The sequence below is a fragment of the Elusimicrobiota bacterium genome (assembly GCA_016788905.1).
Lineage (GTDB): Bacteria > Elusimicrobiota > Elusimicrobia > FEN-1173 > FEN-1173 > JADKHR01.
This window is the reverse complement of record JAEURZ010000011.1, coordinates 1-57,671: the sequence shown is the minus strand read 5'-3', so window position 1 is coordinate 57,671 and position 57,671 is coordinate 1. Positions and strand designations below refer to the sequence as shown.

Annotated in this window: 34 protein-coding genes, 2 tRNA genes and 1 pseudogene (1 of these 37 running past the window's edge); 11 read left to right on the top strand and 26 right to left on the bottom strand. The window is 53.1% G+C overall.

What is annotated here, in order from left to right; translation table 11 throughout:
- The 4 genes from JNK54_06205 to JNK54_06190 form a co-directional block, all read right to left on the bottom strand.
- Positions 1–100 carry the 5' end (the start) of a response regulator transcription factor gene (locus JNK54_06205; protein MBL8023857.1) on the bottom strand. The gene continues 584 nt to the left of window position 1, outside the view, so the window shows 100 of its 684 coding nt (coding positions 1–100); the start codon lies at positions 98–100; the stop codon falls past the left edge of the window.
- Positions 101–103: 3 nt separating this feature from the next.
- Positions 104–1,195, bottom strand: a complete 1,092-nt coding sequence (locus JNK54_06200; protein ID MBL8023856.1) for a response regulator — start codon at positions 1,193–1,195, stop codon at positions 104–106.
- Entirely contained in the window at positions 1,195–2,643 is a 1,449-nt protein-coding gene (locus tag JNK54_06195) for a HAMP domain-containing histidine kinase (GenBank protein MBL8023855.1), read from the bottom strand. The genes JNK54_06200 and JNK54_06195 overlap by 1 nt, the downstream gene beginning before the upstream one ends.
- Before the next feature lie 379 nt (positions 2,644–3,022).
- Positions 3,023–4,114: an efflux RND transporter periplasmic adaptor subunit gene (locus JNK54_06190; GenBank protein MBL8023854.1), complete on the bottom strand. Its 1,092-nt coding sequence runs from the start codon at positions 4,112–4,114 to the stop codon at positions 3,023–3,025.
- A gap of 326 nt (positions 4,115–4,440) precedes the next feature.
- Between JNK54_06190 and JNK54_06185 the strand changes: the two genes are divergently transcribed.
- The gene (locus tag JNK54_06185; protein MBL8023853.1) at positions 4,441–5,748 is read left to right on the top strand and encodes a hypothetical protein; all 1,308 of its coding nucleotides are present in this window, start codon (positions 4,441–4,443) and stop codon (positions 5,746–5,748) included.
- Between the two features lie 53 nt (positions 5,749–5,801).
- On the opposite strand, the gene JNK54_06180 is transcribed toward JNK54_06185, so the two are convergent.
- The 3 genes from JNK54_06180 to secA form a co-directional block, all read right to left on the bottom strand.
- Positions 5,802–5,875: transfer RNA gene (locus tag JNK54_06180), tRNA-Met, on the bottom strand.
- A 31-nt stretch (positions 5,876–5,906) separates the two neighbouring features.
- Positions 5,907–7,430 carry an apolipoprotein N-acyltransferase gene (gene lnt, locus JNK54_06175; protein ID MBL8023852.1) on the bottom strand — a complete coding sequence of 508 codons (1,524 nt, stop codon included), beginning with the start codon at positions 7,428–7,430 and terminating at the stop codon, positions 5,907–5,909.
- Complete coding sequence (secA, locus tag JNK54_06170) at positions 7,420–10,464, bottom strand: preprotein translocase subunit SecA (protein ID MBL8023851.1); 3,045 nt, start codon at positions 10,462–10,464, stop codon at positions 7,420–7,422. The genes lnt and secA overlap by 11 nt, the downstream gene beginning before the upstream one ends.
- A 124-nt stretch (positions 10,465–10,588) precedes the next feature.
- Here secA and JNK54_06165 point away from each other — a divergent pair, with 124 nt between their 5' ends.
- Positions 10,589–13,054 (top strand): beta-galactosidase, encoded by a 2,466-nt coding sequence (locus JNK54_06165; GenBank protein ID MBL8023850.1) that lies wholly within the window; start codon positions 10,589–10,591, stop codon positions 13,052–13,054.
- Here JNK54_06165 and JNK54_06160 read toward each other — a convergent pair.
- On the bottom strand, positions 13,043–14,068 hold the full coding sequence (locus tag JNK54_06160) for a LacI family DNA-binding transcriptional regulator (GenBank protein ID MBL8023849.1): 1,026 nt from the start codon (positions 14,066–14,068) through the stop codon (positions 13,043–13,045). The genes JNK54_06165 and JNK54_06160 overlap by 12 nt on opposite strands.
- Positions 14,069–14,244: 176 nt before the next feature.
- Between JNK54_06160 and glgX the strand changes: the two genes are divergently transcribed.
- Genes glgX through treY form a run of 6 tightly spaced genes read left to right on the top strand, consistent with a single transcriptional unit; the run spans position 14,245 to position 28,369 of the window.
- Positions 14,245–16,386, top strand: a complete 2,142-nt coding sequence (glgX, locus tag JNK54_06155) for a glycogen debranching protein GlgX (GenBank protein MBL8023848.1) — start codon at positions 14,245–14,247, stop codon at positions 16,384–16,386.
- Positions 16,383–18,407 carry an alpha-1,4-glucan--maltose-1-phosphate maltosyltransferase gene (locus tag JNK54_06150; protein ID MBL8023847.1) on the top strand — a complete coding sequence of 675 codons (2,025 nt, stop codon included), beginning with the start codon at positions 16,383–16,385 and terminating at the stop codon, positions 18,405–18,407. The genes glgX and JNK54_06150 overlap by 4 nt, the downstream gene beginning before the upstream one ends.
- Positions 18,404–21,766, top strand: a complete 3,363-nt coding sequence (gene treS / locus JNK54_06145; protein MBL8023846.1) for a maltose alpha-D-glucosyltransferase — start codon at positions 18,404–18,406, stop codon at positions 21,764–21,766. The genes JNK54_06150 and treS overlap by 4 nt, the downstream gene beginning before the upstream one ends.
- Positions 21,763–23,664, top strand: a complete 1,902-nt coding sequence (glgB, locus tag JNK54_06140) for a 1,4-alpha-glucan branching protein GlgB (protein MBL8023845.1) — start codon at positions 21,763–21,765, stop codon at positions 23,662–23,664. The genes treS and glgB overlap by 4 nt, the downstream gene beginning before the upstream one ends.
- A complete protein-coding gene (treZ, locus tag JNK54_06135; GenBank protein MBL8023844.1) occupies positions 23,661–25,493 on the top strand; it encodes a malto-oligosyltrehalose trehalohydrolase in 1,833 nt (610 codons plus the stop codon). The genes glgB and treZ overlap by 4 nt, the downstream gene beginning before the upstream one ends.
- Entirely contained in the window at positions 25,493–28,369 is a 2,877-nt protein-coding gene (gene treY / locus JNK54_06130) for a malto-oligosyltrehalose synthase (protein ID MBL8023843.1), read from the top strand. Before treZ ends, treY begins: the two co-directional genes overlap by 1 nt.
- Before the next feature lie 109 nt (positions 28,370–28,478).
- On the opposite strand, the gene JNK54_06125 is transcribed toward treY, so the two are convergent.
- The 13 genes from JNK54_06125 to JNK54_06065 form a co-directional block, all read right to left on the bottom strand.
- Positions 28,479–28,552, bottom strand: a tRNA-Gly gene (locus JNK54_06125).
- Positions 28,553–28,581: 29 nt separating this feature from the next.
- Positions 28,582–30,114: an HDIG domain-containing protein gene (locus tag JNK54_06120; GenBank protein MBL8023842.1), complete on the bottom strand. Its 1,533-nt coding sequence runs from the start codon at positions 30,112–30,114 to the stop codon at positions 28,582–28,584.
- Positions 30,111–31,658, bottom strand: a complete 1,548-nt coding sequence (locus JNK54_06115; GenBank protein MBL8023841.1) for a long-chain fatty acid--CoA ligase — start codon at positions 31,656–31,658, stop codon at positions 30,111–30,113. Before JNK54_06115 ends, JNK54_06120 begins: the two co-directional genes overlap by 4 nt.
- Positions 31,655–32,431: an ABC transporter ATP-binding protein gene (locus JNK54_06110; GenBank protein MBL8023840.1), complete on the bottom strand. Its 777-nt coding sequence runs from the start codon at positions 32,429–32,431 to the stop codon at positions 31,655–31,657. The genes JNK54_06115 and JNK54_06110 overlap by 4 nt, the downstream gene beginning before the upstream one ends.
- On the bottom strand, positions 32,428–33,393 hold the full coding sequence (locus tag JNK54_06105; protein MBL8023839.1) for an ABC transporter ATP-binding protein: 966 nt from the start codon (positions 33,391–33,393) through the stop codon (positions 32,428–32,430). Before JNK54_06105 ends, JNK54_06110 begins: the two co-directional genes overlap by 4 nt.
- Positions 33,390–34,223, bottom strand: coding sequence for an ABC transporter permease (locus JNK54_06100; GenBank protein MBL8023838.1), 834 nt, complete (start codon positions 34,221–34,223; stop codon positions 33,390–33,392). The genes JNK54_06105 and JNK54_06100 overlap by 4 nt, the downstream gene beginning before the upstream one ends.
- Positions 34,223–35,206, bottom strand: coding sequence for an ABC transporter permease (locus tag JNK54_06095; protein MBL8023837.1), 984 nt, complete (start codon positions 35,204–35,206; stop codon positions 34,223–34,225). Before JNK54_06095 ends, JNK54_06100 begins: the two co-directional genes overlap by 1 nt.
- 3 nt (positions 35,207–35,209) lie before the next feature.
- Entirely contained in the window at positions 35,210–36,784 is a 1,575-nt protein-coding gene (locus JNK54_06090; protein ID MBL8023836.1) for a peptide-binding protein, read from the bottom strand.
- Positions 36,785–36,884: 100 nt separating this feature from the next.
- On the bottom strand, positions 36,885–38,168 hold the full coding sequence (locus JNK54_06085) for an insulinase family protein (GenBank protein ID MBL8023835.1): 1,284 nt from the start codon (positions 38,166–38,168) through the stop codon (positions 36,885–36,887).
- Positions 38,169–38,213: 45 nt separating this feature from the next.
- Entirely contained in the window at positions 38,214–39,524 is a 1,311-nt protein-coding gene (locus JNK54_06080) for an insulinase family protein (protein MBL8023834.1), read from the bottom strand.
- 4 nt (positions 39,525–39,528) lie between these two features.
- Positions 39,529–39,762 carry an Lrp/AsnC ligand binding domain-containing protein gene (locus JNK54_06075; protein MBL8023833.1) on the bottom strand — a complete coding sequence of 78 codons (234 nt, stop codon included), beginning with the start codon at positions 39,760–39,762 and terminating at the stop codon, positions 39,529–39,531.
- A 30-nt stretch (positions 39,763–39,792) separates the two neighbouring features.
- A complete protein-coding gene (locus tag JNK54_06070; GenBank protein ID MBL8023832.1) occupies positions 39,793–40,449 on the bottom strand; it encodes an NAD(P)H-hydrate epimerase in 657 nt (218 codons plus the stop codon).
- Complete coding sequence (locus tag JNK54_06065) at positions 40,446–40,820, bottom strand: hypothetical protein (GenBank protein MBL8023831.1); 375 nt, start codon at positions 40,818–40,820, stop codon at positions 40,446–40,448. The genes JNK54_06070 and JNK54_06065 overlap by 4 nt, the downstream gene beginning before the upstream one ends.
- An 86-nt stretch (positions 40,821–40,906) precedes the next feature.
- Here JNK54_06065 and JNK54_06060 point away from each other — a divergent pair, with 86 nt between their 5' ends.
- Complete coding sequence (locus JNK54_06060; GenBank protein ID MBL8023830.1) at positions 40,907–42,466, top strand: hypothetical protein; 1,560 nt, start codon at positions 40,907–40,909, stop codon at positions 42,464–42,466.
- Here JNK54_06060 and JNK54_06055 read toward each other — a convergent pair.
- The 4 genes and pseudogenes from JNK54_06055 to JNK54_06040 form a co-directional block, all read right to left on the bottom strand.
- Entirely contained in the window at positions 42,439–43,251 is an 813-nt protein-coding gene (locus tag JNK54_06055; GenBank protein ID MBL8023829.1) for a metal ABC transporter permease, read from the bottom strand. The two genes, JNK54_06060 and JNK54_06055, sit on opposite strands and share 28 nt — an antisense overlap.
- Entirely contained in the window at positions 43,251–44,009 is a 759-nt protein-coding gene (locus JNK54_06050) for a metal ABC transporter ATP-binding protein (GenBank protein MBL8023828.1), read from the bottom strand. Before JNK54_06050 ends, JNK54_06055 begins: the two co-directional genes overlap by 1 nt.
- Positions 44,006–44,911: a zinc ABC transporter substrate-binding protein gene (locus JNK54_06045; GenBank protein ID MBL8023827.1), complete on the bottom strand. Its 906-nt coding sequence runs from the start codon at positions 44,909–44,911 to the stop codon at positions 44,006–44,008. The genes JNK54_06050 and JNK54_06045 overlap by 4 nt, the downstream gene beginning before the upstream one ends.
- 173 nt (positions 44,912–45,084) lie before the next feature.
- Positions 45,085–46,176: pseudogene (locus JNK54_06040) on the bottom strand (transposase).
- 153 nt (positions 46,177–46,329) lie between these two features.
- Between JNK54_06040 and JNK54_06035 the strand changes: the two are divergent.
- Complete coding sequence (locus tag JNK54_06035; GenBank protein MBL8023826.1) at positions 46,330–54,282, top strand: phosphotransferase; 7,953 nt, start codon at positions 46,330–46,332, stop codon at positions 54,280–54,282.
- A gap of 32 nt (positions 54,283–54,314) precedes the next feature.
- Here the strand turns inward: JNK54_06035 and JNK54_06030 are convergent, their stop codons facing one another.
- Positions 54,315–55,571: a hypothetical protein gene (locus JNK54_06030; GenBank protein MBL8023825.1), complete on the bottom strand. Its 1,257-nt coding sequence runs from the start codon at positions 55,569–55,571 to the stop codon at positions 54,315–54,317.
- A 216-nt stretch (positions 55,572–55,787) separates the two neighbouring features.
- Here JNK54_06030 and JNK54_06025 point away from each other — a divergent pair, with 216 nt between their 5' ends.
- On the top strand, positions 55,788–57,629 hold the full coding sequence (locus JNK54_06025; protein ID MBL8023824.1) for a hypothetical protein: 1,842 nt from the start codon (positions 55,788–55,790) through the stop codon (positions 57,627–57,629).
- The last annotated feature ends 42 nt before the right edge of the window (positions 57,630–57,671 follow it).

The window sequence follows — 57,671 nt, the reverse complement described above, 5'->3', positions numbered from 1 at the left end:
TGGCGACCATGGACTGAAACCCGTGCTCTTCAAGAATGTCAGAGGTCAGTTGACACAATTGGACATCGTCATCAATAACGAGAATCTTTTTTCCGGCCATACGTTAGCCTCCGCCCCGGGGAGGAGGGGGATGAGGTGAAAACCCCAACTCACTAAAGATATCGGGTAGAATGGGGGGGACTTCCTTCTTTTCCCCAGAGGTCTCCTTAGAAAGGGAGCGATCGCGCCGATCCATCACGTAGGCGCTTTTGCCAAAGGTCTTGGCGTAGGCTTTTAACTCACTCGCCATGGAACTAATTTCCCCGGGATGGGAAAACCGCCTTTCGCCATTGGAAACGATGGCGAGGGCAATTCCGATAAAGGGGAAATGAGCGGGTTCCCCCTGACGTGTTTTTCCTTCAATGTAGCCTCGTGCCCGATCGTCGGGATCGTAAAGGCTCGGGACAGCGGTGTCAAAACGTTTGATGATTTCAACGGAAACTTCTTCGGCCATTTCGGCGGGGAGAATGGCAATAAAATCGTCCCCCCCCACATGCCCAATAAACCAAAGGCCGCTCAAAGCAACGGAAGAAGCCGCCCGTCCTTCCACAGACAAAACGATGCACTGAGCCGCCAATTTAATGGCCTGGTCTCCCCGAAGGAAACCGTAACGATCGTTAAAGGCTTTGAAATTATTTAAATCGGCGTAGATGACCGCGAACCCTTCCTGCTTCCTGAGCCGACGTTCCATTTCCTGCAAAATACTCGTGTTTCCAGGAAGGTGCGTTAAGGGGTTGGCGTCCAACTCACGAATGTTCCGACTGAGAGCGTTCTCCAAACGAGCCTGGAGCCTCTCGGTATCGATAGGCTTCGTGAGGTAATCATCGGCCCCCGCGCGAAGGCCGGCGATCTCGTTCCGTTTATCCGACAGGGCCGTCAACATGACGATCGGGACCGTCCGAAGGGTGCTGGTGCGCCGCATGGCCCGACACAGGGTGTAGCCGTCCGTGTCGGGCAAATCCACGTCTAAAATAATAGCGTCCGGAGGGTTTTCAAGCGCCACCCGCATAGCGGATTTCCCAGTGACCGCCATAGACACATCGAACCCACATTCCTCCAAAAAATCTTTGAGGAATATAGGGAGATTCGCCTCATCGTCGACGATAAGGACCCGAGGGCGGGCAAGAGGCGGGAGTGTTTCTTCGGGAGTATCCATTAGTTGAAAATCCTCGCGTCAGCAACGGCATGGGCGGGAGCGACTTTTGGCAATGTGAAAAAGAAGGTGGTGCCTTGCCCGGGCTCACTTTCCGCCCAAATACGTCCCCCGTGCGCCTCCACAATTCCTTTCGCAATCGCCAGCCCCAATCCCGTTCCTTTCGGACCCCCCATTTTTTGACGGGTCCCAGGGACTTGTTTAAACCGCTCAAAAAGGTGCTCGATAAATTCTTTCGGAATGCCAATTCCGGTATCGGAGACACTGACGGTGATCTCAACACCTGTGTCCTTCGCGTCAAGCGTCAACACCCCGCCCTCGGGTGTAAACTTATACGCATTGGAAACCAAATTGGTGATGACCTGACGCATCTTTTCATCGTCCGCGGGCAGAGCGGGAAGATTCTCCGCAGCCAATACACGGGACGTGATGTTCTTTTTCTCTAAGAGAGGGGCAAAAAGGCTCATGGTTTCGTCCAGAGCCTTCGCCACACTGAAAGGAGTTTTCCGAATATCCACCCGGCCGGCTTTAAGCTTTGCTAAATCCAAAATATCGTTTATGAATTGGGTCAAACGTGTGGTACTGTCCAATATGATATTGAAGGCCTTGGTCCGTTTTTCAATGGGGATTTGTTCCAACGGTTTCCGCGTCATCAGTTCCACATACCCCGAGATGGCCGCTAATGGCGACCGGAGCTCATGGGAAACAGAGGAAACAAATTCGTCTTTCAATTGGTCAAGTTCCTTTAGCCTCACGGCCATAATATTGAATTCATGGGCCAGAAACCCCAGTTCATCTCGGCGACTCACGTAAATTTGTGTGTCCAAATTGCCTTCTCCAATGGCCTTCGCCCCCGCCGCCAACTGGTGCAACGGCCGGGTTATTTGCGCGGACATGAGAAGGGTGGCCATGACCGCAAGGATCAGGGAGACCCCTGCCACAACCAGAACGATTTGCTGAACGCGCCCCACTTTATCGGCAATGGTGGCCTGGACGTAGCTCTGATAGAAACCCATTCGGACCATCCCTGCCGACTGCCCCTCTCGTCTGATTTCCGTTGAGACTTCCACGATGACCTCCCCCCGCGGGATCTGAATTAATCGACGGGGAAGACCCGGTTCGACCGCGTGAGAAAAATACGGGTAAATTTGGCGAAACTGTGCGGTATCCCCAATCGTTCGCCCCAGCTCCTGATTAACAAAAACCGCGTAGGCGAGCCCCGGGAGTGATTTCCTCAGGCTGTCCACGTAATTGGCCACCAGGACAGGATCCCGCAACACCAGGGATTCCTCACAGGTTTGGGAAAAACTATTCAGGGTCGTCTCCTGATTCGAGCGAACCTCCGCAAGAAAAACCTTCCGAAGGAGAACGAGCGTAGAAACGCTGATCCCCGCCACGAGGGCGACGATGATAACCCCTGTAAAAAGACTTAAGCGCGCGCGTAGTTTCATGGGTGTGCCAGTCCTATTCTCTGGCAAGTAACTCTATGCGACAAAAGGGCCAAAATCAAGCCTTTCTTTAAACCACAGACCAGCAGGGTGACTTATTCTAAGGTCGAAACCACCACACCATACATCAGGCATCTTAAGATTCCCTTAAGAAGTTGCAACATTTCTGAAACGAAATTGAAAACAAGTCGTAACAGAAAGATCACAGACATATCCCATAATCGATAAACGAATCTTGCTAATAATTGAACATGATTTCTTAGATCGGCAGGGAAAGGGGAACGACCGCAGAGAAATAAAACAAATTTCTGATCACTTAAACAACATCGCTCTATCAAAAAAAGGAGATGCACAGACCCAAAAACGTCTTCTCCTCGTTTTGTTAGCTTTTCTCTATAATTTTTACTGCAGCACCGGATTTAAGATCGTTAGGGCGCTGGGTAATCACCAGGTCCCCCGGCTCAAGACCACTGGAAACCAACGTAAATTGACTGGAAATATAGCTCACCTCAACATCCCGATGCTCGGCCTTATTGTCTTTATTGACGATATAGACGCGGTTTCCCCCTGATGTTTTTTCTACGGCATCGTTGGGAACAACCAATGCGCTGTCTTGTTCAAAAATCGTGATACGAACACGGGCAAACATACCCGGAAGAAGAAGACCTCCATCATTCGCCAGGAGGGCTTCGATCCCAAGCGTACGGCTTCCCAGGGAAACAATGGGATTAATTTTATCCACCTTCCCGGTAAACTCCACGTTGGGGTAGGTGTCCACGGTAAGAATGACTTTTTGCCCTGGAAAAATTCGATCGATTTCCTTTTCGATCACCCCCACCTTAACCACCACCGTTTCGATATTCACTAACGTGGCAATCTTTTTGGCCGGTGTGACAAACTCTCCCACTTCCGCTTCTTTGTCCCCAAGAATTCCATCCCGGGGACACCGCAAAACCGTTTTTTCCATCTCCAAGGCCGCCAAGTCGGCGGTGACCTTCGCCTCTTCCAATTTATTGAGGGATATTCCTCCGATGGCGTAAAGTTTTTCCATCTGCTCCAATTCGATCCGGGCTTTTTTCAATTTCAGATACGTGTCCCGCTGGTTCAGTCGGGCGATCACATTCCCTTTGCGAATTTTATCCCCTTGGCGAAACTCAAAAAGGTCAATAATCCCATCCACTTCAAACCGCAAAGGGATTTCGTTCCCCCCCTGAATCGTTCCCACGGCCACCATCGGATCAACGAATCGTTCGGGTTTTATTTCCACGACATTGACGGCTAACGTCCCACCGTCCGGACCTTTTTTCGAAGAGGCCTCAGGCTTTTTCGCTCCGAGGGAATTCACGAATTTCATTGTCCCAAAAATAACAAGAACCCCGCACCCCATCAGGAGGAACATAAAAACAAACTTATGTTTCTTAGCAAAGGGGCCTACAGCCCGATGGAGAAATCCATGAAGGGGACCACGAACCACAGGCTTCGCCCTCGACATTGGGGGCCGAGGAACAGACGTCGGCCTCCCCCCCACCGGAGGAGGTAGGGAAGGTTGATCCGGATTATCAGTCAGAAAAATTTTCCCCCTTGGGATAAACAACACAGCCCTGTCCAAAACATCGATCTCGGGCGAAGGGCCATGAACGTCCGCCAGGCACCATTATGACACCACTTTCTCTATTACACAAGGCCATCATTCTATCGTTTTATGGGTTACCTGTTAAGTGAGGCGCTTGGCAAAGAGAAAACCCAAAACAATAATTTCCCTAAATCACATGGAATAATATTTTAGTAAAATTAGCTCCTATGAAAACAACCCATCGCTCGATTTTGTTCATGTCTTTATTCGCCTTTTTCTCGCCCGCCTACGCTGACATGTCCAGCCTTAACCTGGGTCTCGATTACACCCTCCGAGGGATTGTCATACAAAACAACGACACAGACGCAAACACCAGCGATAACCTGGGATACTATTCCCATCAGGCCCGTGTTTCAATGAATGGGTGGCTGAGCAAAGAGGTTGAAGCGGGCTTGCGTGTTCAATCCGTCAATGTGTGGGGTCTGGAGGGAAGCACTCGAACCCCGACCTCCCGATACCCCTCTGCCGACGGTTCTCCTTGGATCGAACACATTTATGTCCGCATGCCAAACCTGATCGGAAACCATGTGGATCTCACGATTGGCCGGCAACCCTTGGTTCTCGGGGATGGGATGATTGTTTCTGACGATGGACTTGGGTTCAACGCCATCCGGGCTAAGGCCAAGTTTCCGCGAGGATTGGGAATGGATCTGTTTACCGCTAAGATTTCCGAAAGTCTCCATGAAAATAAAGATTCAGATTTAAACGGCGCGATTCTTTCCCTGGATCAGGGCGACAACCGATGGGAGTTGGGTTGGATACGGGAAACCCACGATAGCCCTTCCACTTACACATTAGGATTATCCACTGTAACGGCGAACACGATTGCCCGCACTTTTTACGATGTTCGCCTTTTCGGAAACCTGAAAGACGCCTACTACAAATTGGAAATGGCCTTAGTCAATGGGAACACCCGCGTTGAGGATAAGGATATAAAGATCTCCGGAATTGCGGAAAAAATCGAATTGGGGGCCCAATCCGACACGGCTCGGTTTGGGCGATTCGGGGTCAAAGCTCTTTACGCTTCCGGTTCAGGGGACGACGCGGGAACACCCGACAAAGATGAATCGTTTCGGCCCACGTTCGCTAAACGTTGGAACGGGTTACAACGGGCGGGCTGGGGCCAGCACTATGGAGCGACCCTATCGGACGCTTATGATTCCCAAGAACCTTTTTCTCCAACCGCCACGGGATTGCCTTCCGGGGCCTCTGGAATAAAGACTTTGGGGTTTGGCGTCTTCACCGTTCAATGGGTAAAATGGACGGGATCCATCGACTATTTCACCTACGATTCCCGAGTGAAGGTCGCCAGCGAGAACAGCCTGGGGGCCGAATTGGATTTGGGAATTGATTTTCGCTATTCAGGGGATGTGATCTTCAAATTGAGCAGCGCCACGTTTTTTCCCGGTCCCATTTACGGCGAAAACGCTTCAAAAGTTACCCGCTACACCGCCGAAACCCAGATCCACTTCTAGTCCCCTAAAACAAGAAAGCCGCGAGAGACAATTGTCTCTGGCGGCCATCCTTGTTGCGGGGGTAGGATTTGAACCTACGACCTCGAGGTTATGAGCCTCGCGAGCTACCAGGCTGCTCCACCCCGCGCAAGGATTGTAGCAAACCCGGAAGGGTTTCCTCAACTTTTTCTTTTCTGTTTCCCTAAAAACAAAATACCCAAGAACAAAAAGAGGGCACACAGCTTTAAAAAAACATCCCCGAAACGAACGTAAAAGGTCAAATGGTCCAGAGGCGCCGGATGTCCGATCAGAACAGCAGGCTCGAGAAGAGTGGTACGCCCGGTCACTTCGCCCCGTGGGGAGACAAAACCCGAATACCCTGTGTTCGCCGCCCGGGCAACCCACCGACGGTTTTCGACAGCGCGCAACACGCTCGCCGCAAAATGTTGTTCCGGCGCGGCCGTGTGACGATACCACCCATCGTTCGTGATGTTGACCAACACCTGGGCCCCCGCCAACGTAAACCGTCGAACCAAATCGGGGAACAGGCCTTCAAAACAAATCGTGACGCCGACCTTCGTCCCGGGCACCGACAGAACAGAGGTTTCCCCCCCTGAATCGAATGAACCCAAATCGTTAAGAACACGAACAAACCGTGCCAGACCCCCGCGAAGAGGGACATACTCACCGAAAGGGACCAAATGGATTTTTAGATATTGTCCCACAAATTCTCCCCGAGGGGAAAGGAGAAAAGCCGCGTTGTAATCCCGATCGTTCTGGCGAGACACCGCACCGACCAGCAGGTGGGTGTTGCTGTCCCGCGCTTGGTCTTGGATCCAAGAGGTATGATGAGCGTCGTTCGGAATCCAGCCGGGGACCGCCGTCTCAGGCCAAATCACCAATGTCGGATTTCCCTGGGAAGCGCGACGCGTGAGAGTGGAGTAAGAACGAACGATGTCCGCTTCATAAGCGTTGTCCCATTTTTTGTATTGATCGATGTTCCCCTGAACCAGGGCCATTTCAACAGGAGGCCCAGAGGGTGTGAGAGGGCGACGCCACAAATACACACTCCAGACCGTCAATCCGACCAAGGCCAGAAAACCAGGTCCCACCGCAAACCAGCGTTTGGGTCGAGACCGCAACCCCTGAACCAAAGCCGCCACGGTCCCATTGAACAGCACGATAAGGAAAGACACCGCGTAGCTTCCCCCCATTTCCGCCAAAGGCAAATGTCGAGGAACCTGCCATTGAGAACAGGAAAGGGACAGCCAAGGAAAACCTGTGAAGAGATGCCCGCGAAGACCTTCGAGGGCGGTCCAACCGAGCGCGGCCCAAAAAGGCCGTTCCCACACCGGCCGGGACGAAAACAATTTCACAATCACCCCAAACAGGCCCCAAAACAAAGCCACATAAGCCGACAGGGCACCCACCGCCAACACACTGACCGCGGGGTTCACCCCCCCCCAACGGCATGTGGGATACACCCAGTAGAGAAGGCCGAGCCCCCCCATCCACCCGGCCACAAAACTCCAGGTGAAAACGTTTCTCCATGAGAAACCCGGAACAGCGAGCAGAAAGGGGACAAAAGCGACCCACGCCAATTGGCCCTGGTTAAAGGATGGAAAACAAAGGACATAAAGAACGCCGGAAACACAGACCGCCGGCGCACGAAGGCGGGAAATTAAAGGGGCCTTAGAGACCACAACATTTTTTATGCTTCTTGCCGCTCCCGCAGGGACACGGGTCGTTCCGACCGATTTTATGAACTTCCGGTAACGAAGAAACAGAGGGGGCCCCTGCCAAACGACGGGGAGAAGACGCCCCCACCGTTCGAATGAGGGGTGAGACCGAAGGAGGTTCTGGAACGGCAGGTTCTGTTGCCGCCTGGATCATCGGAGCGGACGGCTTTTCGGTCTTCATCACTCGGTCGCGGGGTTGGGCGGCTGGGGCCGCCTCGATCCGAAACAGGAACTCCAAAGATTCTTCTCGGACCCGCTGCATCATGGTTTCAAAAAGGCTGAACCCTTCCTTTTGAAATTCGATCAAGGGGTCCTTCTGACCGTAAGCCCGAAGAAAGATTCCCTTCCGCAACTGCTCCAGATAAGTTAGATGCTCTACCCAAGCCGTGTCCATCACTTGGAGGAGGACCATCCGACTCAGGTGCTGAAACATCTCTGTCCCCAAGTCCAGCTCTCGTTGCTTAAAGGCTTTTTGAAGAACCTCCAGAAGTTCCTCTTTCAGGTCCGCGGGGTTTCCATAACGGGACACGTCAAACTGAACGTCGGTTTCAAACCCTCGGGTGAGCCAGGCGCCAAGGCTCTGAAAATCCCACTCTTCCGGATGTGCTTTTGCGGGAGCCCAGAGTGCCAACTTTTCATCCAGAGATTCTTCCATCATACTTTCCAAGCGATCGGTCATGTTTTCCCCATCCAAAACCGCGTTCCGGAGGGAATAGACGGCTTCACGCTGCTTGCTCATCACCTTGTCAAAATCCAACAACTGTTTACGAATGTCAAAATTCATGGCTTCCACTTTGCTTTGGGCATGACCGATCGCCCGGGTGACCATGCCGTGCTCGATATTCTCGCCTTCCTGCATACCCAACTTACCCATCCAACTCTGAATACGCTCCGTGTTGCCAAAAAGGCGCATCAACTCGTCGTCCAACGCCAAATAAAAACGGGACGATCCGGGATCCCCCTGGCGGCCCGCCCGACCGCGAAGCTGGTTGTCAATCCGTCGCGATTCGTGCCGTTCGGTTCCGAGGATGTGAAGCCCGCCTTTACGTTCCCGGGCCATCAGGGTGGGGTCAAAAAAAGACTCTAGAATTTTGCGGTTAAATTCACGGAGCTCCTCCGAAGAAACTGCCCCGCCGCTCTCCCGCTGGTCTCGAACCGTCCGCCACAGGTCTTCAGAAACTCCGTCGGGGGGCGACGACAAACCCAGGCTTTTCGCAAAATCCGGATCATCCAACAAACCGTTCAACGCGCGAACGACATCCCTTTCTTTCTTTTTCGAATACCCCGCGGCGTCCACGCCCATCTGATCCAGAAGACGCTTGTCGACGGGGCGAGGTTTCTTTAGCATTTTTTCAAATTCGAAAATATTGAAATCCCCTAACCCAAACAAGATCGATCCTCGCTTGACGATACCCGCTTGTTCTTCGTCTGGGGGATTGCCTCCCAAAACGATATCCGTTCCACGCCCCGCCATGTTGGTGGCAATGGTCACGGCACCGCGCCGGCCCGCCTGGGCAATGATCTGGGCTTCCTGTTCGTGATACTTTGCGTTCAAGACGTTGTGAGGGATTCCGATCCGGCGCAACATACCGGAAAGGCGTTCCGATTTTTCGATGGATCGAGTTCCCACCAGAACGGGCTGACCCCTCCGCCAACAGTCTTCCAATTCTTCCACAATGGCTTCAAATTTTTCCCGCTCCGTGCGATACACACGATCCGGATGGTCCACCCGTGTCACCACACGGTTGGGTGGGATGGCGACCACATCCAACTTGTAGATTTCCCAAAACTCTTTGGCTTCTGTTAAAGCCGTGCCCGTCATTCCCGCTAATTTTTTATATTGTTTAAAAAAGTTCTGAAAGGTAATGGTCGCCAACGTCTGGTTTTCTTCCGCCACCCGCATGCCTTCTTTGGCTTCCACGGCCTGATGCAACCCGTCCGACCACCGCCGACCGGGCATGAGACGGCCGGTAAACTCATCGACAATAATGACCTCGCCCTCTTTGACCACATAATCCACATCTTTCTGATACAGATTGTGGGCGCGAATGGCCTGGGTGATATGATGAACCCATTCCCCTGAAATGTCGTCGTAAAGGCTTTTGACGCCCAAAAGCCGTTCGCATTTCCCTATGCCCGCATCCGTAAGCGTGGCCGTATGGGCTTTTTCGTCAACGATAAAATCGAAGCCCGTGCTTAAATCCGCCCCATTGTATTTCGCTTTAATCTCTTCATCTTCAGTGATCATCCGCCCCTTCAGCTGGGGAATAAGTCGGTTCACGATCTGGTAGCGTTGACTGGAGGCTTCTCCGGGACCGGAAATAATGAGGGGGGTACGAGCTTCGTCCACAAGGATAGAGTCCACTTCGTCCACGATGGCGTAGTGAGCGGGACGCAACACCCGGGCGGACTTGTCCCGCACCAAATTGTCTCGCAAATAATCAAACCCGATTTCGTTGTTGGTGACATAAGTGACGTCGCAGGCGTAAGCGGCGCGACGATCCTCATTAGGCATATCGTGTTGAACAAACCCCACCGTTAAACCGAGGAACTCGTAAACGGGCCCCATCCACTGTTGGTCCCGTCGGGCCAAATAATCATTAACGGTGACCACATGAACCCCTTTCCCCGCCAGGGCATTCAAATAGACGGGAAGAACCGCCACCAAGGTTTTCCCTTCCCCGGTTTTCATTTCAGCGATCTTCCCTTCGTGAAGGACCACACTCCCCACAATTTGCACATCGTAAGGACGCAAACGGATTGTTCGCTGGGCCGCCTCGCGGGCCACGGCAAAAGCTTCCGGAAGAATATCGTCTAATGTTTTCCCATCCGCAAGCCGTTTCTTGAATTCATCGGTTTTGGCCCGAAGGCCAGCATCGTCCAAAGAACCGACAGCAGCTGAGAAAGAATTCACGAGCTCCACGATAGGTTCGATCTTCTTGATCGTCCGCTCGTTTTGAGTACCGAGAAAAATTTTAAGAATGTTTTCAATAAGCATAGGGGTTAATGTGGACGCGATTATACCAAAAGAGTTTCGCCCCCTTTCAAATTAATTCTGTTTTTCCAAAAACCGGACCCCATCTTCCCGAGGATTGCGTTCTTTGCTATCGTTGAGTCACTCCATGGAAATTTCGAACGGACACCTTTCTATAGCCGGAAAACCTTTTTTCCTTTATTCGGGAGAAATCCATTACTTTCGTATCCCGAAACCCCAATGGGCGAATCGATTAAAATCCCTTAAATCGGCTGGTTTTAACACGGTCAGTACCTACATCCCTTGGATTTGGCATGAACCCGTGGAAGGGAAAATGGACTTCAATGGAAAGACTTCGCCGGAACGGGATGTTTTGGGGTTTTTTGATCTTGCCCATCGATTGGGGCTACACGTTTCGGCCCGGGTGGGGCCCATTTCAAACGCGGAACTGGTTCATGAGGGTCTTCCTGCCTGGCTCCTGAAAGACAACCCCGAAATATTTGTCACAGGCCGGCGCGACGTGGGAAACCTGCCCCACGTCACCATCGTTTCCTACCTGCACCCCGTTTTTCAGAAAAAAGTAGCCGCTTGGTATGAGGCTCTTTTACCAAATCTGGCTCCCCGCCAAAAAAACCGCGGGGGGAACATTATTAGCGTCCAACTTTGCAACGAAGTCGCCATGGTCCACTGGCTGCAAAAAGGCGCGGACTATAAAGATCACGTCAACACCATGTTTCGTCATTTTTTGAAGGAAAAATACAAAACCCTTTCCGCCCTGAACGACGCCCACCAAAGCCAACACACGTCCTTCGCGAGTGTCCCACAACCCCTGGGGGAAGCGGTCGATCCAGCCCGTTACGCTATCCATGTGGACTGGGCCCTTTTCTACCGGCACTATTACGCAACCTATTTCCAAACGCTGTCCCATCGTGCCTGGTCCCAGGGGATCGAGGTTCCGCTCTTTTGCAATATTCCCCAATTTTACGACTACGATATTCGTGGCCGAGGGAATTGGGCCCCGATGACCACATCGATGTTCCGCGATTTTCCGCTCCTCACCCCGAACCTGATCTTTGGCGGCGCCTATCAAATGAGACACTTGGATTTCGAAAACTTTCACGACGTCTCCATCACCACGGAAGTCACCCGTATGCTGGGGGCCGTTCGCGTCATTGAAGAATCCGCCGGGGCCCTGCCCGAACCGAACCATTTGCCCCCTTTGCCGAGGTTTGAGTCACTCCCAGACTCCCCCGTTCCCGTGGTCTGTGCTGAACTCCAAACGGGGATCATGCGAGACCGCCCACGCCTTTACCCCCAGCAAGTTGCCCTAAATGTGAAGAGTTCCGTGGGCCAGGGACTGGCGGGCCTAAACGCCTACATGTTTGCTGGGGGAAGAAATCCCCGCGGCCTGGGAGCCTTTGGGACTTACCACGACTGGCAGGCCCCCGTGGGACCCGGAGGAGAGCCCAGAGCGCACCTCGCTCCGCTCAAAGACTTCGGACGATTTTTAAAGTGGGCGGGCCCCCACCTCGCTTTAACGAAAAAAAACGTGGACACGACATTGGGGTTTTATTTTCCTTATTACGCCACGGAATATTGCTCCGCCCCCTGGACAGACCAGATCGAAGCACAAAGAACCAATCTTTGGTATGACGGGATGGCTCGCCTAATTCACCTGGCAGGGTATAGCGTCAACAGCACCGACATCCAACGAAGCCCCGAAGAGGTCCTCTCAAAACACAAAAGTTTGTGGGTGTATTCCCTGGGCTTTATGGACCACGACACCCAGTTAAAATTAGCGGCTTATGTCAAAAACGGGGGGGCTCTTTTTCTGGGGCCATCCCTCCCCACCCACGATTTACGGGGACAGAAGGACCGAACGTTGGCAAACGAACTTGGAATTAAGATCACCGGTGGCCAGACAGGGAATCTCTTCCCTGGAAAAAAACAGGACGAGTGGGTCCAAGGACCCATCCAAACCTATTCCGCCACAAAGGAAACACGTCGGTGGATGGAATTGGCCTCAGGTCCCGCCGTCATCCAGGCGGAATCCGGGAAAGGGAAGGTCCTTGTGGTCGGGTTTGGAATGCCCCACGTGTTTGACCATTTTCGTCATTGGGTGCGCGAATGGGCAGAAAACATGGGCGTTTTTCCAAAAGTGAATTGTGACCCTTGGGACCTGCAGGCGTCCCTTCGAACATCAAAGGAATCCGGCTTTCTCTTCCTCTTTAACTACCATTTCACCTCACGAACAGGATCAGTGACACTTCCGCTTCCTGGCACTGGAAAAAATCTTCGACTTCCCAAAAAAGGAACGATCGTTCTCCCCCCCCTCTCCGGGGTGATCCTTCCCCTTAACATTCCTCTCTCCCCAGGTGTTTCTCTTACGCATTCGACTGCCGAAGTGCTGGAGGTGTCGGTCACACCGCGGGGACTACGTGCCGTGCTCAGCGCCCCGCTCCCGCAACGAGTGGAGATGATTGTCTCCCTTCCGAAAAAACCTCGATCTATTTCGGGCAAAGGAGGGACACCATCTCTCACGTGGACCCCGGGATGCGCGACCCTCTCCATCCCAACGACCGCCCCGGAAACCTCCATCTATTTAACTTTTTGACACCCGAAGAGAGGATCCACGCACAACAAGTTCTGGTGCGTAAGAATGAACCGCCCCTCCCCGTTTGAGAGACTGTTTTTGAATTAACCCCACCAAACAGGCCGCCGCATCCTCCGCCATCGGGCCAAACGGTTGCGCCATCGAACTGAGTGTCGGCTCCAAAATGGATAAACCGCAAAACGGGATATCGTCGTAACCGATGAGGCAAACGTCCCCTGGGATTTGCAGCCCGCGCTTTCGAATCGCCCGCACGGCACCGATCGCCATCAGGTCGTTCGCTGCAAAGACCGCGTCCGGGCGAAACGTCCCTCCCAAGAGGCGATCGGTTGATTCTTCCCCTCCCTCGATGGAGAAGTACCCATACTGCACCCCTTTCGGGTCAAATCGCAGCCCCCCCTCCTTCAACGCTTCCCGGTAACCGACGAAACGGTCTTCCGCTTCACTCCAGCCCGCCTTGCCATGTAAAAAAGCAATGCGCTTATTTCCTTGGCGGATCAAATGACGAACCGCTTCCCGCGCCCCCCCCCTATTATCCGAAACAAAGCTTTCCACCCCGGGAATCGTGGCGCTTAAAACCACACACGCAATCCCTTCCCGCTTCAGCGTTCGGAAGAGGGGCCTGTCCCCCTCATTGGGAGAGACGAAAAGCAACCCCCCTGCCAATTTTGATTTAACGATGCGAAGGGACTCCTCTTCTTGGAAGGGAGACTGACTGAACTGCATCACCTGCATTCCGGCCTTCTGGGCCGCCTGCCAAATTCCCTTCAAGATGGAAAAAACGTAGAATCCTCCATCTTGTTGTTCAAACCGGGGAAAGACAACCCCCAGGACAGGGACATGGTGAGCGGCCAATCGAGCCCCTAACACGTTCGGGTAGTAGGCTTCTTTCCTGAGAAAGGCGGAAATGACCTCCCGATTCCCTTTGGAGAGATATCCCTTCCCTTGGAGAAACCGTGAGATAGATCGACGGGAGATCCCTAAAATCTGAGCCATTTCTTCAAGCGTGCGCGCCATACACGAGCTCCTCTTGTGCCCTCGTGGGCATATATTCTCATAACTTCACGACTCTGTCAACCGCACCCCTATTCTAAACGACTCCACTATTTCCGCTCAGCGGATGCTATCATGCTGCAATTCAGCAGATTCCCTCTTCTTTATTTGGGAACCAATTCACTCATAGGAACACCACCATGCCAATAAAACCCGGACAACCCTACCCTCTCGGCGCGAACTGGGACGGACGCGGGGTCAACTTCTCTCTCTTCTCTGAAAACGCCACCAAAGTGGAGCTTTGCCTCTTTGACTCTGTGGACGCGAAGGTGGAATCCGAACGAATCCCCCTCACCGCCCGCACCGATATGGCGTGGCACATTTACCTTCCGGACCTGCGGCCTGGACAGTTGTACGGCTACCGGGTCCATGGCCCCTACGATCCGACCCAAGGCCATCGATTTAATCCCGCTAAAATTGTCATGGACCCCTACGCCAAAGCCGTGGCCCGTCCCGTCACATGGTCCGACGAAATGTTTGGCTACAGGATCGGCGACCCCGAAGCCGACCTGTCCATGGACGACCGGGATAACGCCGCCTTTGCTCCCCTGGCCGCGGTGGCCGACACGGCCTTCACTTGGGGCAACGACACAGCGCCTCGAACCCCATGGCACAAAACGCTTATTTACGAATTGCACGTTAAAGGCTTTACAAAGCTTCACCCCGATGTGCCTGAAAAACTTCGAGGGACCTACGCGGCCCTTTCCACAGAACCCGTCATTAAACATCTCAAAGAGCTTGGCGTGACCGCTGTTGAATTAATGCCTGTGCATCACCACGCGAACGATCGACACTTGGTGGAAAAGGGATTGAGCAATTACTGGGGCTACAACACTCTGGCTTTTTTCGCTCCCGACCCAAGATACGCGGCCGCCGCCAACGCGGTGGATTCCATACGGGAATTCAAAAACATGGTTCGGGCCCTCCACGAAGAAGGAATCGAGGTCATTTTGGATGTCGTCTATAACCACACAGCGGAAGGGAGCCATCTGGGCCCCACCCTTTCCCTGAGGGGGATTGACAACGCCGCCTATTACCGTCTCACGGAAGACAAACGTTATTGCATGGACTACACGGGCTGCGGCAACACGCTCAACATGACTCACCCACGGGTCTTGCAAATGATCATGGACAGCCTTCGTTATTGGGTGACCGAAATGCACGTGGACGGATTCCGCTTCGATCTGGCCAGCGCCCTGGCTCGGGAACTGCACGAAGTGGATAAATTGGGGGCTTTCTTTGACATCATTCACCAAGACCCCGTCATTTCCCAGGTCAAATTAATTGCGGAACCCTGGGATCTGGGTCAGGGGGGCTATCAGGTCGGCAATTTCCCTGTGGGATGGACCGAGTGGAACGGAAAATACCGCGATTCCGTTCGGAGTTTCTGGAAGGGGGATGGGGGGGTCCTCTCCGAATTCGCCACGCGAATTGCGGGATCCAGCGATTTGTACGAACAAAGCGGTCGGCGCCCGTACGCCAGCATCAATTTCATCACGGCCCATGACGGATTTACTCTCAACGACCTGGTCAGCTACAACGATAAACACAACGAGGCCAACGGAGAAGGCAACCGCGATGGGGAAGACCACAATCGGAGTTGGAACTGCGGAGCCGAAGGTCCCACGGAGGACCCGGCTGTTTTAGCCCTTCGGGAACGCCAAAAGCGCAACCTATTATCCACCCTCTTTTTGTCGCAGGGGGTCGCCATGCTGGTCGCGGGGGACGAAATGGGCCGAACCCAAGGGGGGAACAACAACGCCTATTGCCAAGACAACGAAATCAGTTGGGTGAATTGGGACTTGGACCCTACCCAAAAAGAACTCCTGGAATTCACGAAAAGGGTGTCCGGTCTCTGTCGACGCCACGCCATTTTTCAGCGCCACAATTTCTTCCAAGGCAAGCCGATCCGTGGACGGGATGCTAAAGATATACTATGGTTAGACCCATCCGGTGAAGAAATGACGGACGAAAGCTGGTCCCAGGGGTTTGCCAAGTGTTTCGGTGTGCAGCTGGCTGGAGACAGCATCTCGGATGTGGACGAAGAGGGGACACGGCGTGTGGATCAAACCTTCCTTCTTTTACTGAACGCTCATCACGAAACAATACCGTTCACCCCACCTCCTCCCAAACCGGGACACAGATGGGAGTGCGTGCTGGACACCGCCGAAAGCAAAAACACTCCGCTCCTGCTTAGGCCCGGTGCCAAATTCGAGTTGCGCGGGCGTACGTTCGTGGCGGTTCGTGCGGTTAAAATGAGTCGGAGGGCCACCATAAGATGAACCGTTCAAAAAAGACTATTTCCCCAGCAAGCATCCCATCCGCTTTTTCTCGCGTCGTTATTGAGAACGTTCGACCCCAAGTCGACAACGGACGGTTCCCCATTAAGCGCGTCACGGGGGACAGCGTTGGTGTCTCGGGGTTCATTCACGCGGACGGGCACGACACCTTAACCGCGGTTCTCCAGTGGAGAAAAAAAGGGGAGTCCCCATGGAAAGAGATCCCCATGGTCCTCCGCGGGCCAGGAACCGATATTTGGGACGCTTCTTTTGTTGTCGATACGATGGGCCGCTATGAATACACAATCGAAGCGTGGATTGACCCTTTCCTTTCATGGCGAAAGGAACTGAGCAAGAAGGTGGAAGCGGGGCAAGACGTGGCCTTGGTGTTGGAAGAAGGAGCCCGGATGATGGAACGGGTTTCAAAAAAGCCTTCTCTTTCGGAAGCCACGCTTTTTAAAGAAAAAACCCATCAATTGAGGAACGCCGCGTCCCCGGAAGCAGGGAGAATGGCAGCGGAAGATCCCACCTTAGCGGCCGCCATGTTTCGGTGTTCCGAGCGGCGAGGGGCCGCACGGGCCCAAACGATTTACCAGGTATTGGTCGAACGACCCCGGGCCGCCTACGGGGCGTGGTATGAAATGTTTCCTCGATCCACATCCACCATCCCTGGCCGGGCCGGCACTCTGAAAGATTGTAAAGATCGACTTTCTTACGTGGCCGACATGGGGTTTGATGTGGTGTATCTCCCCCCCATCCACCCGATCGGGAAAAGTTTTCGTAAAGGGCCCAACAACACGTTGAACCCAGGCCCAAAAGATCCTGGGAGCCCCTGGGCCATCGGTGGTTCTGCCGGTGGACATAAATCCGTTCATCCTGATCTAGGAACTTTGGCCGATTTTGATGCTCTCGTGGCCGAGGCCAAACGCTTAAAGCTTGAGTTGGCGCTCGACATTGCTTTTCAATGTTCCCCAGACCATCCCTACGTCAAGGAACACCCCGAATGGTTTAGCCATCGACCTGACAACACCATCAAATACGCCGAAAACCCCCCGAAAAAATATCAAGACATCTATCCGCTCAATTTCGAGTGCGACGCCTGGCAAGCTTTGTGGGAAGAGCTAAAAAGCGTCTTCACTTTTTGGGCCGCGCGCGGCGTGCGCGTCTTTCGCGTGGACAATCCCCACACAAAGCCGTTCCCCTTTTGGGAATGGGTCATCGCGGAAGTCCGAAAGGATTACCCCGATTCGGTCTTTCTGGCGGAAGCCTTCACCCGACCTCCCGTTCTCAAATTTTTGGCTAAAAGCGGTTTTTCCCAGTCTTACACGTATTTTACCTGGCGAAATACAAAAAAAGAGCTCACGGACTACTTCACAGAACTCACCCAAACATCGGTGCGGGAGTACCTTCGCCCCAACCTGTTCGCGAACACACCTGACATTCTGCACGAATATTTGCAAACCGGTGGGCGTCCGGCCCATCAAATTCGCTTTGCCCTGGCGGCCACTTTGGGGGCCACTTACGGCATTTATGGACCCGTGTTTGAATTGGCGGAAAACGCCGCCATCCATGGAACCGAAGAATACCTCAACTCTGAGAAATACCAGGTGCGTTATTGGGACCTGAATCAAGGGGACCCCCTCCGGGATTTCATTGCGCACGTGAACGCCATTCGCCGGGTGAACCCCGCGCTCCAGTCGAACGGAGGGCTTCGTTTTCATCCCATTGATAACGAAAGCCTCTTGGCCTACAGCAAATCCAACACGGATGGGACCAATCTATTGCTGACGGTCGTCAATCTGGACCCCTATACGCCCCAATCGGGATGGGTCACGCTGCCCACAGCGGAGTGGGGCCTTTCGGCGGGAGAATCCTACCAGGTCCACGATCTGGTGAGCGATGCCCGCTATTTCTGGCACGGCGATCGAAACTACATCCGGTTGGATCCCGCGGCGACTCCCGTCCACATTTTTCGTTTACGTCGAAAAATAAAAACCGAAAAGGACTTTGACTATTTCCTATGAGCCCCAAAAAACCCGGAAAAGAAAAAGTTAAGAAAGTCCCCCTGACGTCCGAACCCATGTGGTATAAAGACGCCATTATTTACGAAATCCACGTCAAATCGTTTTTTGATTCCAACGACGACGGGGTAGGGGACTTCCCGGGTCTGATTCAAAAACTTGATTATTTCCAAAGCCTGGGCGTGAATTGCCTTTGGCTACTTCCCTTTTACCCTTCCCCCCTAAAAGATGATGGTTACGACATTTCCGATTACGAGAACATCCACCCCACCTACGGGACCATGAAAGATTTTCGCAATTTCATTAAAGAAACCCATAAACGGGGCATCCGCGTCATCACCGAATTGGTTGTCAATCACACATCGGATCAGCATCCGTGGTTCCAGGCCGCCCGAAAAGCCGCTCCCGGCTCCGCCGCGCGAAATTTTTATGTGTGGAGTGACACGGACCAACTCTATAAAGAAGCCCGCATTATTTTCACGGACAGTGAAAAATCCAATTGGACGTGGGACCCGGTGGCCAAGGCCTATTATTGGCACCGTTTTTTCCACCACCAGCCCGACCTCAATTTCGATAACCCCCAAGTGGTTCGCGCCGTCATGAAGACGATGCGGTTCTGGCTGGACGCGGGGGTGGACGGAGTCCGATTGGACGCGGTGCCCTACCTCATTGAGCGAGATGGGACGTCCTGTGAAAACCTGCCCGAGACACACAAAATTCTGAAGAGGCTTCGGAAGGAAATGGATCGACGATACAAAGACAGAATGTTTTTGGCTGAAGCCAATCAGTGGCCCGCGGATGTGCGGGCCTATTATGGCGACGGGGACGAGTGCCATATGGCGTTTCATTTCCCCCTCATGCCGCGGCTGTTCATGGCCCTCCGCCAGGAAGACCGCCACCCCATCACAGAAATCATCCGGCAAACACCGGAAATCCCTCCCAATTGCCAGTGGGCCATTTTCCTTCGCAACCACGACGAATTGACCTTGGAAATGGTAACGGACGAAGAACGAGACTACATGTATGACGAGTATGCCAACGATCCCCAAATGCGGCTCAACATCGGAATTCGCCGACGCTTGGCGCCCCTCATGGACCACAGCCGACGGCAACTGGAATTGCTGACCAGCATTCTGCTTTCCTTTCCTGGAACACCCCTCATTTATTACGGGGACGAGTTGGGAATGGGCGACAACGTGTTTTTGGGTGACCGGAACGGTGTGCGAACCCCCATGCAATGGACCGGGGACCGGAACGCTGGGTTTTCCCGAGCGGATCCCGCACGCCTCTTTTGCCCCCCCATCATGGATCCGGTCTATGGATACCAATCCATCAGCGTCGAAGCCCAGGAACGGGACCCCTCCTCCTTGCTGAATTGGATGCGGCGCATGATTGCCCTTCGCAAGCATTATAAAGTCTTTGGGCGAGGGACCATGGAGTTCATCTACCCCCAAAACCGGAATATTCTGGCCTACGTACGCCGCTACGAAAACGACACGATTTTGGCCGTGGTCAACCTTTCCCGGAATGTTCAACCGGTGGAATTGGACCTGTCCCAATTCAAAGGCCTCACCCCCGTGGAACTCATGGGTCGGGTGGAGTTCCCTTCCATTGGGGACCTTCCCTACTTTCTCACTCTGAGTCCGCATTCTTTTTATTGGTTCCAAATTCAACGACCTACCGCCAGTGCCACCACCCGCGCCGTGGAAGTCACCGACTTCCCAGCCCTTCCGGTGACAACTGGAAAGGAATCAGGTCAAGATCTTTTCGTGGGGCGGTCCAAGAAACTTTTGGAAACCAACCTGTTGCCCGCCTTCATTTTCCGTCAACGGTGGTTTGCCGGCAAAGGGCGTCGCCAAATGACCTGCAGGATCACCGATTGGGGCGAATTGGTCGGGGGCGAATCACCGACGTTTTTCCTCATGGTGACGGTGGATGGCATGTCGGGGGCCCCCGATCGTTACGCCATTCCGTTGGCCATCGCGCGAGGAGAGGCCGCAACAGCTCTGGTGCAAAGCGCGCCAGGTTCCATTGTTGCACGATTGGGGAGTGGAGAATCCCCAGCTCTTCTGTATGACGCCGCTCGAGATGATGCCGCGGGACGCGCGTGGATCGAAACGATTGAGTCTTCCCATAAAATTGAAACCCAAAAGGGCAGTTTGCGAGGGGAAGTCACCCCCGCTTTCGCTCAAGTGTTACGCGACACGGACAAGCCCTTTAAAATCGCTCCGCTTTCCGCCGAGCAAAGCAACACGTCTATCCTTTACGGAGAACGGTTTATCCTCAAAATATTCCGGCGCCTTTCCCCCGGGATTAATCCGGACTGGGAAATTGGCCGTCACCTCACACAGAATACCGAATTCAAAAATGCTCCCAGAACCTGCGGGATGTTGGAATACGTGGCCAAGGGTGAGGAACCCTCCACCTTTGGGATTCTCCATCAACAACGGGAAAACCAAGGAAGCGGATGGACCCACGCGCTGAACGAACTGAAACGCTATTTCGAACGGGTTTTGACGCGATCAGATAATGAAATACCACCGGAGATTCCGAAAGCCGTCATCCAGGCCAAAGAAGACCTTCCGCCCATCGTTACGGAAACCATCGGCGTCTACATGAATGCCGCTTCCACATTGGGCCGCCGCACCGCGGAACTCCACCAGGCGTTGGCGACCGCACCTGAGGGAGAGACCGCCTTCACGCCCGAACCCTTAACCGTTCAAGACATGACCTCGGCCGTGACGGAAATGAAAGTCATGGCACAGAAATCCTTGCGGGCCCTTGAATACGCTTTGGGACGACTTTCCGGAGACGCCCGAGACAAGGCCCATCGGGTTCTCAGTGAACGGACTCGGCTCTTGGATCGATTGAAGTCCCCAAAATCCGTAAACCTCCCTGGGGGTCGCATTCGTTGCCATGGGGACTACCACCTGGGCCAAGTCTTGTGGGTGGAAAACGACTTTGTGATCCTTGATTTCGAAGGAGAGCCCTCTCGCACCTTGGAAGATCGGCGGGCCAAACAATCGCCACTAAAAGATGTGGCGGGTATGTTGGGCTCCATTGATTACGCCGTGCACACGGCCTTGGCCCAATTGGCCTTGGATCGCCCGGAGATCGCGGGACGTATGGTTCCCTGGGCCATGCTGTGGCGAAACGCCGTCTCTTTAGCGTTTCTCAAAACCTACCGGCAGACCGCGGAAGGAAAAGGATTTTCTCCTGAAGAGGACGAGCTCTTTGATTCGATCCTGAATCTTTACTTGTTGGATAAGTCCTTTTATGAGCTCCATTACGAAATCAATAACCGCCCCAATTGGGCCTATATCCCCATGGAAAAACTACTCGCCTTTCTGGATAAAAAATGACGACTCCTCTCTTCTCCGATTTCGATCTTCATTTAATCTCTGAAGGGACCCATTACCAAACCTACGACAAGCTGGGTGCCCATGGGATCACACACGAGGGAAAAACAGGAACCCGCTTTTCCGTTTGGGCCCCTGACGCCAAAGCCGTGAGCGTCATCGGCGATTTCAATGGATGGAACGAAAATGCCCATTCTATGCAAGTTTTGGGCTCTTCCGGTGTCTGGGCCACCTTTATTCCTGATGTGGGTCCCGGCACTTTATATAAATTTGTGATCTGGTCACGGCACCAAGGGCAACGTCTTGAAAAAGCCGATCCCTACGCTTTTGCCGCTGAAATACGCCCGCGAAGTGCGTCCAAGGTATGGGATCTATCCAAATTCCATTGGAACGATCACGAGTGGATGTCCAACCGCAAAGGCGTCCAATCCCTGGGAGCTCCCCAATCCATTTACGAAGTTCACTTGGGATCCTGGCAACGGGTACCGGAAGAGGGCAATCGCTGGCTGACCTACAGAGAACTGGCCCCACGCCTCGTCGATTACGTAAAACATATGGGCTTTACCCACATCGAACTTCTTCCACCGGCGGAACATCCCTTTGATGGCTCTTGGGGGTATCAGGTGGTTGGTTATTTCGCTCCCACCAGCCGGTTCGGAACTCCGGACGACTTCATGTTTTTCATGGACACCCTCCACCAAAACGGAATTGGAGTGATCGTGGATTGGGTTCCAGCCCATTTCCCACGGGACGCCCATGGGCTCGGCCTCTTTGACGGATCCCATCTGTACGAACACGCGGATCCCCGCCTCGGCGAACAGAAAGATTGGGGAACCTTCATCTTCAATTATGGTCGACGGGAGATCGCCAACTTTCTCATTTCCAACGCCCTCTTTTGGCTGGACAAATATCACGTGGACGGCCTTCGCGTCGACGCCGTGGCCTCCATGCTCTATTTGGATTATTCACGAAAGAACGGGGAATGGATTCCGAACAAATACGGCGGACGGGAGAACCTGGACGCCATCGATTTCCTCCGTCGGGTGAACGAACAGATCGGCGAACGTTTTCCGGATGTTTTGGTTATGGCCGAGGAATCCACGGCCTGGCCCATGGTCACGAGACCTCCCCATTTGGGCGGGTTGGGTTTTCATGTCAAATGGGACATGGGCTGGATGCACGACACCCTTTCTTATTTCGCGGAAGACCCCGTTCATAGAAAGTACCACCACAACAAACTGACTTTCCGTCAAATTTACGCGTTCTCCGAAAACTTCATTATGCCTTTGTCCCATGACGAAGTGGTCCATGGTAAGGGATCCTTGATCAACAAGATGCCTGGAGACCATTGGTCTAAATTCGCAAATCTTCGCTTGCTGTTCGCCTATCAATTCCTTCAACCTGGGAAGAAACTTCTTTTCATGGGAGACGAGTTTGGTCAATGGCGCGAATGGAACCACGACCAAAGCTTGGACTGGCATCTCCTGGACGATCCGGCCCACCGAGGGCTGCACCGGTGGGTGCGTGATTTGAACACTTTTTACCGGGGCGAACCCGCGGCCCATGAGCGGGACGCGGATTCCCGAGGGTTTCAATGGATTGATTGCAATGATTCGGAACAAAGCGTTCTCCTCTTTCTCCGTTTGGGCCACCGTATCGAAGACGCCCTGGTGATCGGCATGAATTTCACTCCTATTCCTCGTCCTAATTACCGCATTGGCGTTCCCGCAGCGGGAGAATGGGAAGAAATTTTAAACAGCGACGCGCCCCTGTATGGGGGAAGCGGTCAAGGGAACATGGGAGGCGTCTCATCCACACCGGTTCGCTTCCATGGGCGCTCCCACTCCATTAATGTGACTCTCCCGCCTTTGGGTGCGGTGGTCTTTCGAGCCAAACGTTGACGGCCGCTTCTCCACTCACCCTCGGCGCCTTTCCCGACGCCTCAGGCGTTCGGTTTTGCCTCTGGGCCCCCACAGCCCAGAAAGTGGATGTTGTCCTGGAATCATCCCCCTCCGCTCAATCGGTGGCTCTGGGTAAGGACACGAATGGCTATTTTAGGGGGTTTGTTCCGAACCTAAAATCCAACACCCTTTACCGGTATCGCGTGGATGGAAAGGGGCCCTTTCCTGACCCGACCTCCCGATTCCAACCCCAGGGGGTCCATGGCCCTTCCGAAATCGTAGATCCTAAAACCTTTCAATGGACCGACAAGGCATGGAAAGGGGTTCCCTGGAAAAAACTAAGTTTTTACGAGGTCCATGTGGGGACTTTCTCTTCAGAAGGAACGTTCGAAGGGGTTCGAAAGAAACTTCCCTATTTAAAAGATCTGGGTATCACGGCCGTGGAACTGATGCCCGTCGCTGATTTTCCCGGCGACCGAAACTGGGGCTACGATGGAGTCAGCCTGTTCGCCCCGTCCCGGGCCTACGGGCGACCGGAAGACCTGAGACGCTTGGTGGACACGGCCCACGGGCTGGGCCTCTCTCTCTTTTTGGATGTGGTGTATAATCACCTCGGTCCGGATGGAAACTATCTCGGTGCGTACAGTCCCCATTATTTCACAGAGCGACATAAAAGTTCCTGGGGCGCGGGAGTGAATTTGGATGGCCCCGAAAGCGGCCCCGTGCGGCGCTTTTTCAGTGAAAACGCCCTGCGCTGGATTGAGGAATACCATATCGATGGGCTGCGTCTCGACGCCACTCACGCTCTCATGGATGACAGCCCCACCCACTTTCTGACCGAACTCACCGAAACAGTTGAAAAAAGATTTCCCGATCGCCAGGTGTATCTGGTGGCGGAAGATCACCGAAATTTGAACGATATGGTTCGCCCTCGAACAGAGGGAGGGTGGGGTTTAGACGCCGTTTGGGCCGACGATCTCCACCACCAAGTGAGGGTCCATTTGGCGGGAGACCGGGACGGCTACTACGCGGATTTTTCCGGAACAATTAACGACATCGCTGAAACCGTTCGCCACGGGTGGTTCTTTTGTGGCCAACATTCAAAACATTTAGGAGAACCCCGGGGCACCGCACCGGTCTCCCCGGAACGGTGTGTGGTCTGTATCCAAAACCACGACCAGGTTGGGAACAGGGCCTTGGGTGATCGGCTAAACCACGGAATAGATCCGGCGGCCTATCGTGCCGCCACAGCTTTGCTTCTGACAGCCCCTGAAATTCCCCTTCTTTTTATGGGCCAAGAATTTGCCTCCAGCTCCCCCTTCCTTTATTTCACGGACCATAATGAGGAACTGGGTCGCCTGGTCACCCAGGGACGACGGGAAGAGTTCAAATCGTTCAAAGCCTTTGCGGATCCCGCAATTCGAAATAATATTCCAGACCCCCAAGCCCTCGCCACCTTTGAAAAGAGCCGATTGATTTGGGAAGAACGGAACCGATCTCCTCACCGGGAAATGGAATCCTTCTACCGAGCCCTTTTGGTCTTTCGCCAACAGTCGGGTTTTCTGGACGAAGGGAAATCATTGAAAGTCTCAACCCCGGACACCGAGACACTTGTTTTCGAACGGCCCACCAGCCTGGTGATCCTTCGTCTTAAAGGATCCGGCACCTGCGAATTTAAAAATGAAGGAAATCCTTGGGAACGGGCCTTCTCCAGCGAAGACAAACAATTTTCAGATTCCCCCCTTCCCCTGCACGTGGAAATTTCGCCTGTTAAAATAGCGGTGACGTTCCATCAACCCGGGGCTGTTATTTTTAAACGGAAGCGTTAATGGCCACTGCACCTTTACCCAAAGAGGGGCCCAGGGTGCCCCTCGCCACCCGGAAACCCGTCAGCACCTACCGCTTCCAACTCAATAAAAATTTTACTTTCCGTGACGCCGAAGCTCTTATCCCTTACCTGGCGGACCTGGGGATCACGGACGTCTACACTTCACCCCTTTTCATGGCCGTTCCGGGAAGCATGCATGGCTACGACATATGCGATCACTCCCGTCTTAATCCCGAGTTGGGTTCCGAAGAAGATTTTGACCGATTTTGCGGCTCATTGCGTTCGCACCACATGGGCCTTGTGGTGGATTTTGTCCCGAACCACGTGGGGGCCCACCCATCCGCCAACGCTTGGTGGCGCGACGTTCTGGAAAACGGCCCGTCATCGCCCTTTGCCACCTACTTTGACATTGACTTCGACCCTGTTAAATCGGAATTAAAAGACAAACTTTTATTGCCGATCCTGGGGGACCAGTATGGGCGCGTCCTCGAGCGAGGGGAGCTGAAACTGGAATACGCCCGGGGTGTTTTCTCTTTGGCTTACTTTGACAACAACCTCCCGATCAACCCAAGGCCGGCGGCCTACGTTTTAAACCACAACATGGACGCGCTGAAATCCGCTCTTCCCCCCGATGACCCGGGCCTTCGTGAACTTCTGAGCGTGCATACCGCTCTTTTAAACCTTCCCCCCTACACAGAACGCTCTCCCGAAGCCATCGAACTTCGAGCCCGGGAAAAAACGGTTTGCAGGGACCGGTTGGCCAAATTAACCGAGACGTCCGAGGTTGTTCGTCGCCATATTGAAGATAACGTTCGCCTCTACAACGAAGAGGGGAAAGAAGCCAAATCCTTTGACCTCTTGCACACCCTCCTGGAATCGCAACCCTACCGACTGGCCTACTGGCGAACGGCGTTGGATGAAATCAATTACCGACGATTTTTTGACATCAATGAATTGGCAGGTCTTCGCCAAGAGGTCCCGGAAGTTTTTGATAACGTCCACAAACTTCTCTTTGATTTGATCCGACAGGGTAAAATCACTGGCCTTCGTCTTGATCACATTGACGGCCTTCACGACCCCGCGGGATACCTGGAAAAACTTCAGGCGCGCTTGACCGAACTGACCGGAGCCCCCCTGTACGTGGTGGTCGAGAAAATCACCTCGGCGGGAGAGATCCTTCCGGACTGGCCTGTGGACGGGACCACAGGGTACGACTTTCTTAACGACGTGAACGGCCTCTTCATCGAACCCCGCAATGCCCTTCTCTTAAAACGGTTCTACGCCCGGTTTTCCAACCGGAACGAACCCTTTTCCCAAATCGTTTATCAAAGCAAATACATGATTATGGTTGATTCCATGATCAGCGAATTAACGGTTCTGGCACATCGACTGAACCGAGATTCAGAAAAAGACCGCCAAACCCGAGACTTTACCTTGGAAAGCCTCCGTCGCGCTCTTCGCGAAATCGTGGCGGCTTTCCCCATCTACCGAACCTACGTCGATGCAAAAGGCTGGTCCGAAACGGATGCGAAAATCGTGGACACAGCCCTGGCGAGAACCCGCCAACGGCACCCCACCCTGGAACCCACGATCATGCAATTTATCCGAGACCGGCTCTTGCCCCCGCGGAACGGGTCGGGCAATTCCCCCCCAGGGCGTTCAGATTTCGCCATGCGATTTCAACAATACACGGCCCCGGTTCAAGCCAAGGGGTTCGAAGACACGGCTTTCTATCGCTATAATCTCTTGCTCTCTCTAAATGAAGTGGGAGGTGACCCCAACCGGTTTGGGCGGTCACTCAATGAGTTCCATGAAAACAACCGGAGCCGACGGGAGAACCACCCGACCGCCCTTTTGTCCACGGCCACACACGACACGAAACGCGGCGAAGACGCCCGGGCCCGATTGAATGTCCTCTCTGAAATCCCCATGGAGTGGCGGTCCAAGGTCATGGAATGGGCGCGAATGAACGCGGGCCACAAAACATCTCTTTCCGCAGAAGAAGCCCCGGACCGGAACGACGAATACTTTTTTTACCAAGCCCTACTTGGATTTTGGCCCGCGGAAGGCCCCTTGGAGGACACAGGGCTGAACCGATTGAAATCTTATCTCATTAAGGCCCTCCGGGAAGCAAAAACCAAGACATCTTGGGTTCACAACAACGAACCCTACGAAAGCGCCATGACTCAATTTGCCGAAAAAGTATTGACGGGTCCTAAATCAAAAAAGTTTATTGAATCGTTCCTGCCTTTTCAGAAAAAAGTGGCTTTTCACGGCATGCTGAACGCTTTATCTCAGGTTGTGCTTAAACACACGTCGCCGGGGATTCCGGACCTATACCAAGGCTGTGAATTTTGGGATTTAAGCCTAGCCGATCCGGACAACCGACGCCCCGTGGATTTCGTGGCGAGAGGGAATTGTTTGAAAGAAGTTGCTTCCCCAGAGGGAAGGGTTTCCCTTCCGCTCTTACTCAATCACTGGTGGGATGGGAAAGTTAAGTTTCATATGACGTCCCTGCTCCTTCGCTTGCGAAAAGAGAACCCCGATCTTTTTCTCAAGGGGGACTACACCCCTTTGCACGTGGACGGTCCTTTGGACGAAAATCTCGTGGCGTTTTCCCGCCAATGGGGTGAACACCGCCTGATCGTGGCTGTGGCCCGGCGCACTGTGGGATTGGGCTATACCGAAAGGGAAGGGGCTTCCTGGAAAACACCGTGGAGTCACACGCGGTTGGTTCTCCCGCGCGAATGGCCTTCCCTTCCACTCACCGATCTTCTCACCGGGCGATCCCTTACTCCAAACGGTGGGTCCCCCCCGAACATTCTCGGGTCAGACCTCTTCCAAGACCTCCCGGTAGCCGTCTTTCTTAACAGATAAATTTTCCCCTCCACTGAGCAGCGTTCGGGTCGGCTTCGATTCCCTTCACCGAACCGTCCGTATACAAGGAAGGCCGGACCACAAATCGGTCCGGCCTTCCTTCATAAAGTGGAGCGGGTGAAGGGAATCGAACCCTCGTCTCAAGCTTGGGAAGCTCGCATTCTACCATTGAACCACACCCGCAAAGCTCTTGCTTCGACCGCGCTATTTTATCACGGAAGAAGCGATTTGGCCAGTGCCAGGGCGTCGGGTTTTGATTTCACCTCTCCCGCCGCTTGGCCTTCCCGGATGGCGTCCAACAGACGGCCCACCTCCGGCCCTGGTTTAATTTTAAGCGCTTTCATCAACTCTTTTCCATTAATGATTTTCGTGGGTTCGACGACTTCAGATTTTAAAAAATAATTTTCCAACATTTTCCGGATGGTTAGAAAAACTGGGTCCTTCCGGGATCGCCGAGCTCGGGGGGTCAAATAGGTAAAATGATCTCCCAACGCCACGATCAACATCCCCACGGCGTCCCCCTCCAAGTCCCGAAAGAATCGATACACCGCTCTGTCCGTTAACACAGGCTGATGCCCCAAATTCCCCGGTCGCATATGGGCCCCCACCTGACGAGAAAGGGAGCGGGATTCATTTGATGAAAAACGTAACCGCTCGGCAATTTCAGAGACCATCCTCGCCCCCACCGCGTCGTGCCCATAAAAGTGAAGTTTTCCCCCTTCCTTTTTAGCCGTCGCCGGTTTTCCAATATCATGAAAAAGCTCTACCAGCTTCAAATGAACAAACCGGGGATGTCCGCTCACGGGTTCAGCTAAATGTTTCGTAAGCGTCTTGTGAAAGGAGGGAAACTGATGGGGCAATTCCTCCAAAAGTTTTTCGAGAGACTGCACCGCCGCTATCGAATGGGACAAGACACCTCCCTTTCCATAATAGGCCTTCCCTGTTTTTCGCATGGGAACCACTTCCGGGAAAAGCACTTCCAGGAGCCCCGCTTGGTCCATTCCCGACAAGGTGTCTGCCGCGCGCGGCGTCGCCAGAAGGCGAAGAAGCTCCTCCCGAACCCGTTCGGGGGCACTCCGCCGTAACAACGGGTGGAAACGCCGAACATCGAAAGTCGTCTCTCGCGTCAGGGCAAACCCCAGTTCAGCGGAAAACCGAAACGCCCTTAACAGCCGAAGGGGATCCTCCCGAAGGCCCTTCGTTGAAATACGCCGGAGTTGACGCCCCTTCAAGTCCGCCATGCCCCCCGTCGGATCTAAAAGATGGTCACGCCACCCTCCCGTTCCCCACGCGGACACGGGAAGCGCCATGGCGTTCACCGTAAAATCACGCCGTTTGAGGTCCTCTAAAATACCGCGCCCTTGCAAACGAGAGAAATCCAAATCCGTGGATCCTTGGCTGGATTTCAGAACGACCCGATAGGTGCCTCGCTCCGCATCCAACGGAAACACCGACCCCTTGACCTCATGGGCAAACCGATGGGCCAGAGCCTGAGCGTCCCCGTCCACAGCGAAATCCACATCGGACGTGGGCCGCCCCAGAATCGTGTCACGGAGAAACCCACCCACAATCCAAACGTTTTCCTTGGAGGATTCACCCAAGTGACGCCGCCACACCTCCAACCCGGATTTCACATGAAGTAAGGGAGACTTTTTCTCTTTCTCGACGAGGCGGCCCTGACGACTCGGGCTCCGGGCCCTCTGCCCCTTGACGCTCTTCTCCCCTAATGCAAAGTCCGAGTTCATGTTTTTCTCCGTTTGGCCTGAGCTTCCAGGCGAAGATCTTTTTTTAATATTTTACCGATAGCGTTTTTTGGGAGTTCCTTCCAAAATTCGAAATCTTTAGGGATTTTATACGGAGCCAACCGCTTACGGCCGTGGTCCAGGAGGTCCACCTTTGAACACGTTTTCCCCTCTTTGAAAACGATGAAAGCCACGATGGTTTCGTCTCCCGTTTCGTCCGGAAACCCCACCACCGCGGCTTCCTCCACGGCGGGGTGGCTTTCCAGCGCGCGCTCGATCTCCACCGGATAGACATTCAATCCTTTCACAATCACCATATCTTTTTTTCGGTCCACAATGGACAAATACCCGTCTTCGTCCAGGCGCCCCAGATCACCGGTTTTGAGCCACCCGTCCTTAGTGAAACTGGCCCGGGTTTCTTCCGGCCGTTTGTAATAACCCGCCATCACGTTGGCCCCGCGCACACACACTTCCCCCACTTCCATGGGGGGAAGCGAACGCTCGTTGTCGTCCACCAATTTAATCTGAACCCCCGGAACCGCAACCCCCACCGTTCCGGCTTTCCGATCCTTATGGAGTGGGTTCACCGCGACAACCGGCGCGGCTTCGGTTAATCCATATCCCTCCAAGAGGGGAATGTGAAATGTCTTTTCAAAAGCGGTGAGTACCGCCGGGGGAAGAGCCGCGGCCCCCGAAATGGCGACCCGAACCGGATTGACCACCCGAAGAGCCAACGCTTTTATTCCCCGCACCTTCTGGGTCAGCGCCGAAAAAATTGGAGGCACACCACAAAACACCGTAACTTTGTGTTCCCAAATGGCTTTCAGAACCGGATCAAAGGGGAGAAGGGATTCCATGATCACGATGGGAGATCCCAATCGAATCGGCAGGAGCACGTTCACTGTCCAGGAAAACGAATGAAACATGGGCAAAAGACAGAGAAATCGATCTTTCTCGCTCACCTCAATGGCCTGACGGCAGGATTCCACATTGGCCATAAAATTGCCGTGAGTCAACATAACACCCTTGGGGAGACCGGTGGTCCCCGCCGTGTAGATCAGAAGGGCAAGAGCGTCTTCCCCGAGGGATGGATCCCCCTCCAGAGGAGAGCTTGGATCCAACAATCGGTCAAACGAGTCCTGGGCGTCTCCGTTATCCTTCAAAAAGACATGTTGCAAGGAAGGGCAGGTTTTCTGGGCCTCCCGGACAGACGTAAGGAATTCCCGAGACGTCAGACATCCCTTCACCCCTGCGTCGGAAAAAATAGAACCTATACGTTCCCCTCGTTCAAGGAAATTGACTGGAACCGCAATGGCGCCTAACCGAGCCAAGGCAAAAAACAACACAACAAATTCCGGCGCGTTGCGTAGCACGATCCCAAAGGTATCTCCCCGGCCCACACCCCGAGAAGAAAGTCCAGCGGCACAGCGTCCAACCTTTTCCTCCAGCTGTCCATAGGTCCAGACCTTACCGCGATAATAAAAAACGACGGCGTCAGGAGAACGCCGAGCGGTGTCCGCTAAAAGACGGTGCAAGGTTTTTGTCATCGGAGCATAACCGGAACAGCTTCCAACAACGCGCGCGTCACCGAATGGGCGGGCTGAGCCAACACCGGCCCCGTAAGACCGGATTCGACCTCGCGCCCTCCCGCTAAAATCAAAACACGATCGGTCATGTGGCGGACCACCGTAAGATCATGACTAATCAGAATCAGCGACAAATGAAAACGGTCTTTCAGATCTGCCAAAAGGTTAAGAATCTGTGCTTGAACCGACAAATCCAAGGCAGACACCGGTTCATCGGCGATCAGGAGGCGAGGTCCCACCGCCAAAGCACGCGCAATGGCAATCCGCTGCTTCTGTCCCCCCGAGAATTCGTGCGGATAATAGGATTGCGCGTCAGCGGGTAACCCCACGTCGGCCAACGCGGATTCAACAGGGACACGTTCACCCGTTCGTTTTTCCCTCGGATGAAGGACTTCCCGTAAAAGACTCCCTACGGATAATTTAGGGTTCAACGAGGCCGAAGGGTCCTGAAACACCATTTGCACATGCCCCGCCCATTGCCTTCGATTGAACTCTTTTTGAGAACGTCCTTCCCATAAAACCTGTCCGGAACTCGAATCCAATAGTCCGGCCACCACCCGCGCCAAGGTCGTCTTTCCAGACCCCGATTCCCCCACAAGGCCCAGGGATTCACCGGCAGACAAAGACAAGGAAACACGATCCAAAGCATGCACCTCTCCCCGCCGCGTTTGAAAAGCACCGCCACGCACGGGGTACGTTTTGGTGAGGTTTTTCGTTTCAAGGAGGGGCGTCATGGGACGGCCTCCGCGTAAAGGTGGCAGGACACTTGAACTCCCGGGGTCGAATGGGAGCGAAGGACGGGAGCCCGGCTGAAACAAAGATCAAAAGCTTGCGAACACCGGGGGTGAAAGGGGCACCCCATCGGAATGTCGAGAGGGCCTGGAGGCTGGCCCGGCAAGGCCGGGAGACGGGACTCCGTTCCAGTTAGGCGCGGAAGAGATTTCAAAAGACCCTGGGTGTAAGGATGGGCGGGTGTCTTCAAAACGGTGGAGGTTGGCCCGATTTCAACAATTTCTCCGGCATACAGGATCGCCAAACGGTCGGTTCGTTCGGACAACAACCCCACGTTGTGGGTGATGAGCAAAAGGGCCATGTGGAGTTCCCGTCTCAGATCATCCAACAGATTCAGAATTTCCCGTTGAACCGTAACGTCCAAAGCCGTGGTGGGTTCATCGGCAATTAACAGTTTGGGGTTCCCCGCGATGGCCATGGCTAAACAAACCCGCTGGCGCTGACCGCCGGACAACTGGTGGGGATAGGCCGCGTATAGTCCCGCGGGGTCTGGTAAACGAACCTGTCCGAACAGAGATAAGACCCGATGGCGGTTTCGACCACCGGAATGCCGTTCCAAGACTTCCTCCACCTGTTCGCCCACTGTCAACACCGGGTTCATGGAAGAGAAGGGATCTTGAAAAACGATCCCCATAGCCCCGCCCCGAAGATCGCGGAGATCCCCCGATTTCATAGAAAGAACCTCCGCGCCATCAAAAGTGAGTCGCGTGGCGGTTAGGATCGCCGGTTCGGGGATCAATCGTAACAGAGCGAGACCCAAGGTCGATTTCCCGGACCCCGACTCGCCCGCGATCCCTAACGATTCCCCCGCCGCCATCGAAAAGGAAACGTTCCGGACCGCGGGAATCCTTTTCCCCGATCGACGGTATTCCACCCGAAGGTTTTCAACAGACAACACGTTCACGCGTTCTCCCGAGGATCAAGGACATCCCGCAACCCTTCACCGAGCAGATTGAGCGCTAACACAGTCAGTAAGATGGCCACGCCCGGGAACACGGACAGCCACCAGGCCACATGCAAATAATCTTTCCCACTGGTTAAAATGTTTCCCCAAGACGCCATGGGCGGCTGAACACCAAGTCCTAAAAAGGAAAGGGCGGATTCCGTGAGGATGGCTCCCCCGACCCCTAAGGTTGCCGAAACCAGAATCGGTGCCACCAGATTGGGAAGCAGGTGAACAAAAAGAATCCGAGGAGACGAGAGCCCCAACCCTCGGGCCGCCAAAAGAAAATCCCGTTCACGAAGGCTCAGGGTTTCCCCTCGAACGAGACGCGCCAATCCAGGCCAAGAAGTGAATCCGATGACGGCCATAACGTTCCACAAACTGGGTTCCAGAAAAGCGATCACCATCAGAATCAAAAAGATCGTCGGAAAACACAGCACGATATCCACCGCTCGCATGAGCACCGCGTCCACCGCGCCACCGAAATAGCCTGCCAAAAGTCCCACCAAGGTTCCCAGGGTCACGGAAATGGCCACAGCCAGAATTCCCACTTGAAGGGACACACGCCCGCCGTGCAGAAGCCGGGAAAATACATCGCGACCTAAATCGTCGGTCCCTAGCCAATGACGTGGCGAAGGGGATTGAAGGCGTTCGGTCAGCTGTTGTTCGTTGGGATCGGCCCGGGCAAGGAAAGACGCCCCTATCGCAGACATCGCAATAAACAGGAGGACGAGCCCCCCCCCTAAAGCCAGGCGGTTGGAAAGAAACCGTTGTCCATAGAACCGCCACATTAGCGTTTTCCCGCCAATCGGATTCGCGGATCCACCACAGCGTAAGCCAGATCCGCAACCAGGTTCCCGGCCAATGTTAAAACAGCGGCAATGGTGCCCACCCCCATCACCACAGGGAAATCCCGGGCCATAATCGCGTCAAAACCTAAACGCCCCATACCGGGGAAAGCAAAAATTGTTTCAAAGATAAACCCACCCCCAATCAAGTCCGGTAAGGAGAGCCCCAGAATGGTGATGACAGGGATCAGAGCATTCCTCAACGCGTGGCGGCCAATCACGCGGGATTCAGAAAGTCCTTTCGCACGGGCTGTCCGAATATAATCCTGGCGAATGACCTCCAGCAATCCGTTCCGAACAAAACGAGAGAGCCCGGCCAACCCGGTAAACGCCGAGATAAAGACGGGCAGAAGCAAATGTTTTCCTGTATCCATCCAATAGGAGACGAAAGACAACTCGTCCGCGTTCAGGGCGTGCAACCCAGAAAGGGGCAACCAAGCCAATCGGACCCCAAACAAAATCATCAACATCAGGGCCAGCCAAAAGGTGGGAACCGAGAAACCAACAAAGACAAAAACAGACACCGCCCGGTCCCAAAAAGTATTTTGCTTCACCGCCGCGAGGATCCCCAGAGGCACCGCCACGACAAATATAAGCCCCAAAGACAAAACATTGAGTAGGAGGGTATTGGGCAACCGTTCGCCGATCTTTTCGATCACCGGCCGATCATCTTTAAAGGACCGTCCGAAATCAAGCCGAGACAAACGCTTGAGCCAACTCCCGTATTGAACATACCAGGGTTTGTCTAGATCATAAAGGGCCACAAACTTTTTACGCTGTTCGTGAGCGGAAACCCGCGCGCTCAAATCCGTGGCCCCAGCCGTGAGCCCCCCCGGTGCCAACCGCATGACCAAAAACGTCATCAAGGTAATCCCCACAAGGGTCACCAACGTAAGCGAAAGCCGCCGAAGAAGGTAGGCCGTCAACAGCTACCTCGCTAAACGGTAACGCTGGAGTTGTTGGGGAACAAACCATTCCCGAAAGTTCCACCCAATCCCCGCCGGTGCCACAAGAACGTTTTGAAAACGGTTATGAACCGTGGGAAGAGAATCCGGGTAATACAGAAAAATATAAGGCATATCCTGGGCCACGATTCGATGCAACTGTCGATAAATATTCCGTCTCTCTTTCGGATCGAAAGTACGTCGCCCTTCTTCCCACAACCGGTCAGCCGTTGGGTTATTGTAGCCGACAAAATTGTATCGTCCTTCCCCCTGCTGACTGGAATGCCAAATCAAATATTGATCCGGGTCCCGCCCCAGATTCCATCCCAGGATAATGGCATCAAAGTTCCCCTTATCAACAAAATCATGAATAAAGGAAGACCATTCCAACACCCGAACATCGACCCTAACTCCGATCCGCGCTAAATGGGCCTGCAAAATAAGCGCCGTCTGTTCCCGAATTTTATTGCCTTGATTTGTAATGACGGTAAAAGAAAAGGGTTTCCCATCCCGATCCAAAATACCGTCCCCGTTTGTGTCACGCCAACCGATCTCGGCCAGGAGATTCTTTGATTGGGCAGGATCAAAGGGAACGTCCTCCACAGCAGGGTCGAACGCCAAAGAAGAGGGTGGAAAAGGGCCCGTGGCGGAACGACCAAACCCCAACAGAACACCATCAATAATTTCGCGTTTGTCCAAGGCCATACCCAAAGCCCGGCGAACACGAATGTCTTTAAACAAATCCCGCTTTAGGTTGAACCCGAAAAAGGTGTAGCTGAAAGAGGGATAACGAAACTTTTTATGGTTTTGAAAAAAAGAATCGTAGGCCATGTATTGGTCCGGGCGCAGCCCCATGAAATCAATGGATTGGTTGCGAAGTTCCAAGAATTGAACGGAACTGTCTGGAATCACTCGGATCACCACCCGGTCAATAAAAGGACGCCCTTCAAAGTAGTCCGGGTTAGCCACCAAGACCGCTTTTTCGTCAGTTTTAAGTTCCACGAACCGATAGGGCCCCGTCCCCACCGGCGCCCGGTTCGCGGGATGGGTATTGAAAGCCCCGTTTTGAAATACATGCTTAGGAATTATCCCCATACCCCAAGATTCCAACGCCGGGGCAAAGGGCTCTTTGTACTCCACCCGAACCGTGTGGGCGTCTACCGCCACAACGGATTTCACCAAATTAAAATCCGAACCATAGGGCGTCAATACGTTGGGATCAATCAACCGCTCGTAAGTAAACACCACATCCTGAGCCGTAAAGGGAACGCCGTCATGCCAACGAACATTTTTACGTAATTTAAAAATAATTTCCAAACCGCCCTGCAGAACCTCCCAGGATTCTGCCAAATCTCCCACCAATTTTAAATCACGGTTGTATTTCACCAAACCATTAAAAAGATATCCGTTCACCGACCCGGAGGCCGAATCCGAAGCGAGGAGGGGATTCAGCCGCGAGGGATCCCCTAAGGAAGCCTCCACATAAGTGTCCCCCGTTACAGGAAGAGATTCAATGGAAGAAAGGGCCGGTTCGGGAACAGGATCCCGTCCACAACCCATGAATAAAGGGATTAGGAGCAAAGCAAAAATCAAGGGAGAGGGGAGAAAGAGATTCAACAGTGACACCCTTTTGACCCGAAAAGGAATCAGGGGACACTCCTCAGGGAGTCGGGACCGATGAGGACCCCTTCGAGATCACTCGAACCGTTACGGAAGGTTGGGCCAGAATCTCTTGGTAAACACGGTGAACATCTTCAGCCGAAACGCGCGAGATTTCATCGGGATAAATCGTGTCGAAAGCAAAACCTTTCCCCAACAGTTCCCACCAGCCCAGATACCACGCCAACCGACCGTTGGTCTGGTGGTCCATCAAGAAATGACCTCGAATATAATTTTTGGCGTCTTCCAAATCTTGGGCCGCGGGAGGGCGTGAGGCGAAGTCCGCCAGGACGGATCGAACTTTTTCTTCAGCCAACCCCAAATTTTTCGGATCCATCCCCGCGTAGACGACAAAGGAACTGCCACGCCGACGGGACGGAAAAAAAGAAGACACCTCGTAGGCCAGGGTGCCCTCCTCTCGGACCACGCGAAACAGGGGCGAGCTCATGCCCCCGCCCAAGAGGGCGTTCACCAACTTGACCACGGGGTAACGGGGACTGTCCACGGAAGGGGCCGGGTAGCCCAACATCAAGTAAGACTGTTCAAACGGTTTGGTTTCCTCCGCCACACGCGAAACGGTGGGATAAACCACGGCCGGAGACGATGACGGGGCAGAAGGGGAATCGCTCCACGCGTGAGCGAAAGCCTCCACGCGGCGACGGAACGGCCCCAGGGGAACGTTCCCCACCGTCACCAACACCGCCCCCCGTGGGGAAACCCGCGCCTTGTGCCACGCGACGAGGTCTTCCCGCGTCAAAGGAGAAACGCTCTTTACCGTCCCTCCGTCCGGTCGCCCGTAAGGATGGCTCCCAAATAGCTCTTGGCGAAACCGTTCTTCCGCCACATTGAAAATGTGTTCGTCATTGGTGTGGATCGCGTTCAGAAGGGCGGCACGTTCTTTCTCCACTTCGGCTTCCGGAAAAGAAGGCCGCAAAAGGATGTCTTCAAACAAGTCGAAGGTTTTGACCCATTTATCAACCGTGACCTGGCCGCCGACGGCCATGGCGTCCGGTTGGGCGTCCACACCGAACGACGCCCCAAGCATTTCCATTTCCTGAGCCAGATCAAGAGCGCTCCGGTGGGTGGTCCCTTTCACCATGGTGGCCGTCATCAACTGGGTGAGACCCGCCTGTTCCACCGGTTCTTGAATCTCTCCACCTGGGATAAACATTTGAAACGCCAAAATACGGTTGTGCTTCACCGTGCGGTGAATCCATTTCAATCCGTTGGAAAATTCCTGAACAGTGGTGGTGTCAGCGCGAACAACAGAAAGGGCGGCGGTCATGATTACGGCTCCTAGGATAAATCGCGGGCGCATCGAGTAAAGGATTTACTGAACAGACGAATTTTCTGGGGTGACGACAATCCCCCCCATGGGTCGTCCGATGGTGTATTGAGACAGGAGGGTCGCCAGGGCTTTAGGGGTCACGGCGTCCAACCGCTTGAGGTAATGGGAAACCAATTCTGGTGCCCCTAGGGTCGTATAAAACCCCCATTGCGAAGCTTGCCCGTGGTAGGTTTCCTGAGAAAACAACCAGGAACTCCTCAACTGCGCCTTGGCGCGGGCCACTTCTTCCGGCTTAAACCCATTAAATTCAATCTCATGAAAAAGGAAATAGATGTCGTTGGGAAGGGAACGAACTTTCTCAGGAGGACACTCGGCAAACACACCAAAAGCCCCCGATCCTGAGTGGGTAATGAAACTGGAACTCACGCTCCACACCAACCGCTTCTCTTCTCGCAGCGTCTGATACAAACGGGAACTTTGCCCTCCCCCCAAGGTCGCGGCCAACACGTCCATAGCCACCTGGTTGGGGTCTTTTAACGTGGGCCCAACAATACCGAGAGCCAGATAGGCTTGTTTGGCCGATCGGCGAATGGTGCGCACGTCACTGTTTTCAGCGGGCGGTTCAATCAGGTTCGGCGCTGGGGGAAGAGTCCCTTTCGGCAAGCCCCCGAAGACCTCTTTGATCTTCTTGGACACCTCTTTTTTCTTGACATCGCCCACCACGACCACCACCATGTTGTTGGGGACATAATATTTCTTGTGCTGGTCCACCATCAGGGACCGGGGCATATCGGTAATGGTTTGAACGGACCCAATCACTTTTTGCCGATAGGGGGTTTGGGTGTAGAGCGCTTCCAAAAACCCGTCCCACAGGTCGGATTGGGGATCATCGTTACGCCGTTTAATTTCTTCCAAAATAACTCTGCGTTCTTTCTCAAATTCCGTTGGAGGAAAGGCCGGGTTCAACACGGATTGGGAGAGGACATCAAAAGCCTCTTCCCACTTGTTCGAGGGCATATCGATGAAATAGTGGGTCGTTTCACTGGCCGTGGCCGCGTTGATGGATCCTCCGTTGGATTCCACAATTTTCGATATTTCGTTGGCGGAAATCTTATCGGTCCCCTTAAAGATCATGTGTTCAAGAAAGTGGGACACCCCCGACGTGAGCCCCGCTTCGTTCACCCCACCGCACCGCACCCAGATTTGAAGAGACACCACCGGAGAGGCGTGGTCCTCCACAATGACAGTTCGAAGGCCGTTGGGAAGGGTTTTGACCGGTTTAGCGGCCTGGACGTTTGAGGAGGTCAAGGTCATGGACAGGAGGGCAAGGAGAGCCAGGAAAGGGGGGCGCACGTGCTCAAATCGCCGTCGTCACGAGCGTTTCCGTGGAACAAACCCCCGGAATCGCACGGACCTTTTCCACAACGATGTGGGTCATGGAGGGCAGATCCTCCGCTTCCACATCCACCACCAGATCCCATCGACCATAAACCGCGGACACATGGGCCACGCCTTTGGTCTCTTTGATTTGTTTCAGGGTCGACTTTTCCCGTCCCGCGTTCAGGCGCACCAGTACCAATCCTGTGACCATGAATCCTCCGTCCTGCAAGAAGTGCCGCCGTCACAATCTCGGCGGAAAACCGATATCACCAACCACCAACCGTCCAACGAACCCCCGAGCGCTCGGCAACAGGAGCCCTTTTTTGGGTCGTCCCAGAGTCACGGTCACATCCGCCCGAACCGTCTCCCCCAAGGGACGACCACGATCGGCGTCCAACCCCGAAGGGACGTCCACCGAGACCACCCGTTGAGCCGCCCGGTTTAGATCCGCAATCAACCCGGCGTAGGGGTCCACCACCGGAGGCCGCAATCCCGTCCCCAAAAGCGCGTCCACAAAACAACGGGTCCCCCGGATGAATCTTAGCAACTTTTCAGACCCCGCATAAACCGTCCAAGCCAACCCCATCGGTGGAATCCCCATCCATAAAACCGCGACGTCCGGTTTAAATCGATCGATCGGGAGAGCCAGACAAACACGAACCCGACGCCCGGCCTTCACCAACCAACGGGCGGCCACCAAACCATCTCCCCCATTGTTCCCCGGCCCACAAAAAACGGTCACCGGCCCAGACCCCAAACGAAGGGTTTCCGCACACACCGCCCGCCCCGCGTTTTCCATGAGCGCGGGGGTGGATATCCCAAAAATGCTCGCCGCACGCCGATCCAATCGCCGCATCCGCGCGATGGACACGGCCTCTCGGGCAGAGGGGTTGATCACTCGGCGGGAGGAGGCGTTTGCCTTTTTTTCAAAAGATCCCGGGCCCCTAAATAGGCGTCGAGAATTCCATAGCCCCAGATGGCGAGAGTCAGATACCAAAACGTGTTCACAAAAGCGGTACGCTCTTCAACGATCTGTTCCACGAATCCCCGCACCTGCTCCGGAGACACTACCCCATCCAGGGGAAGAAACGCCGCCAACGCCACCGTCACGGTCATCATAAACCCCATAATAACCAAAAAGAAAAGAACCATTAACGCCACACCCTTGGCTTTTTCTTTGTTGTAAATCTGCCCCGCCCCGGGGATAACGAAAGCTGAGAGAAGAACAGGGAAAATAATTTCTTTCATAAGATTCACCTCGTCGGCCATTATAGGATTTTGTGGCAAAAATGTGTCTTTTGGATTTCCCCTTGCGGTCCATCGATCCTGGGTTTAGAATAGGGGGAGAGACATCCATGAGCGACAACAACGGCCTCGTCCGGCGACACGATCAGTACCAGTTCGAAGTCAAACTGGGCTATGACCTTCACCCGCAGCACACCCGCGAACGATACCAGGTGGACACCTATTTTTTTATTCCTGAAAACCTCGATATCAATGAGGCCACCTATTCCAAAAACCAATTTTACCGGGACCTCCTCCTCTACATTCGGTTCCGCACCCCCGACTTCACCCTGAGCGCCCTCACCGACGCGGGATCCGATCGATCCCCACTGGCCGGTGTCGTGTCCCACCTGGCCGCGCTGCGTATTGCTCCCTCAGAAAAAAAGGCCCAAACCTTAGATTATGAAATACGTCTTCTGGGAGCGGTTTTAAAGAATTCCCTGCGCCTGCAAACGCGCGCGATCGGGAAACTTCTGAGGGCCCCGAACGGGAAAAAGATTTTAAGTGACCTTCCCCAAGCGGAAGCTCTTTTGGGCGAGTTCCTCAGGCAATCCCATAGCCTCCTCACCCGATTTCGCGCCTTGCGCATTGATTTCGAAGACCCCACTCTTCCCAAAGGACCAGCCGCCACCTACGCGTTCACAGACGAATACTTGAGCCTCCTGATCGAAGAGCGCGCCCACGAAATCCTTCGGTTGTTGCAAGACCGGACCGAAGAACCCTTAATCCGGGCGGCCTTATCCATCACCGCGTTGATCGAGAAAGAAGTGGCCTATCGAAAAGAGAGGGGATTCCCTTCCCTGGTTGACGTGGGAACGGAAAACGAAACGCTGGTCTTTCGGTTAAGCGTTTTAAAGAAGTTCATTGCCAGCTCCCTTCACATCCGAGTGCGAAAACGGGAGGGAGATCGACGCCTGGAACACATCCTGCTCTCCCTGGGCGCGGGGCTGGCCATGATCTTCGCCACAGCGGTCGCCTTTTACTACCAACGGGTTTACGGCACGGTGTCCATGGGTTTTTTCTTCATCCTGGTGATCAGTTACATGATGAAAGACCGGATGAAAGCCCTTTCCCAAGACCGACTTCAAATGTGGTTATCCAAAAATCTTTACGACCAAGCCACGTCGATTTACGACCCGTTGACCGGAAAAAAGATGGGGGTGTGCCGGGAAGCGGTGGGGTTCGTTCCAGAAAAAAGAGTAGATCCGTTGGTCTTGAAACTCCGAAACCGAGACCACATCACGGAAATCGAAAACACCTGGCTCTCGGAAAAAGTAATTCACTACACCAAAGAGATCACCCTGTTCTCAAACCGCTTTCTCCAGTTTCACCGACGCAAGACCGGAATCACAGACATCGTTCGTTTTAACCTCCGAACGTTTCTTGTGAAAATGGACGAACCCATTAAGAAATTGTTTACCCTCAAAGAAGGGCGGAGCGAACTCATTCCCGGCGCGCGGGTTTACCACGTGAATGTCATTCTTCGGTTCGCCTCCCGGAGCGAAACCCACTACGAAAGGATTCGATTGGTCCTGAACCGCGACGGGATTAAACGCGTTGAACCCCTGGGAACCGAACGGGCTCCCGTGGGCCGAGGTTCTTTTTACCCTTCCCCTTTCCGCCCCGCGTAAAGACGGGCCCCGATGGCCAACAAGGCCAACAGGGTGGCTACAAAAGGACCGGTGGGGAAATCCCAACGAAAAGAAAGTTCAAACCCGATCCCGGTTGTAAGGACCGACGAAACCAGACAAAAAACGACCAAGCCACGCGTTTGCCGAACAAGGAGGAGTCCCGCGGTCGCTGGGAGAATAAGGTAGGCGAAGGACAAAAGCACACCTAAAACGTGAATGGAAAGAGTGAGGGCACCGGCAAAGAATACCTGAAAGATTCCCTGCCACAGCGTCACCCGCAAGCCGGCCACTTCGGCCCCCACCGGGTCAAAAGCCAACCAAACCCAACGGCGAAACCAGAGACCTAACCCCACGATGGTAATCCCAAAGAGCCCGACAGCCTCCCACACCTCCACAGGTCCAAGCGAAAGGATGTTTCCAAAGAAAATGCCCAACACTTCGCTTTCCCCCCGAGGGGATTTTGACAGAAGAAGGACAGCCAGGGCAGCACCCAAAACGTAAAGTGTCGCGACCCAACTGTCGGCCGACGCGCGTCGAGAGCGAGACAAAAAGGACAGGGCAAGAAGACCGGCCAACACAAAGGACCAGGAAAACAAGCTGGCTCCCATATGGAGCCCCAACAAGATCCCAACGACCCCCCCCAAAGCCGCCAGTTGAGACGCCGCCAACCCTGAGAAAGAAATGTTCCGCGTGGTTGAAAAAATCCCAACCAAGGAGAGGGTTGTTCCCGCCAAAAGGGCCGCGACGAATGCGGTTCGCATGAAGGGAAGAGCCAAGAAGGTCATCACAGGGTCTCCTTGGGACGAGCTGGGACGACCCAACGTTGCCCCTCTTGTTCCATATGGACGAAGGGAACCCCGTAGACGTCCTCAAGCCGACGGGAGTCGATCATTTCGTCAGGGGTTGAAGAAATCACGCGACCCTCATGGAAGAGCAAAATCCTCGTGGATAAATTCATAGGGATGGACAAGGAGTGGGTCACTAAAAAAACGGTCTTACCACCTTTCGACAAACCGGCCACCAGTTCCAAAAGGTCCCGTTCGGCCACCACATCCAAGCCCCGGGTCGGTTCGTCCAATAGGTAGACGTCCGGAGCCTGCGCCACCGCCTGGGCGATCGCGGTCCGCTGCCGTTGTCCTCCTGAAAGTTCGCGCAACAATCGGTCGCCCAAGGGAGCGACACCCGTCACCGCCATGGCCTCCACGACACGCTGACGGGCCAGGTCCCCCAGACGCCCCCCCCATCCCAACGAACGTGCGGGCAATTCCACAACATCTTTAACGGTGAGAGGCCAAAAAAGATTCATTTCTTCCGCTTGGGGCACATAGGCAAATTTCGGCCCCGATCGCCGGTCCACCCGCCCGGATAAAGGGCGCAAGAGGTCCAGAACAGACCGAAGAAACGTCGTTTTCCCACACCCGTTTGGGCCCACCAATCCAACGGATTCACCGTCAAAAATATCAAGATTTACCCCACGGAGCACCACCCGATGTCCATAACCCAAATCCGCGTTTTCAAATCGAATCAGGGGAATGGTATTCATTTTTTCTCCAAAGCGTTGAGAAGCGCCTTGACATTGTAATCGAAGGCCGAGATATAGTCCCTGGCCTCGGGCACAGCTTCTGGAACCAGAGCGATGGTGACCACTCGGGCCCCCGTGGCACCTGCCAAAGAGTCAGGAGTTCTCCTTTCGAAGTGAGTCATGGTTAAAATCAAGGGGACCGACTGGCCTTTGATAAGGGCAATCAAGTCCGCCGTATGTCTTGGTGTAGGTGGAATCCCAGGTTTCGGCTCAATTTCCCCAACGGGGGAAAAACCGAAATATTCCGCAAAATAAACCAGGTTTTTATGATAACTCACAAACAGAGTGCCCCGAACACTTTCCATTTGTTTTTCCCAATCCGACATTTTAGCGTTCAACTGTTGAATGTAATTCTTGGCGTTCGTTGCGAACACAGGACTTCCCGGAGGATCCAAGGCTGACAATTTCTCTACCATCCCTTTGATCACAAAAATGGCATTCCGGGGGTTTCCCAAGTAATGGGGGTTCCCTCCGGGGTGCACGTCCCCCTCAGAACGACTGAGCGTGGAAGGGATTTCCAAAGGATGAATCAACGTGGACGCATCCAAAAACCCGAGGGCGCCCCGCTGAACCTTAAGGTTCCGTGAACCTTGGACCAGCGAAGGAGCCCACCCAATCTCCAAATCCAAACCGGTCTCAATAAAGAGATCCGCCTCCCTCACTTTAAGAATTAGTGAGGGTTTGGCTTCCACAAAATGCGGGTCCTGATTCCCCCGAGAAAGGCATTCCACTTTAACCCGATCGCCTCCCACCTGCCGAGCCAAATCGGCTAAATCCGGTGTCGTCGTCACCACCTTTAACGGCGCGGCGAACCCAACCAACGCAAAAAGAATAATGCCCAAAACGCTTCCAATCATTTTCATAAGATTCTCCTAAAAAAAGTCCCCTCTTTCCTAATAGGGAAAGACCTTCCTTGTGTGCAACCCGGGGGATAGGTAACACTTTAGACCGGGTACATGGGTAACAGTTTTACCGGATCGCAGCGTTGTAATCGTTTATTCGATGAATCATATTCCGCCAGAGGAACTGGGCCAAAATGAATTGCCCATCGATCGTTGTCAACGCGACGCAACCCCACTTGCTCCCCGATCAACGCTTCGCTTAGAAATAGAAAGCCGCCGCCCCACTTGATTTCGCCGTTAGATCTCACGCGCCGGACTTCAATACCATTTCCGTATTCCAACGCCGGAAGGGTTTCCGGATAGGATCTGCCCGACGGTCGGTAAATCTGGGCAGGCGTCTGCATTTCCAAGGATGAATGGGGCCGCTCCTCGTTGAACTCCCTTCGGAAAAATGTAAACGATCTTTGTTGCGCCATGACGTTTTTCTCCGGTGGGTTCACTGTCCCCTCCGCCAAACTTCGATGCATTCGCTCGTGACATCCGTTTTCTTCCGGATGACCAGGCCGAATGCGCTCCGGAATTATCCCCAGCCGAATCCACCATACAGACAACCGCGACAAGCCGCCCAATCCAACGCTGGCAAACGGTGGCCCATTATCTGTTCGAATCGCCCAGGGCAAACCGAATTCTCGAAAAGCCAACTCAAACCAGGGACGAACGTCGTTGCCCTTCGTCGATATCAGCGCCCGGCACTCGATCAAATATCGGCTTGCCAGATCCGTAATCGTCAGTGGATCGACCCGCCCTCCGTCCCGTGTGCGAAACCATCCCTTGAAATCCGCACCCCACACGTCGTTGGGTCGGTGAATCTCGCGCACATTCCCCGCGAAGGCCGGTGTCCGTTTCCGGTGACGTGGGGGTTTCGTCAGACCGTGACGCTTTAGAATTGCCCCTGCCGTGCTCACCGCCGGCCAGTTTTCATTCGGCTGAAGTATCTTCAGCCGATGAATCAGTTTGAGCGGCCCCCAATGCGGATGCTGATGCCGAAACCGCACCAACTTTTCTTCCGTTACCGTGGGCGTCTGGTTGGGATGGTCGTGTGGGCTTCGACTCATTTCCCTCAAACCGTCCACGCCATGCCTCTCATACCGCTCAATCCACTTGTATCCCGTTTTTCGGCTGATTCCGTAGATAAGACACAAGTCCGCCACGGTTTCCTCGTCCTTCAGCCAATCACCAATAAATTTCACTCGTTCTTCCATAGGGCAGGTCTCTCTCCAGGGCATAGTGTGTTCCTCCTTGCCCTTTAATGTACCTGTTACCTATGTGCCCGGTCTATTCTGTTACCACTGTACCCGGTTTATACCCACCCCATCCCTCTCCCGCGAGCGGGAGAGGGCAAACACTTTAGAGGGCTAAAGAGACACGAGTATTCGTCCATGCCGCGGGTGTTTGAAGGGAACCTCGCCCCTTTTGAAACCTTTTATCAAGAGGCTAAAACCCGGGATAGGACCATGGTTCGCCAATTGATTGTGGGAATGGGGGAACTTCCGAAGAACAGAAAGGCGGTGGCGGTTTTGGTCGCGGGCGGGTTTCACGGCGATGGGGTGATCCGCCGATTAACTGAGAAAGGGGTCACCGTTGTCTCTTTTACGCCCAAGGTCACGAAGGCCGATACAGAAGGGGCCGGTTCCTTAAGTATTTTTACCCAAGAAAAAACGCCACTTGAAAAATTGTTTTTGGGCGAAAAACTTACCTTGGCCCAGCCTCCCCTTTTTCCCGAGGCCCGTTCACGTATTGGGTTCATGGCTTGGGCACGGGCCCTTTGGTTGGGGAAAGGAACCCTTTCCTCAGAGGTCTTAACCGACCTGGAAAAATTACGGGCGTCGCCTGAGTTAGCTGTTAAACAACTCCGATATGAAAATGGGGTTCTCTTTCTTGAAATGAATGGTCGGGAGGTCCCCGTTATCTCCCAGGAAGGAAATCTTACTGTCGATATTGAAAGTGAAATCGATCGATCCCCCTTGCCTCCGTTGAGTAAACGGCTGCAAGCCGTGGCCACGGAATTTGTTTATTTTGCCAGCGCTCGAGTGTCGCACCAATTGACTCGTTTTGTTTTCCAATCCCATAGGGTTGGGAACAAAAACATGCATGTTTTGGCGTTACGATTGCTAGGAATAGAACGGATCATACAGGCCACGGACGTGGGGTTCTTGTTCGGAATTGTTTTTGGAGTGTCGTTTGGTTGGTGGTGGTTTCCTTTGACATGGTTCAGTGTGTATGCGGTTACCCATTTAGCCCAACAACATCTATTTCCAAACGCCCCCGCCATGGCCGACCCCCCTGAATCGAATCCTCTGGCCCTTTTAACTGAGAAAGGAAGATCATTGGTGGAAGCGGGGGAGTTGGCCGAAGCGTCGCGTGTTTTTCAACAAGTTCGTGATCAATTCTTGGAATTATCTGCACACAATGGAAATGGAAGGCTAACAGGAAGGGAACTTTCCTTGTGGATTAAGCAGACAGGGACCTCGGACGTTTTTAACGTTGAAGAGTTGCAAGAGATCCTCGCCCAACATCCCATTGAACTTCCGGATGTGGGCCGATTTCTCCTTGCCAGTCTTTATTTAAGCAGTGGTTACTATCAACGGGCGGGCCCTCAATCTTTTGAAGATCAGGAAAGTTCAGAACAAAAGCCTCGAGAGGCATTGCCTTTGCGTTCCCAATTAATAACAGTGGGTCCCTTACACGAGAATGGATTTATGAGAACGGGGTCCACTCCGTATTTATATAAATCGCAGGATCAGAAAAAGAAATTTGTTGTGAAATATCTCGGTGCCCGATCATTGCCGGAAATGTTGAGTTTGAAGGTGTTCCAATATCTGGGGTTTAATGTTGAGGACACAGGTGTTCCTCCGGGGGAAACAGGGTATGTTATTACCTCGTGGGTGGATGGAACAATGAATGTCTCGGAATATATCCGATCCACATTAATCTCTCCCGTTTATTTCAGACCCAGTGCCATCGGAGAAAAAATCTTCCCTTCATCCATCCGGAATATCCTTGAGGGGTCAAAACTCGCGGCCATGATTGTTGATTTAACTGATTTTAATCTTGGGAATGTTTTACTTCACGTCAATGAAAAGGGAGAGATCCTTCCCAGACGACCTGTCTTTATCGATTTTGAAAAATCATTTTACTTTATGACGAATTCCGAGACAGGTTTTGGGGTCATGGAAAAACGTTACCGAAATGGGTTTTCTCGAGACGACTTTTTTGGTGGATGGGACACCAATCGATTAATGCGAGAGCCTCTGTTTCACCGAAATGCACTCATTGAAAACATGCGGTGGTTGTATCCGGCAGTGGCCTCCTTATCAAAAGAGGATATCAAGCGGTTTGTGTCGGAGGCGGTGGCCTCCGTGGCCCCTTTGACTCCTCTGGGAAAGTTGGGGGATGATCAGGAAGGGCTTGAGTCGAAATTGTGGGAGGGAGTGCAATCTGCCCTTGAATTGTATCAACTGGATGTGGGTGAAGGTGGGTTGGCTAAACAGATAAAGGGTAAAAGATTTGCTTCCATTGGGAATGAGCGAGCTTTAATAAAGTGGGGATGGGATAATCTTTCCTATGGGGCCTATACCGTTCGTCAGGCGCCCTTATGGGAAGTTATCTATCAGATACCAGGATTACCTCAACGCGTGGTACAGGTCTTGTCTGATTGGTTTGTCCGGCGCTTGGTCGGGGAAGATGAGAAGAGTGGTGAACCTGTTGTTGCCGAGGTTCGCCATCAAAATGCCATCACGCTTATGGGGACCCTCGTCCTCATTACAGGTCTGATAGGTGGGGGGGGATGGATAATACCCGGCACAATAATATGGGCGTTGATGAGTGGTTATGTCTTTAGTGAATCCCATCGAGGACGAACGACCAGCGAAAAACGGCAGATTTTATTTGTTGGATTCGTATTGGCGTTGTCTTTCCTGGGCCCCAGTTTGGTTCTTTTTTGGTTGGACCCCATTGGGTTCGGATGGGGTTTGAAAGCCCTTGCCTACGCGGGGGGACTCTTGTTTGGTTACGGTCTCAATGTGGGAATCCATTCAATTTATAATGTCACAGCACTTTCCCATGGGTGGGCCACGGCCACCCTGGCGGAAAAAGGTAAAGGGCCGTTTGATAAGGAGGCGACCAAGTCCTTTGCAGTAAAAATAGGGGATATGGTCGTGCTTCATAAGTTAGTGACAAAATATATTCAAAACGCTCAAAAAACCCTCAAGTCGGGAATGGATGGGAAACCATTTAGTGCTGAACTGGCGGAGAGGTCAAGATCAATCCGGGGGGAGTTGTTGGTGCTGGCCCGAAAAACAAGTCCTCATTTCGCGGAGCTCTACAAGGACATCCACAATGACCAGTTGGATGATATTTATGCCTTGTCCGGTTTCCTGAGGAATGTTTTTCTGTTCATCTATATCCCCATGGGTTGGGCCATGGGTGTCGTTGGAAAAACGGGTCAAGTGCCGATGATCGATCGGGAGGGATGGCAACGACTTTCCTATATGGGAGGAACCCTGTGGGTGGGGTGGGCCTCTTCCGGGGTCTCCGAAAAACTAATGACAACCGGTGTTTCTTCCATCGAATTGCCCGGGTTTGTCTTTGTGGATCCCGTGGGGACAAAGGCCTATGCCCTGTCCGTTTGGAGGGATATTGCAAAGTTTACGCATAAATCTGTGTTGGAACAAAAATGGGTGGCTCTTTTTAAAGAATCACACAGCACCCCGATCGGATTTGTTGAGGCGATTTTAGAAAAATTAATTCGGGACCGATTGGCTTATAGCAAGTTGTCCCTTTATGCATCTCGGAAAATGAAAATACCCCTTGAAAAACTGACGGAAGAAGATATTGTCAAAGCGGTCGTATCCCCTTCTTGGAAATGGCGAGAGGAGTTAAGACCTTTATTGGGAGAATTTGATATTGATCTTGAAGATGAAGATTTGTCATTCCTGTTGGATGGGGTGGCCCATGAGATCCTGTCTATTTTGGATAGCCATATTGAATTGATGCGATTTATGGTTTCTCACGAAACGAAGATTGAATCAAAAGAAGGCGATGGTGCTTTGCTGAACAGCAACAGGAAAAAATTTATCTTTGGTGTCGCTGTATGGAACATTGTTGAAATGATGCGAACGGCTCAAACGGGTCTTTCGGGGCATCCCAGGCGAGTGATGGCCAGTAAGTTTTTGATCAATGCCATGGCTGACGAATTGGGCATACCCAAGGGACCCTCCCAGGAAACGGAGCATGACGCGCGGCGAGAATCGCTGTTGCTCCAAAATCTCCTTCAGGAAAGGGGGACTGATCTTGATCGATTCCTTTCCACACTCGTTTCGATTCGGGATCGATTGATGCTTTCCCCGGAGGAACGTTTTAATCATTTAAATGCACGGGTTCCCACGCTCGATGAGATTGATGAATTGTATACCAACATTCCACTGGGAAAAGGGCGTTTGCATCTCAAAAACGGGGTTACGGGTGTTAAAAAACCTTTGGCTCGTTTCCGTCAATCCGTGAACCCTAAAACGCGCTTGTTGTTGGAAAGGGCCAAAATTGTTTTAAGTACGCTGGGTCATGAAGAGGAGATACGGGCCGCGGAATTTGTTAAGCGTTTGTATTCCCTTGCGGATGGGTTGGATCATTTGGTGATGGACTATTCGCCCGACCGGCTGAAAGCGTTTACTGGAGAAATGGTGCGGTTAAGGGAAGAAAGTTCTAAGCATGCGGATAACAAGGAAGTGGGCGACATCATGGGGTTGGTTGAATCGATTTATGGGGATACGGTCATGGCCATTTTCCATAACCGCCTGGAGGAAACCCAATCTCATATTAACCCGGAGGACGTCCGAGGCGCTATTCAGGAATTACTGAACTTGGAGGCAGACCGCGACCTCTTAAACGCCCTCCCCGCTGGTGTGGTCATTGAATTGGATGAATATTTATCCAGTGCCCGTTCCCTCCTGGCCACCCAGGGGCCCTTTACAATTACTGATATTTTGGAAAATGCGACGTTGTTTGGATTAGAAGAACAGGAAGTTGACATGTTGCGTAGGCGGAGTGAGACGGATTGGTTGGACACAGACCGAGCGATCATGGAAAACTTGAAGGAGAAGCTTGGGAAAAGTTTTCCGGATACACTTTCCGATGCCCTGGCTTTGTGGGTGCTCCCGGGAAAGAGCCCAGAAAAGTCTTTAGGGTATGAATTGTATTTATCTCCAGAAGTATCTGAAACCCAATGGAACGAACATGGTTCTCGCGTGATGGAAAGTATTCGACGGTTGAGGGCGGGCCTCTCTTCCGGCCTTATGCCTGGATCGTGGGTTGAATTAAAACCCCAATATCCACGGGTTTACCGCGGTCGTCTTGGGGATAGTCGGGTCTATGTGCGATTTTTGCCCCACACCACTGGCCGTCCCGACATGATCATGGCCGTTTTGGCGTTAGGTCCTAAATCGAATTTTACTAACGATGAAACCCACGGTTCCATTAGTTCACATAAAATCGGAGATTTTTTGTCTGGATTTGTTTTTCCAGAAAACTTTCAAGATTCGGTATTCCGTCGGTTTTCTTGGAAGGCGTCAGACTCTCGGGGTGGATTGGATTCGACCCATGACGCCCAACCCGCTTCCCTCGGCTATTGGATCGCCAAGCGATTAGGACTTAATGAACAGAGATCCCGCTCCCTGGGGTTTTGGGGTTTGTTGCTGGAAATACCGTTCCTCGTTGGTTTACGAGCTTTGGGCGAAGCTCCTGGTCCCATGGGAACCGATGTTTTCGCTTTTCTGGGGATGGAGCCTGTCTCGGTTTCTTTGCTCCTCATTGTTTTTTATCTTATGGCGGGGCTCCATTTTGTTTCGGCAAGAAAGGTGAACAATAATGCGGGGAGGGATCCACCTTCACGTTCCTATTTGTGGAAGACGTTTGGTGTCTTTTCCTTGTACCTCCTTCCCGGTTCCGTTATCCCCGCCATTCTTGTCCATTTGGTCATCGACTTTTATGATTTGTTTTTCTTTCGATCCGAGACCGAATTCCATCGTAATATCGCCGCCCCCGACATATCGACCAAGGGAGAACGCCGTCAATTGGTTCCTCTTCAATCCAAAGATAAGGGGAAGGAAATATTTTCCGCTCTTGTCATTGTTGAAAAGCCGGGGGGCAAATGGCTGGTTTCTCAAAACCATGAGGGGCAATTGGAATTCCCTCGTGTGGAAGTGGAAAGGGGGGGCGCTAATTCCACCACTATTTCCGAAAGTTTATCGGAAGACTATGGCCTTGTAGTCGATTCAGAGGAGATCGCAAGTGTGGGATCCAAAGATCCAGATAATTATAGGCCTGTTTTTGCCTATCGCCGCGAAATTCCGGGCGCTTCTCCTGAAAAACATTCTGTGACAGTGGCCTATGTTGGTGTTAAGGGTGATCGTCTTTCTTCACTCCCTAAGAATGGACGTTTTCGTTGGGTATCTCCCCATACGATTAGGAAAAACCTGAATGATTACGCGTTAAATACGCGCATGGGGTTCTTATTGGCCCTTTTGGAAACGGAATATGGGATGTTAGATGTTCTGGCGGTGGACCCACTTCTGGATATTTCCTATTCCCGGTCGATCGGCCCGCCCCTCATGGTCACAACCGATAAGGGGAAATTTATACTTCACCGAGCAGGGGAAGAGGTTCGTCAGGCTCGGTTTGGGGTGGCATGGCAACAGCACCTATTTGAAAACGGGATTCCCGTGCCAAAAATCCAAGAACGTCTCGCTAAAAGGAGGGACAATGACCCTACGCTTCTTCTCTTGAGTGGTCAACACTTTATTCTGGAGTCTCTGTTGGAAAACGGAACCCATGTCAAAGAAAATGAGGCCACGGTCGACCATTATTATTCTCTGGGCCAGATGATTGGACGAATCCAGAACGTTTCTGCTTCTTTTGCTCTTCCGAGTAACTTAAAAAGGGTTGAGCCGGAGGACCCTCGGCTGGGGCCTTTGGTCCCCCTTCACAACGATTTGCACCGGGGGAACGTCTTCTTCGCTTCTGATGGAAAGGTCACGGGGGTCTTGGATTTTGAACACTGCACGATTGGTCCCCGGGTGAACGATATTTTAGTGGCCCTTTATGGGATCCGTGACATTAGGTTTATTCGTTCTTTGATAAAGGGATTTAATGAAACGGTTTCGAACCCATTGACCGAAGTTGAACTTCAGCGAATTGCCAGGGCGGTTCACGTGAGGGCTGACCAATTGATGGAACAAGATATTTCTGTGTTATCCTTTGAAACACCCTCCACTTTGGCCTGGTTCTGGAGCCGTATGCCTTGGAGCCAGGGGCCCTTGGACAATATGTTACGGAAAGCTCCCTGGGAAACCGTCCCCTTTGTGGTGTCGATCGGTTTGGCGGTCGGTGCGAACCTTCTCTACGGAACGAGCCTTTGGTGGGTGGCCAGTGTCTCGCTTCTTGCCGGTTTGCTGGGATATTTCCACCGCGCGGGAACCTATGGGTTCAAGGGTGCTTCGCTGGTTTCTGTGGCGGCCACCGGGGCCGAGTCGGTGGGAAAAGCGTTTGTCTGGTTTTTGAAGATGGGGGCATGGGGCGGATTTCTGTTTGGGGTGGCCCAGGCGGTTCCAACGGAATTTGTTCCGGCCATGATTGGGTTCGCCACATGGGCCGGCGCCTCTCTCGATTTAAAACTTCATCGGAGGGAAAACCAAAACTGGTTGGCCGCCCACCTGTCTGGGTTGACCGAGCCCCAGCGTGAAATTGCCCGGGACGTATTAAAAAATCTTGAAGGCCGTCCGATCACCTTGGGTGTCGGTGAACTTCGGGAGTTGGTGATTAAAAGAGCGGAAGTTTATGCGGAAGGGCGTCATGGGGTGTCCGTCCCATCCACTGTCCCAGAGGCCTCCTCGGGTGAAAGTCAGAATTTGGTCATCCTCCCCCAGGGGGACCTCTCGCCTGAAGGTCTTCATAACCTTAAAAAATGGATGGAGAAAGACGCGACCCTTGTTTTGGTGACTGATGTTTCCCAGGAGAGCCTTCCAGCGGGTCAAGTAATTGTGGTTCCGAAGGCCTTTCGCACTCTCGGTCAGCAGGCCCCCATTCAAGAAGTGGATCTTGCCCTCGTTCGTGAAGCGCTGGATGGGTTAGGTCTTGTGGCGCGTGGGGTTCCGTTCCGACTTTACCATGCCGCGGCGCTCCGCTTGGATGAATCTAATCTTGGGGAGGGGGATCCTTTCCGGCAGGCGGCCCAAAATGCTTTGGTGATTCTTCTGGAACATATGAAAGCTTTTCCTGTTGGGATCACGGGGTGGAACGATATCCTTGCGGTTTTCCAAGCCCTTGCACAGGCGGCCTAGGGGCTGTTTTGGAATAGTTTGGTCCCAATTCCTTAAAACAGTGTTTGGAATTGAAGGGTCCCTCCGTCAAAAGAAACGGGGGTTTCGGCTTCGGATTGGTCCATTTCTACGTTTCCGGCGATGACGAATGAGGCCCGCGTGCCTTCCCAGCGCAGGGCGAATTTTATTCGGTTGTGGATTTGGGAAGATCGAGAGCTATCGGCTCCCTGGGTGAGAACCTTTTCCTGAAAATTGATCATATAGGCTGTTTCGCCGCTCCATTGGGGGGACCATCGGGGAAGGTAACTCAGGAGACCAATGGTGTCTTCGTAATGGTACCTGTTGTTTTTAGTGGATTGGTATGGAAGTTCCTTCCTCCCGCGCATCAGGCTGGGTCCGGCGCCCGCACGAAGTGTTCGACGCTCACTGAGTTTCCGATCCAAGGTAAAAAAGAACCTTTGGTAATCTTGAAGCACGTGGTTGTCTTCATCCGGACGGGAAGGGTCGTGGGTCAGGCGCCCCTCCGAGCGCCAGCCTTTGGCTTGGACATTCATCGTCCAATCCCCAACCCGGTGGCGGAGTTCCGCGATGAGTTCGGACATTTCACCCTGCTCGATGTATCCGGAAGGGGTGGGATCCAATGTTCGATGGTCAAGTTCCCACGGGCGTCCGTGTCGCGCGTCCAAAAAAAGAGACGTGCGATCGTTTTGCCAGACGGTCTCGAGCCGGGCTTCCCCCGGGAATTTGCGGAAGGCTTCTGTATACCCCTCGTTCACCGATTGGTTCTCGAAAGCGTAATTGGTATCAAAGCGCGGCCAGAGATAAGAGAACCGGGCGTATTGATCAGGCCTCACCCGCCACGCGGTGGCGAACCCGATGGTGGCATCTGATTTATGAAACGAAGGGTTTCCGACCAAAGACACGTGCCAAGGACCTGTGACGCGTGTTTCAAAATCCAATAGGTTCCATTCGTCGTCCCGCTCCAACCCAGCGATTCGTTCGCGGCGAAACCGAAAAATGAATCTGTCGGTTATTAAAGGGACGCGTACCTTGATGTCTTCGGTCAAGGTGATATGCCGAATATTTAAAGAACCACCGCCCATTTGGATCCCATTTTCAGACCCGCGAAACGTGGTGCGCCAATCCGGTGGAAGTTCGTTGGATAAAAGGTCTAGGGCATATTCCCCATCGAAATTATTGGGATTTCGATAACGGGGACCTTCCCCAGAAGACGGAATCGCCCCCATTAAAGCCAACGAAATAATGAGCAGTCCGCGTGGAATACATTGAACCCAAGGGAGAATCTTCATTTTCAACCTGTCCTTGTCTTTTGTTGGCCCTGAGTAAATTCTTTTTTAAGATGTTGCCATTTTAATATTAACGACGATACACATTAACGTAAGTTGTTGGGCGTGAATAATCTTATGATTGAAAAGTCAAGACTTGACCCCACAAAGACTCAATAATTTACAGTTTGTTTACAAGTTTTTAAGGCAACCTTAAGAAGGTGAATGTATACTTTTTGCATGTTAAGTTCACGGCTAAATCAATTTTTAGCGGGGGCTTTGGCGGTTCTCTTTTTTGGGACGAACGTTTTGTTTGCGTCCGCGCCCGAAGTCAACTTTTGGGCCGAGCGTCGCGATGCCTCTCGCCGGACAATGAGATCGGCGGGAGCGTCTTCGGGGGGGGCTTTTGATATTGGGGTAACGGCGGATCGATACCAAATACTGGCCCAACTTCCGAAGGTCGGGCAGGTGACCTGGGGCGCTCCGCAAAGCGTTTCTTCGGTCGGGGTTGGGTTGGTGCTGCCGGGCTCTTTTTCGGCAGGGAACGCCTTGGACTTGCCCCTTCCCTCAAGCGACACACCTGGGTGGATTGCGAATCTTATCCTTCCATACGGATCTATCCGCGACGTTCACATCGCCAATAAGCCCAACGCACCCCTCATTGTTCACGTCCAAGACGCCCACGGGATCGAAGAGGCCCAAAAGAATATTGCCGCCATCATTCAAGGTTTAAGCGAAAGCCGTGGGGTAAACCTGGTGGGGCTTGAAGCCGCCCAAGGCCCTTTCAACCTGGATCCATACCGAAATTGGCCCAACGAAGCCGTTACGCGCGAAGTGGCCGAGTATTTTTTGAAAGTAGGCAAGATTGGCGGGGTGGAGTATGCGGGGATCACCGCTCCCAATCCTCTGACTTTGTGGGGGATTGAAAACGAAGACCTTTATTTGGCCAATGTGCAAGCCCTTAAAGACGCGAACAAGTTGAAACCGGAATTGACAAAAGTTTTGGCCAACATCAAGGCGTCTGTTTCCGCGCTAAAAGAAACGAACTATTCCAATGAACTAAAAGAGTTTGACCGTCGTTTTCTGGCCTATCAGGATCAACGGGAAGGATTGGGACCCTATGTCCGGTACCTTACGGGCGGCGCAAAGGTAAACAATGGGGCTTTTCCCAACCTTCGGTTGCTTGTTAAAGCCCTCGTTGCCGAAGATGCGTTGGACTTTAAGCGGGTGGAGCAAGAGCGCCTTCAAATGGTGGAGGTTTTGGCGCGGAAACTGCCTAAGCAGAAATTGGACCTTTTGGTTCAACGGAGTTTCCAATACCGGGCTGGACAGGTGGGATACGGGGATTATCATCGGTTTTTAAAAGCCCTTTGCCGCGATCATGCCATTGCCTTGGGCGGAACCTTGGCCGCCTACGTTGAGTATGTCGTCCTGGCGGAAAAGATTGACCGCAACAAACTATTGGACGAGCTGACCCGTGCCGAAAGGGAAACCGAAGACCGTCTGGCCGTCACCCCCGCGCAAAAAGAATTGGTGGCTGTTGCCCGGCGGATCGCCCTCTTGGAAAAGCTGTCAACGCAGTCCATGACGCCGGAAGATTGGGCCGTGTATGAAAAAGAGCGGAGCCATATTCTAAAAATCGTCGATGATGTCGCGGCCCTCAGCGGGGCGCCAGACGCGGGTCCCCCTGTGTCGCTTGTCGACCTGCTTACTCCAGCGGAAGCTTTTTGCCGCAATGCCGTGGACCGCAATGAGGCGTTTATTGAAAATTTGAAATCCCAACTTTTCGCGCAAAAGGCGCGCGCGGCGGTCTTGGTGGCCGGGGGATTTCATTCGGACGGGTTGGCCAGCCTCATGCGCAAAAAAGATTTGTCTTACCTGGTGGTCACACCCAAAATCACCGAAGTGCCCAAAGAAAACAATTATCTGGACGTGTTCGCCCGAGACCCCCTGCCGTTGGAAAAACTTTTCGCTGGAGAAGAAATTTTCTTGAACTCGCCTCGACTAGCAGGAGCATCGGGACTGGGCTCCGATCAAGCTCAGAAGTCGGTGAATTCAAGCGGCTATTGCACCAAGCCATGAATTGAAGACCTCGTTTGGAGTTTTGTATCCCAAGCATTTCAT

Excerpts from the sequence above, each read along its gene's own strand:
- JNK54_06025 (MBL8023824.1), top strand. The coding sequence starts at position 55,788 with ATGTTAAGTTCACGGCTAAATCAATTTTTAGCGGGGGCTTTGGCGGTT.
- JNK54_06110 (MBL8023840.1), bottom strand. The coding sequence starts at position 32,431 with ATGACGCCCCTCCTTGAAACGAAAAACCTCACCAAAACGTACCCCGTG.
- JNK54_06120 (MBL8023842.1), bottom strand. The coding sequence starts at position 30,114 with ATGAACTCGGACTTTGCATTAGGGGAGAAGAGCGTCAAGGGGCAGAGG.
- treS (MBL8023846.1), top strand. The coding sequence starts at position 18,404 with ATGAGCCCCAAAAAACCCGGAAAAGAAAAAGTTAAGAAAGTCCCCCTG.
- JNK54_06085 (MBL8023835.1), bottom strand. The coding sequence starts at position 38,168 with ATGACCGCCGCCCTTTCTGTTGTTCGCGCTGACACCACCACTGTTCAG.
- JNK54_06060 (MBL8023830.1), top strand. The coding sequence starts at position 40,907 with ATGAGCGACAACAACGGCCTCGTCCGGCGACACGATCAGTACCAGTTC.
- glgB (MBL8023845.1), top strand. The coding sequence starts at position 21,763 with ATGACGACTCCTCTCTTCTCCGATTTCGATCTTCATTTAATCTCTGAA.
- JNK54_06200 (MBL8023856.1), bottom strand. The coding sequence starts at position 1,195 with ATGGATACTCCCGAAGAAACACTCCCGCCTCTTGCCCGCCCTCGGGTC.
- JNK54_06090 (MBL8023836.1), bottom strand. The coding sequence starts at position 36,784 with ATGGGTTGTGGACGGGATCCTGTTCCCGAACCGGCCCTTTCTTCCATT.
- JNK54_06075 (MBL8023833.1), bottom strand. The coding sequence starts at position 39,762 with ATGGTCACAGGATTGGTACTGGTGCGCCTGAACGCGGGACGGGAAAAG.
- JNK54_06055 (MBL8023829.1), bottom strand. The coding sequence starts at position 43,251 with ATGACCTTCTTGGCTCTTCCCTTCATGCGAACCGCATTCGTCGCGGCC.
- secA (MBL8023851.1), bottom strand. The coding sequence starts at position 10,464 with ATGCTTATTGAAAACATTCTTAAAATTTTTCTCGGTACTCAAAACGAG.
- JNK54_06100 (MBL8023838.1), bottom strand. The coding sequence starts at position 34,223 with ATGTGGCGGTTCTATGGACAACGGTTTCTTTCCAACCGCCTGGCTTTA.
- JNK54_06160 (MBL8023849.1), bottom strand. The coding sequence starts at position 14,068 with ATGGCGCGCACGCTTGAAGAAATGGCTCAGATTTTAGGGATCTCCCGT.
- glgX (MBL8023848.1), top strand. The coding sequence starts at position 14,245 with ATGCCAATAAAACCCGGACAACCCTACCCTCTCGGCGCGAACTGGGAC.
- treY (MBL8023843.1), top strand. The coding sequence starts at position 25,493 with ATGGCCACTGCACCTTTACCCAAAGAGGGGCCCAGGGTGCCCCTCGCC.
- JNK54_06035 (MBL8023826.1), top strand. The coding sequence starts at position 46,330 with ATGCCGCGGGTGTTTGAAGGGAACCTCGCCCCTTTTGAAACCTTTTAT.
- JNK54_06165 (MBL8023850.1), top strand. The coding sequence starts at position 10,589 with ATGGAAATTTCGAACGGACACCTTTCTATAGCCGGAAAACCTTTTTTC.
- JNK54_06195 (MBL8023855.1), bottom strand. The coding sequence starts at position 2,643 with ATGAAACTACGCGCGCGCTTAAGTCTTTTTACAGGGGTTATCATCGTC.
- JNK54_06030 (MBL8023825.1), bottom strand. The coding sequence starts at position 55,571 with ATGAAGATTCTCCCTTGGGTTCAATGTATTCCACGCGGACTGCTCATT.
- JNK54_06185 (MBL8023853.1), top strand. The coding sequence starts at position 4,441 with ATGAAAACAACCCATCGCTCGATTTTGTTCATGTCTTTATTCGCCTTT.
- JNK54_06150 (MBL8023847.1), top strand. The coding sequence starts at position 16,383 with ATGAACCGTTCAAAAAAGACTATTTCCCCAGCAAGCATCCCATCCGCT.
- JNK54_06115 (MBL8023841.1), bottom strand. The coding sequence starts at position 31,658 with ATGACAAAAACCTTGCACCGTCTTTTAGCGGACACCGCTCGGCGTTCT.
- JNK54_06050 (MBL8023828.1), bottom strand. The coding sequence starts at position 44,009 with ATGAATACCATTCCCCTGATTCGATTTGAAAACGCGGATTTGGGTTAT.
- JNK54_06065 (MBL8023831.1), bottom strand. The coding sequence starts at position 40,820 with ATGGCCGACGAGGTGAATCTTATGAAAGAAATTATTTTCCCTGTTCTT.
- JNK54_06045 (MBL8023827.1), bottom strand. The coding sequence starts at position 44,911 with ATGAAAATGATTGGAAGCGTTTTGGGCATTATTCTTTTTGCGTTGGTT.